The organism is Nonomuraea sp. NPDC048882 (assembly GCF_040649755.1).
GTDB lineage: Bacteria > Actinomycetota > Actinomycetes > Streptosporangiales > Streptosporangiaceae > Nonomuraea > Nonomuraea maheshkhaliensis.
In genome coordinates this window covers 1-55,221 of record NZ_JBEZGB010000002.1, presented here as the reverse complement: position 1 = coordinate 55,221, position 55,221 = coordinate 1, and the positions used below count along the sequence as shown (strand labels likewise).

General features: G+C 70.3%; 57 protein-coding genes (1 of these 57 only partly in view). 30 read left to right on the top strand and 27 right to left on the bottom strand.

Translation table 11 applies throughout. The features are described from left to right. From AB0C27_RS05350 to rmuC, 3 genes are all read left to right on the top strand, one after another. Positions 1-1,389: the 3' portion of a hypothetical protein gene (locus AB0C27_RS05350; protein ID WP_357838199.1), read on the top strand. It extends 12 nt beyond the left edge of the window; only the last 1,389 of its 1,401 coding nucleotides appear in the window; its start codon lies off the left edge, out of view; it ends in the stop codon at positions 1,387-1,389. A 116-nt stretch (positions 1,390-1,505) separates the two neighbouring features. After that, a complete protein-coding gene (locus AB0C27_RS05345; RefSeq protein WP_357838196.1) occupies positions 1,506-3,626 on the top strand; it encodes a tetratricopeptide repeat protein in 2,121 nt (706 codons plus the stop codon). 211 nt (positions 3,627-3,837) lie between these two features. Further along, positions 3,838-5,418 (top strand): DNA recombination protein RmuC, encoded by a 1,581-nt coding sequence (gene rmuC, locus AB0C27_RS05340; RefSeq protein WP_357838193.1) that lies wholly within the window; start codon positions 3,838-3,840, stop codon positions 5,416-5,418. Positions 5,419-5,583: 165 nt separating this feature from the next. Here the strand turns inward: rmuC and AB0C27_RS05335 are convergent, their stop codons facing one another. Next, positions 5,584-6,111, bottom strand: a complete 528-nt coding sequence (locus AB0C27_RS05335; protein WP_357838190.1) for a serine hydrolase — start codon at positions 6,109-6,111, stop codon at positions 5,584-5,586. On the opposite strand from AB0C27_RS05335, the gene AB0C27_RS05330 reads away from it, so the two are divergent. The 3 genes from AB0C27_RS05330 to AB0C27_RS05320 all read left to right on the top strand — a co-directional run bounded on the left by AB0C27_RS05330 (position 6,071) and on the right by AB0C27_RS05320 (position 8,124). Beyond that, complete coding sequence (locus AB0C27_RS05330; protein WP_357838187.1) at positions 6,071-6,439, top strand: MerR family transcriptional regulator; 369 nt, start codon at positions 6,071-6,073, stop codon at positions 6,437-6,439. The genes AB0C27_RS05335 and AB0C27_RS05330 overlap by 41 nt on opposite strands. Before the next feature lie 43 nt (positions 6,440-6,482). Then, positions 6,483-7,448 carry an RNA polymerase subunit sigma-70 gene (locus tag AB0C27_RS05325; RefSeq protein ID WP_357838185.1) on the top strand — a complete coding sequence of 322 codons (966 nt, stop codon included), beginning with the start codon at positions 6,483-6,485 and terminating at the stop codon, positions 7,446-7,448. 79 nt (positions 7,449-7,527) lie between these two features. After that, on the top strand, positions 7,528-8,124 hold the full coding sequence (locus AB0C27_RS05320; protein ID WP_357838182.1) for a maleylpyruvate isomerase family mycothiol-dependent enzyme: 597 nt from the start codon (positions 7,528-7,530) through the stop codon (positions 8,122-8,124). Positions 8,125-8,145: 21 nt separating this feature from the next. Here the strand turns inward: AB0C27_RS05320 and AB0C27_RS05315 are convergent, their stop codons facing one another. Genes AB0C27_RS05315 through AB0C27_RS05300 form a run of 4 tightly spaced genes read right to left on the bottom strand, consistent with a single transcriptional unit; the run spans position 8,146 to position 13,188 of the window. Further along, positions 8,146-8,364 carry a formate dehydrogenase subunit delta gene (locus AB0C27_RS05315; RefSeq protein ID WP_357838179.1) on the bottom strand — a complete coding sequence of 73 codons (219 nt, stop codon included), beginning with the start codon at positions 8,362-8,364 and terminating at the stop codon, positions 8,146-8,148. Positions 8,365-8,369: 5 nt separating this feature from the next. Then, complete coding sequence (fdhF, locus tag AB0C27_RS05310; RefSeq protein WP_357838176.1) at positions 8,370-11,150, bottom strand: formate dehydrogenase subunit alpha; 2,781 nt, start codon at positions 11,148-11,150, stop codon at positions 8,370-8,372. Next, complete coding sequence (locus AB0C27_RS05305) at positions 11,147-12,697, bottom strand: NADH-quinone oxidoreductase subunit NuoF (RefSeq protein ID WP_357838173.1); 1,551 nt, start codon at positions 12,695-12,697, stop codon at positions 11,147-11,149. The genes fdhF and AB0C27_RS05305 overlap by 4 nt, the downstream gene beginning before the upstream one ends. Then, positions 12,694-13,188, bottom strand: coding sequence for a formate dehydrogenase subunit gamma (locus AB0C27_RS05300; protein ID WP_357838170.1), 495 nt, complete (start codon positions 13,186-13,188; stop codon positions 12,694-12,696). The genes AB0C27_RS05305 and AB0C27_RS05300 overlap by 4 nt, the downstream gene beginning before the upstream one ends. Positions 13,189-13,495: 307 nt before the next feature. On the opposite strand from AB0C27_RS05300, the gene fdhD reads away from it, so the two are divergent. Beyond that, complete coding sequence (gene fdhD / locus AB0C27_RS05295; RefSeq protein ID WP_357838168.1) at positions 13,496-14,335, top strand: formate dehydrogenase accessory sulfurtransferase FdhD; 840 nt, start codon at positions 13,496-13,498, stop codon at positions 14,333-14,335. 24 nt (positions 14,336-14,359) lie between these two features. On the opposite strand, the gene AB0C27_RS05290 is transcribed toward fdhD, so the two are convergent. From AB0C27_RS05290 to AB0C27_RS05275, 4 genes are all read right to left on the bottom strand, one after another. Continuing rightward, positions 14,360-15,325: a LysR family transcriptional regulator gene (locus AB0C27_RS05290; protein ID WP_357838165.1), complete on the bottom strand. Its 966-nt coding sequence runs from the start codon at positions 15,323-15,325 to the stop codon at positions 14,360-14,362. Between the two features lie 31 nt (positions 15,326-15,356). Continuing rightward, a complete protein-coding gene (locus tag AB0C27_RS05285) occupies positions 15,357-16,523 on the bottom strand; it encodes a hypothetical protein (RefSeq protein ID WP_357838162.1) in 1,167 nt (388 codons plus the stop codon). Between the two features lie 130 nt (positions 16,524-16,653). Further along, positions 16,654-17,688 (bottom strand): hypothetical protein, encoded by a 1,035-nt coding sequence (locus AB0C27_RS05280; protein WP_357838159.1) that lies wholly within the window; start codon positions 17,686-17,688, stop codon positions 16,654-16,656. 79 nt (positions 17,689-17,767) lie between these two features. Next, positions 17,768-18,514 (bottom strand): class I SAM-dependent methyltransferase, encoded by a 747-nt coding sequence (locus tag AB0C27_RS05275; RefSeq protein WP_357838156.1) that lies wholly within the window; start codon positions 18,512-18,514, stop codon positions 17,768-17,770. 154 nt (positions 18,515-18,668) lie between these two features. Between AB0C27_RS05275 and AB0C27_RS05270 the strand changes: the two genes are divergently transcribed. After that, a complete protein-coding gene (locus tag AB0C27_RS05270; protein ID WP_357838153.1) occupies positions 18,669-19,010 on the top strand; it encodes a hypothetical protein in 342 nt (113 codons plus the stop codon). Positions 19,011-19,097: 87 nt separating this feature from the next. Here AB0C27_RS05270 and AB0C27_RS05265 read toward each other — a convergent pair whose 3' ends face one another. Beyond that, positions 19,098-19,832 carry a hypothetical protein gene (locus tag AB0C27_RS05265; protein ID WP_357838151.1) on the bottom strand — a complete coding sequence of 245 codons (735 nt, stop codon included), beginning with the start codon at positions 19,830-19,832 and terminating at the stop codon, positions 19,098-19,100. 111 nt (positions 19,833-19,943) lie between these two features. Further along, positions 19,944-20,174 (bottom strand): hypothetical protein, encoded by a 231-nt coding sequence (locus AB0C27_RS05260; protein WP_357838148.1) that lies wholly within the window; start codon positions 20,172-20,174, stop codon positions 19,944-19,946. Between the two features lie 97 nt (positions 20,175-20,271). On the opposite strand from AB0C27_RS05260, the gene AB0C27_RS05255 reads away from it, so the two are divergent. From AB0C27_RS05255 to AB0C27_RS05230, 6 genes are all read left to right on the top strand, one after another. After that, positions 20,272-20,892 (top strand): transcriptional regulator, encoded by a 621-nt coding sequence (locus AB0C27_RS05255; RefSeq protein ID WP_357838145.1) that lies wholly within the window; start codon positions 20,272-20,274, stop codon positions 20,890-20,892. Between the two features lie 179 nt (positions 20,893-21,071). Beyond that, on the top strand, positions 21,072-21,464 hold the full coding sequence (locus AB0C27_RS05250; RefSeq protein ID WP_357838142.1) for a GntR family transcriptional regulator: 393 nt from the start codon (positions 21,072-21,074) through the stop codon (positions 21,462-21,464). Further along, positions 21,461-22,348 (top strand): ABC transporter ATP-binding protein, encoded by an 888-nt coding sequence (locus AB0C27_RS05245; RefSeq protein WP_357838139.1) that lies wholly within the window; start codon positions 21,461-21,463, stop codon positions 22,346-22,348. Before AB0C27_RS05250 ends, AB0C27_RS05245 begins: the two co-directional genes overlap by 4 nt. Continuing rightward, positions 22,348-23,400: an ABC transporter permease gene (locus tag AB0C27_RS05240; RefSeq protein WP_357838136.1), complete on the top strand. Its 1,053-nt coding sequence runs from the start codon at positions 22,348-22,350 to the stop codon at positions 23,398-23,400. Before AB0C27_RS05245 ends, AB0C27_RS05240 begins: the two co-directional genes overlap by 1 nt. Then, positions 23,397-24,800, top strand: a complete 1,404-nt coding sequence (locus tag AB0C27_RS05235; protein WP_357838133.1) for a S41 family peptidase — start codon at positions 23,397-23,399, stop codon at positions 24,798-24,800. Before AB0C27_RS05240 ends, AB0C27_RS05235 begins: the two co-directional genes overlap by 4 nt. Before the next feature lie 11 nt (positions 24,801-24,811). Next, positions 24,812-25,966 carry an alpha/beta hydrolase gene (locus AB0C27_RS05230; protein WP_357838130.1) on the top strand — a complete coding sequence of 385 codons (1,155 nt, stop codon included), beginning with the start codon at positions 24,812-24,814 and terminating at the stop codon, positions 25,964-25,966. Positions 25,967-25,993: 27 nt separating this feature from the next. Here the strand turns inward: AB0C27_RS05230 and AB0C27_RS05225 are convergent, their stop codons facing one another. The 5 genes from AB0C27_RS05225 to AB0C27_RS05205 all read right to left on the bottom strand — a co-directional run bounded on the left by AB0C27_RS05225 (position 25,994) and on the right by AB0C27_RS05205 (position 29,616). Further along, positions 25,994-26,905, bottom strand: coding sequence for a hypothetical protein (locus AB0C27_RS05225; RefSeq protein WP_357838127.1), 912 nt, complete (start codon positions 26,903-26,905; stop codon positions 25,994-25,996). Beyond that, positions 26,902-27,402, bottom strand: coding sequence for a hypothetical protein (locus AB0C27_RS05220; RefSeq protein WP_357838124.1), 501 nt, complete (start codon positions 27,400-27,402; stop codon positions 26,902-26,904). The genes AB0C27_RS05225 and AB0C27_RS05220 overlap by 4 nt, the downstream gene beginning before the upstream one ends. A 42-nt stretch (positions 27,403-27,444) precedes the next feature. Then, positions 27,445-28,089, bottom strand: a complete 645-nt coding sequence (locus AB0C27_RS05215; protein WP_357838121.1) for a hypothetical protein — start codon at positions 28,087-28,089, stop codon at positions 27,445-27,447. Between the two features lie 197 nt (positions 28,090-28,286). After that, positions 28,287-28,799 carry a hypothetical protein gene (locus AB0C27_RS05210; RefSeq protein WP_357838118.1) on the bottom strand — a complete coding sequence of 171 codons (513 nt, stop codon included), beginning with the start codon at positions 28,797-28,799 and terminating at the stop codon, positions 28,287-28,289. 217 nt (positions 28,800-29,016) lie between these two features. Then, on the bottom strand, positions 29,017-29,616 hold the full coding sequence (locus tag AB0C27_RS05205; RefSeq protein ID WP_357838115.1) for a TetR/AcrR family transcriptional regulator: 600 nt from the start codon (positions 29,614-29,616) through the stop codon (positions 29,017-29,019). A 90-nt stretch (positions 29,617-29,706) separates the two neighbouring features. Between AB0C27_RS05205 and AB0C27_RS05200 the strand changes: the two genes are divergently transcribed. The 3 genes from AB0C27_RS05200 to AB0C27_RS05190 are packed head-to-tail and all read left to right on the top strand — an operon-like array spanning position 29,707 to position 32,128. Further along, the gene (locus AB0C27_RS05200) at positions 29,707-30,672 is read left to right on the top strand and encodes a 2-dehydropantoate 2-reductase N-terminal domain-containing protein (RefSeq protein WP_357838112.1); all 966 of its coding nucleotides are present in this window, start codon (positions 29,707-29,709) and stop codon (positions 30,670-30,672) included. Between the two features lie 38 nt (positions 30,673-30,710). Beyond that, the gene (locus AB0C27_RS05195) at positions 30,711-31,913 is read left to right on the top strand and encodes a cytochrome P450 (protein WP_357838109.1); all 1,203 of its coding nucleotides are present in this window, start codon (positions 30,711-30,713) and stop codon (positions 31,911-31,913) included. A gap of 23 nt (positions 31,914-31,936) precedes the next feature. Further along, a complete protein-coding gene (locus AB0C27_RS05190; RefSeq protein ID WP_357838106.1) occupies positions 31,937-32,128 on the top strand; it encodes a ferredoxin in 192 nt (63 codons plus the stop codon). Between the two features lie 15 nt (positions 32,129-32,143). On the opposite strand, the gene AB0C27_RS05185 is transcribed toward AB0C27_RS05190, so the two are convergent. Next, the gene (locus AB0C27_RS05185; protein ID WP_357838103.1) at positions 32,144-33,043 is read right to left on the bottom strand and encodes a LysR substrate-binding domain-containing protein; all 900 of its coding nucleotides are present in this window, start codon (positions 33,041-33,043) and stop codon (positions 32,144-32,146) included. Positions 33,044-33,280: 237 nt separating this feature from the next. On the opposite strand from AB0C27_RS05185, the gene AB0C27_RS05180 reads away from it, so the two are divergent. Continuing rightward, entirely contained in the window at positions 33,281-33,988 is a 708-nt protein-coding gene (locus tag AB0C27_RS05180) for an SDR family oxidoreductase (protein ID WP_357838100.1), read from the top strand. Positions 33,989-34,004: 16 nt separating this feature from the next. Beyond that, the gene (locus tag AB0C27_RS05175) at positions 34,005-34,628 is read left to right on the top strand and encodes an NAD(P)-binding domain-containing protein (RefSeq protein ID WP_357838097.1); all 624 of its coding nucleotides are present in this window, start codon (positions 34,005-34,007) and stop codon (positions 34,626-34,628) included. A gap of 29 nt (positions 34,629-34,657) precedes the next feature. Here the strand turns inward: AB0C27_RS05175 and AB0C27_RS05170 are convergent, their stop codons facing one another. Continuing rightward, positions 34,658-35,149 carry a MarR family transcriptional regulator gene (locus AB0C27_RS05170; RefSeq protein WP_357838094.1) on the bottom strand — a complete coding sequence of 164 codons (492 nt, stop codon included), beginning with the start codon at positions 35,147-35,149 and terminating at the stop codon, positions 34,658-34,660. Between the two features lie 85 nt (positions 35,150-35,234). Here AB0C27_RS05170 and AB0C27_RS05165 point away from each other — a divergent pair, with 85 nt between their 5' ends. After that, positions 35,235-36,110, top strand: a complete 876-nt coding sequence (locus tag AB0C27_RS05165) for an alpha/beta hydrolase (protein ID WP_357838091.1) — start codon at positions 35,235-35,237, stop codon at positions 36,108-36,110. Positions 36,111-36,130: 20 nt separating this feature from the next. On the opposite strand, the gene AB0C27_RS05160 is transcribed toward AB0C27_RS05165, so the two are convergent. After that, a complete protein-coding gene (locus AB0C27_RS05160) occupies positions 36,131-36,787 on the bottom strand; it encodes a hypothetical protein (RefSeq protein WP_357838088.1) in 657 nt (218 codons plus the stop codon). 41 nt (positions 36,788-36,828) lie between these two features. Here AB0C27_RS05160 and AB0C27_RS05155 point away from each other — a divergent pair, with 41 nt between their 5' ends. The 3 genes from AB0C27_RS05155 to AB0C27_RS05145 all read left to right on the top strand — a co-directional run bounded on the left by AB0C27_RS05155 (position 36,829) and on the right by AB0C27_RS05145 (position 39,933). Then, entirely contained in the window at positions 36,829-37,893 is a 1,065-nt protein-coding gene (locus tag AB0C27_RS05155; protein WP_357840628.1) for an NAD(P)-binding domain-containing protein, read from the top strand. Between the two features lie 115 nt (positions 37,894-38,008). Then, a complete protein-coding gene (locus AB0C27_RS05150) occupies positions 38,009-39,406 on the top strand; it encodes an FAD-dependent oxidoreductase (protein WP_357838085.1) in 1,398 nt (465 codons plus the stop codon). Between the two features lie 155 nt (positions 39,407-39,561). Beyond that, positions 39,562-39,933 (top strand): metalloregulator ArsR/SmtB family transcription factor, encoded by a 372-nt coding sequence (locus AB0C27_RS05145; RefSeq protein ID WP_357840625.1) that lies wholly within the window; start codon positions 39,562-39,564, stop codon positions 39,931-39,933. 39 nt (positions 39,934-39,972) lie between these two features. Here the strand turns inward: AB0C27_RS05145 and AB0C27_RS05140 are convergent, their stop codons facing one another. The 3 genes from AB0C27_RS05140 to AB0C27_RS05130 all read right to left on the bottom strand — a co-directional run bounded on the left by AB0C27_RS05140 (position 39,973) and on the right by AB0C27_RS05130 (position 42,587). Next, the gene (locus AB0C27_RS05140; protein WP_357838082.1) at positions 39,973-41,202 is read right to left on the bottom strand and encodes a GNAT family N-acetyltransferase; all 1,230 of its coding nucleotides are present in this window, start codon (positions 41,200-41,202) and stop codon (positions 39,973-39,975) included. Between the two features lie 12 nt (positions 41,203-41,214). After that, complete coding sequence (locus AB0C27_RS05135) at positions 41,215-41,550, bottom strand: metalloregulator ArsR/SmtB family transcription factor (protein ID WP_357838079.1); 336 nt, start codon at positions 41,548-41,550, stop codon at positions 41,215-41,217. Between the two features lie 68 nt (positions 41,551-41,618). Next, positions 41,619-42,587 carry an AraC family transcriptional regulator gene (locus tag AB0C27_RS05130; protein ID WP_357838076.1) on the bottom strand — a complete coding sequence of 323 codons (969 nt, stop codon included), beginning with the start codon at positions 42,585-42,587 and terminating at the stop codon, positions 41,619-41,621. A gap of 120 nt (positions 42,588-42,707) precedes the next feature. Between AB0C27_RS05130 and AB0C27_RS05125 the strand changes: the two genes are divergently transcribed. The 4 genes from AB0C27_RS05125 (at position 42,708) to AB0C27_RS05110 (ending at position 45,928) form a co-directional block, all read left to right on the top strand. Further along, on the top strand, positions 42,708-43,460 hold the full coding sequence (locus AB0C27_RS05125) for an SDR family oxidoreductase (RefSeq protein WP_357838073.1): 753 nt from the start codon (positions 42,708-42,710) through the stop codon (positions 43,458-43,460). A gap of 71 nt (positions 43,461-43,531) precedes the next feature. Then, entirely contained in the window at positions 43,532-43,753 is a 222-nt protein-coding gene (locus AB0C27_RS05120; RefSeq protein ID WP_357838070.1) for a hypothetical protein, read from the top strand. 139 nt (positions 43,754-43,892) lie between these two features. Beyond that, on the top strand, positions 43,893-44,099 hold the full coding sequence (locus tag AB0C27_RS05115) for a cold-shock protein (RefSeq protein ID WP_106241661.1): 207 nt from the start codon (positions 43,893-43,895) through the stop codon (positions 44,097-44,099). Between the two features lie 353 nt (positions 44,100-44,452). Beyond that, a complete protein-coding gene (locus AB0C27_RS05110) occupies positions 44,453-45,928 on the top strand; it encodes a DEAD/DEAH box helicase (protein WP_357838067.1) in 1,476 nt (491 codons plus the stop codon). Here AB0C27_RS05110 and AB0C27_RS05105 read toward each other — a convergent pair. From AB0C27_RS05105 to AB0C27_RS05085, 5 genes are all read right to left on the bottom strand, one after another. After that, positions 45,858-46,724, bottom strand: coding sequence for an AraC family transcriptional regulator (locus AB0C27_RS05105; protein WP_357838064.1), 867 nt, complete (start codon positions 46,722-46,724; stop codon positions 45,858-45,860). The two genes, AB0C27_RS05110 and AB0C27_RS05105, sit on opposite strands and share 71 nt — an antisense overlap. Positions 46,725-46,785: 61 nt before the next feature. Further along, a complete protein-coding gene (locus tag AB0C27_RS05100; protein WP_357838061.1) occupies positions 46,786-48,861 on the bottom strand; it encodes a xanthine dehydrogenase family protein molybdopterin-binding subunit in 2,076 nt (691 codons plus the stop codon). Between the two features lie 41 nt (positions 48,862-48,902). Continuing rightward, complete coding sequence (locus AB0C27_RS05095; protein ID WP_357838058.1) at positions 48,903-49,886, bottom strand: xanthine dehydrogenase family protein subunit M; 984 nt, start codon at positions 49,884-49,886, stop codon at positions 48,903-48,905. Then, the gene (locus tag AB0C27_RS05090) at positions 49,883-50,398 is read right to left on the bottom strand and encodes a 2Fe-2S iron-sulfur cluster-binding protein (RefSeq protein WP_357840622.1); all 516 of its coding nucleotides are present in this window, start codon (positions 50,396-50,398) and stop codon (positions 49,883-49,885) included. The genes AB0C27_RS05095 and AB0C27_RS05090 overlap by 4 nt, the downstream gene beginning before the upstream one ends. Before the next feature lie 193 nt (positions 50,399-50,591). Next, entirely contained in the window at positions 50,592-51,563 is a 972-nt protein-coding gene (locus AB0C27_RS05085; RefSeq protein WP_357838055.1) for a helix-turn-helix domain-containing protein, read from the bottom strand. A 409-nt stretch (positions 51,564-51,972) separates the two neighbouring features. On the opposite strand from AB0C27_RS05085, the gene AB0C27_RS05080 reads away from it, so the two are divergent. The 3 genes from AB0C27_RS05080 to AB0C27_RS05070 all read left to right on the top strand — a co-directional run bounded on the left by AB0C27_RS05080 (position 51,973) and on the right by AB0C27_RS05070 (position 54,920). Then, positions 51,973-52,446 carry a DUF4333 domain-containing protein gene (locus AB0C27_RS05080; protein ID WP_357838052.1) on the top strand — a complete coding sequence of 158 codons (474 nt, stop codon included), beginning with the start codon at positions 51,973-51,975 and terminating at the stop codon, positions 52,444-52,446. Positions 52,447-52,731: 285 nt separating this feature from the next. Then, positions 52,732-53,124, top strand: a complete 393-nt coding sequence (locus tag AB0C27_RS05075; RefSeq protein ID WP_357838049.1) for a hypothetical protein — start codon at positions 52,732-52,734, stop codon at positions 53,122-53,124. Then, complete coding sequence (locus tag AB0C27_RS05070; RefSeq protein ID WP_357838046.1) at positions 53,121-54,920, top strand: caspase family protein; 1,800 nt, start codon at positions 53,121-53,123, stop codon at positions 54,918-54,920. The genes AB0C27_RS05075 and AB0C27_RS05070 overlap by 4 nt, the downstream gene beginning before the upstream one ends. Positions 54,921-55,221: the final 301 nt, after the last annotated feature.

Genomic DNA, 55,221 nt, shown 5'->3' with positions numbered 1-55,221 from the left:
ATCGAGGCCGACTACCTCGTGATCGGTGCGGGCGCGACGGCCATGGCCTTCGTGGACACGCTGCTGACCGAATCCGACGCGACCGTGGTGATGGTCGACCGCTACCACCAGCCGGGCGGCCACTGGACCGTCGCCTACCCCTACGTCCGGCTGCACCAGCCGTCGGCCATGTACGGCGTGAACTCTCGTCCCCTCGGCGACGACACGATCGACCAGACCGGCTTGAACGCCGGGCTGTACGAACTGGCCGGCGCCGGCGAGGTGTGCAGCTATTTCGACCAGGTCATGCGGCAGACGTTCCTGCCGTCAGGCCGGGTGTCGTACTTCCCCATGGCCGAGTACGACGGCGCCGGCCGGTTCCACCTGACGACCTCGGGCGACGCGTACGAGGTGACCGTACGCAGGAAGATCGTGGACACCACCTACCAGGGCGTCACCGTCCCGGCCATGCGACCGCCCGAGTTCCCGACCGCCGCCGCCATCCAGGTGGTGCCGCCGAACGAGCTGCCCGCAGTCCGCGAACCCCGCGAGCGGTACGTCGTCGTCGGCGCGGGCAAGACCGGGATCGACGCCTGCCTCTGGCTGCTGGAACAGGGCCTCGACCCCGAACGCCTGACCTGGATCATGCCTCGCGCGCCCTGGCTCATCGACCGGGCCACCGTGCAGCCGATCCCCCTCCGCCGTGCCGAGGACATCGGGCGGGACTACATGGCCAAACACGAGGCCATCATGAGCGCCGAGTCCCTGCCCGACCTCTTCGAGCGGCTCAACGCCGCCGGCACCCTGCTGCGCATCTCCCCGGACGACCGGCCGACGGCGTTCCGTTGCGCCACCGTCTCGCGGGCCGAGCTGGAGCAGCTACGCCGGATCAGGAACGTCGTCCGCCTCGGCCGGGTGAAACGCATCACCGAAACGGAGATCGAACTCGACGGCGGCGCCGTTCCGACCGGCCCTGGGGTGCTGCACGTGGACTGCACCGCCGACGCCACCAGACAACTCCCCGTCGTCCCGATCTTCCAGGACGGGCTCATCACCCTGCAGTCGGTCCGGGTGTGTCAGCCGGTGTTCAGCGCCGCCCTCATCGCGCACGTGGAGGCGACCTACCCGGACGACACCGTGAAGAACGACCTGTGCCCCGTCACACCGAACCCACGAACGGACGCGGACTGGCTGCGCTTCGCCCTGTCCGCGAACGCCGAAGCGCTGCGCTGGGCCGGCAACGACGATCTCGACACCTGGCTGCGCACGTCCCGGCTGCACCCCAACATCGCCCCGCCGATGCCGGAGGACCCGGCGGAACGGGCCGTCTTCGAACGCCAAGCCCTGGCCATGCTCAAGGAACAGAACACCCGGCTCGAACAACTCCTGTACGCGCACGAGGTGCGGTAGATGCCCGGCTCAGAAAGCCGGCGCCGCGCCCTATGGGTGCTCGCCCCGCTGACCACCCCCCGGCTCGGCGACCTCCATGGTGACCGGCTCGCTGACGATCGTGCTGGAGGCCGGACGTGACGGCCTACACCGGGCGCGAGGAGATCCGGCGGGAGCTGCGGCGCCACTTGTGCGACACGAGCAGGAACACCGTGGCGATCGTGGCCATCGCCGGCATGGGCGGCGTCGGGAAGACCGCGCTCGCCCTGCATCTGGCGTACGAGCTGCGGGCGGAGTTCCCCGACGGGCAGCTCTACATGGACCTGCACGGCACGGGGACCCAGACCGAGCCGGTCGATCCGAGCGAAGTGCTCAGCCGGTTCCTGCGGATCCTGGGCGTGGGCGGCGACTCGATCCCGCCGACGCTCGACGAGCGGGCCGAGCTGTTCCGTACGCAGATGGCCGACCGCCGGGCCCTGATCATCCTGGACAACGCGGCCGACACGGCCCACGTCATGCCGGTGCTCCCCGGCAGCCCGTCCTGCGCCGTCGTCGTCACCAGCCGCAGGCCGCTGGGGTCGCTGGCCGGCGCCCGGCAGGTCGATCTCGACGTGCTGAGCCCGGCGCAGGCCGCGACCCTGCTGGAACGGATCGTGGGCGAGGAGCGGCTGGCCCGCGATCCCGCCGCGACCCAGGAGTTGCCGTCGCTGTGCGGCTACCTTCCGCTGGCCCTGTGCATCGCCGGCGCCCGCCTCGCGGTCAAGCGGCACTGGACCGCCACCACGCTGGTGTCGCTGCTCAGCGACGAGCGGCGCAGACTGGACGAGTTCGCCTACGGGTCGCTGCATGTGCGTGCCGTGTTCGCGCTCAGCTACCAGGGCCTGGAGCCGGACGAGCGGCGCGCCTTCCGGCGGCTGGGGCTGATCGAGGCCACCGGCTTCGCCTCATGGGCGGCCGCCGCGCTGCTCGACGTGGACGTACCGGAAGCGGACAAGCTGCTCGAAACCCTGGTCGACGCCCAGTTGCTGCAGGTCGCCGCGACCGACTCGGCCGGACGGACCCGCTACCTCTTCCACGACCTGGTCCGGCTGTTCTCCCGGGAGATGGGCGAGGCCGAGGACTCGGCCCAGGTGCGCAGGGACGCCGTCGAACGCCTGCTGAGCTGCCTGCTGTCGGTCAGCAGACAGGCGTACAGCGTCCTGTACGGCGGCGAGCACCAGATCGTCCGCGGTTCCCCCAAACGCCGGCGCCTGCCCGCCGATTACCTGCGGGAGCTGGTCGCCGATCCGGTGGAGTGGTTCGAGACCGAGCGGCTGACCATCGTCAACGCGGTCCACCTGGCCGCGAGAGCCGGCCACGAGGACCTCTGCTGGGATCTGGCCTGTACGACCGCGATCTTCTTCTCACTGTTGAAGTATCTCGACGACCAGCACACGATGCTGGAGACCGGCTACGCGGCGGCCGAACGGGCGGGCGACGTGCGCGGCATGGCGGCGGTGCTCCAGCGGCGGGGGATGCTGCACGTGGACAAGGCCCTCTACGACCTGGGGCGGGCCGACTACGACCGCTCCTTGGAGCTGTTCGAGGAAGCGGGTGACGTGCACGGGCAGGGCATCGCCCGTACGTACCTGGCCATGGTCGACCGTTTCGTGGGCCACTTCGACCAGGCCATGAGCCGCTACGAGCAGGCCCTGGAGGAGCTGAGGGCGGCGGGCGACCTCGGCACGGAGGCGTTCGTCCTGCGCAACATCGCGCAGATCCACCTCGACCAGGACCGGCTCCAGCTCGCCAGGACCAACTTCGAGGCCGCCCTGGCGATCTACGAGCCGCTGGACACCCCGCGCGGCCTCGCCCAGACCCTCTACTGGCTGGGCAGCCTCGACCTGCGCGAGAAGCGGTACGGCGAGGCCCGCGACGCCTTCACCAGAACCCTGGCCGGCGCCCGCACGATCGGCGACCGCGTGGGCGAGTCGCTGGCCCTGCACGGCCTGGGGGAGTCGAGCATGCGGCAGGGCCTGCTGGAGGAGGCCGAGGTCGTGCTGACCCAGGCGGTGGACATCGCCCGGAGCCTGAAGAGCCGGCTCATCCAGGCCCGCGTACGGACGTCGCTTGGCGAGCTCTACCACGCGGCCGGCCGGACCGCGGAGGCCGCCGCCCAGCTGGAGGCCGCCGTGGAGATCGCCAGGACCATCGGCACCAGACCCATCGAGGAACGAGCCGCGGGCCTCCTGGACGAGGTCCGCGCCGTCACCGACTGAGCCGCCCCGGGAAGATCGAGGCACAGGCGCTTTCTGTTGGTAAGAACGGTTATCGGCGCGAATTCAGCGCTCATCAAGTTCCCTTGGCCACAGTTCTCTCAGCAATCCCGTCGGACGCGACGTCCACCCGCGAGAGGACCCGGCATGACCAGCCACAACGCCCATGAAAACCCGCCGCACCAGGGGACCGACGGAAAGCGGGTGAGCTGAAATGACGACCTTCTCTTTCGTCATCCTGACGGTCGCCCTCGTCCTGATCAGCGCCACGATCGCCTATCTGATTGCCCGCAGCCGCGCGGCGGCCGAACGGGCAAGGGCGCAGAAGCAGTTGGCCGAGCTGAGCCGGGCCCACACCACCGCCCTGACCGAACGCAGGACCCTGGACGAGCGACTCGGCCGGCTCGGCGCCGAGCTGGAGGCGACGCGAAGAAGCCTCCAGCAGGAATGCGCCGAGGCGCAGCGGCTGCGCATGCAGCTTCAGACGGAGCAGACACGGGGAGCGGAAACCGGTCGTCGCCTCCGCGACACCGAGCTCTCGATCGCCGAACTGAAGGCGAGGGAGTCGGTGCTCCGCACGGAGATCCACGAGCTGAAGACGCACCTGGCCGAGCTGCTCATGCAGAAGCAGGCGCTGCTGGAGCAGGCCGCGACGGTGCAGGCCGTACGGCAGGAGCTCGATCAGACCCGCGCGGACAACAACCGGCTCCTGGAGGAGACGCTGCGCGCGGCGACCACCGAGCTGCTGCAGAAGTCCCAGGTCGAGCTGGTGACCAAGGCCGAGGCGACCCTGAGCGCGGCCAGCAAGCCGGTCCACGCCCAGCTGGCCGAGATGGACCGGCAGCTCAAGGAGTTCTCCACCACCCGTGTCGCGGCCGAGGCCACGCTGAGCCAGCAGCTGACCACCCTGACCGAGGAGGGACAGCGGACCAGGAAGGAGACCAGGGCGCTCGTCGAGGCGCTCAAGAAGCCGCAGGTGCGCGGGTCCTGGGGCGAGATGCACCTCAAGAGGGCCGTGGAACAGGCCGGCCTGGTCGAACGGTGCGACTTCGACACGCAGGTGCACGTCGCCGACAGCGAGAGCTCGTTCCGGCCTGACATGGTGGTCCACCTGTCGGGCGGCAAACACGTCGTCGTGGACGCCAAGGTGCCGATGGCGGCGTTCATGTCCGCGATCGAGGCCACCGACGAGGCCGACGCGGACCGGCACTGGGCCGACCACGCCCGGCAACTGCGCCACCACGTGGACGCGCTCGGGAACAAGGAGTACTTCCGGAAGATCGCCGCTTCACCGGAGTTCGTCGTGCTCTTCGTGCCCAGCGACGCCTTCCTGCAGCCGGCGCTGGAGCAGGAACCGACCCTGCTCGAATACGCCTCCGCCAAGGGCGTCCTGATCACCACGCCGACCTCGCTCATCGCCCTGCTCCGCACCGTGGCCTTCGCCTGGACCCAGGCGGCGCTCCAGGACAACCTCAAGCAGGTCTACGAACTCGGCCGCGAACTGTACGAGCGCCTTTCCGTCATGGGCGGGCACCTGAACACCCTGGGCAGGTCGCTCGACCGGTCGGTCAAGGCGTACAACGACACGGTCGGGTCGATGGAGGGCCGGGTCATGGTGACGGCACGCAAGTTCCACACGCTCAAGGTCGTGGAGAGCCGGCTGGTCGAGCTCAAGGCGGCCGAGCAGAGCACGCGACCGCTCGGCAGCCCGGAACTCCTCGAATCGGCCGACGCCACGACCGGCGTCCGGGCGATCCCGCCACCACCCGGCACGGAAGACCAGATCGCCGGTTGAACGAAGGAGCATCGCCACGAGGACGCCCTCGTGGCGATGCTCGTGTGAAAATGGGCCGGGAGCGCGACCGAGAGGTGAGCCAGTGGACGGCAAGCTGTTAACGGCTCTCCGCAACGCGGCGAACGATCAACCGGCGAGGACGCCTGGTTTCACTGACCGTACGGCTCAGCGGCCGAGCGCTTGGTAGACGGCCTGGACGTAGGCGGCGGAGCGGGCGGAGCCGAGGATGTCGGCGACCATGTTGTTCATCACGTACGCGATCGTCACGCCCCGGTCGAAGTCCATGATCGCCATCGATCCGCCCCACCCGCCCCAGAACGCGATGCGGCCGTCCGGCAGCCACGGCAGGGTCCGCCGGTCCGGCAGTGCGAAGCCGATGCCCCACCGCAGGTGCAGCCCGTTGACCAGGTCGGGCCCGTTCGACTGCTCGGCGAAGATCAGGTCGAGGGTGGCCGGTTTGAGGAGTCGTGTGTGCGAGTCGAGGATCCGGGCCACCGACCGGGCGTTGCCGTGGCCGTTGGCCGCGCCGAGCTCAGCGGCCCGCCAGGCCGGCGTGTTGGCCGCCGCCGCATCGGCCGCGGGCCCGGTGAAGGTCCGGTGGGCGACGCTGCCGGGGTCGAGCGCGGAGAGGTCGAGGTCGGCCGTCGGCGGGATGAGGATCGGCGAACTGGCCGCACGGGCCGGGGCCTCCACCCGGCAGGTACGCTTCTACGAGGCCAAGGGCCTGATCACCTCGACCCGGGGGCCGAACAACTACCGCGACTACAGCGAGACGACCCTGGCCCGGGTCCAGCAGATCCGCGAACTGCTCAAGGCCGGCCTGTCCACCCGGCTCATCCTCGCGATCGTCCCCTGCCTCGACTCGCCCCGCGACCCCATCGTCTTCGAGGGCGTCCTGCCGGAGACGGTGGCCGTACTGGAGCGGGAGCGTGACCGGCTCACCGAACGCATCGACATCCTGACCCGCAACCGCGACGCGATGACCGACTACCTCGACGAACTCCAGCAGCGGGCCCACTGAGCCGGCCGGCACATCGGCTGCCGGAAACGGTCATGATGGGCGGGTGGCTGTCAGGGATGAATCCGACGTTCTGCCGATGCTGGAGTCGTTGCGGGGGCCGTTGACCGGATACTGCTACCGCGTCCTCGGTTCCGCGAGCGAGGTCGACGACGCCGTGCAGGAGACGATGGTGCGTGCTCTGCGGGCCATCGACGGCTACGACCCCGAGCGGGCGGCGCTCTCGACCTGGGTGCACAAGATCGCCACGAATGTCTGCCTCGACCTGCTCAGAAGCGCGCGGCGGCGGGCGCTGCCGTGGGACATGGGGCCCGCGTCGAGCGGCGGCGGCCTCGGGGTTCCGCTGCCGGCGGCGCGGTGGGTGGAGCCGATGGCGGATTCCCGGCTGATGGGGAGCGCCGACCCGGCCGCCCTGGCGACGCGGAGGGAGACGCTGCGGCTGGCCTTCGTCGCCGCTCTGCAGCGGCTGCCGCCGCGTCAGCGGGTCGCGCTGGTGCTGCGGGACGTGCTCGGGTTCAGCGCCGTGGAGGCCGCCGAGGTCATGGGGACGTCGGTGGCAGCGGGGAACAGCGCGCTGCAGCGGGCGCGGGCGACGCTGGAGAAGCATCGGCCGCGTCCCACTGACAGTCCGCGGCTGGACGACGCGGGCCAGCTTGATCTTCTGCATCGGTACGTCACCGCGTTCCAGACGCATGACGTGCACGAGCTCGTTGCCGTGCTGGCCCACGATGCTCGGTCGGGGATGCCGCCGTTCCTGTGGTGGCTGGACGGGGCGGCTCAGATCGGCGCGGTGCTGGCGGCATCGGATGCCTGTGCCGGCGACCGTCTGGTTCCCGGCGAGCCGGCCAACGGGTGCTGGACGCTCGGTCAGTATCGGCCGGACGAGGACGGGGTGCTGCGGCCGTTCGCCCTGCTGGTGCTGGAACTCCGGAACGGGCGCATCGGCGAGATCGTCACGTTCCTGGGCGGGGGTGACCGTTTCGCGGAGTTCGGCCTGCCTGACGATCTTTGATGCGGAGGGAGGCGATGAGTTCGGCCGCCTTCGGTCGTACAAGGGGGGATATTTCCACTACGACCTGAAGGTGATCCTCATGGCACCGACCGACGCAGAGCTCAAGCAGCACATCCACGCCGAGAGAGAACGACTGGCCCAGCTGCTCGCCGGGCTCCCCGCGAAGGGGTGGGAGAGCCTGTCCCTGTGTGAGGGGTGGCGCGTACGTGAAGTCGTCGCCCACATGACCGCGCCGTTCCGTACGAGTCTGCCCCGGTTCGTGGCCGGATTCGCGGCGGCGCGCTTCTCCTTCGACCGGTACGCCGACCGGACCGCCCGCAAGGACACCACCCGCATGTCCGACGCCGACCTCCTCGCCTGCCTGCGCGCCAACCTCAGCAACGAGTGGCGGCCGCCGGGCGGCGGGCTCGCCGGGGCGCTGAGTCACGACGTCATCCACGGCCTCGACATGACCGAGCCGCTGGGGCTGCCGGCGCCTCCGGCCGAGCGCGTCGCCCTCGTGCTGGCAAGCGCGAACGACCGGAGCCTGTCCTATTTCGGGATCGATCTGACAGGGGTGCAGCTGCGGGGCACCGACGCCGACATCGGGCTGGGCACGGGCGAGCCCGTCGACCTGCCGGTCAAGGAGATCCTGCTGACCGTCTCAGGACGACGGCCGATGCCGCCGCGGCCCTGACCAGCCCGGCTCACGACCGGCTCAGGAGACCGGGGGCAGCAGGGCGGCGGCGGCCGTGATGAGCTGGTCCAGGCGGTCGTCGGTGGCGTCGGTGACCAGCCTGGACCGCATCCGGGGATCCCAGAAGGCGCGGATGTGCTCGGCGATCCGCTCGGCCGCCCAGGCCGGGTCGCGGTTCCTGAACTGCACGGCGATCTCGTTCGCCATCCGGATGTGCGGTGGCGTCTGCGTCTTGGCCATGATGATCACACCATCCCCGCCGGGGCCGGGTGCTTCAGCGTCACCTGCACCGCGGTCACCTTGTACTCGGGACAGTTGGTCGCCCAGTCGGAGTTCTCCGTGGTGACGACGTTCGCGCCGGTCACCGGGTGGTGGAAGGTCGTGTAGACGACCCCGACCGGCATCCGGTCGTCGATCTTCACCCGGAGGCCGGTCTCCCCGACCCGGCTGGTCAGCGCGACGGTGTCGCCGTCGCGGATGCCGCGCACCTCGGCGTCGTGCGGGTGCATCTCCAGCACGTCCTCGGGATGCCAGGCGGTGTTGCCGGTACGCCGGGTCTGGGCGCCCACGTTGTACTGCGACAGGATGCGCCCGGTCGTCAGGATCAGCGGGAACTTGCGGGTGCTGCGTTCCTGGGTCGCCACGTAGTCGGTCAGCACGAACCGGCCCCTGCCGCGGACGAACCCGTCGATGTGCATGATCGGGGTGCCCTCGGGCGCCGCGTCGTTGCACGGCCACTGGACGCTGCCGACCTCGTCGAGCTTGGCGAACGACACCCCCGAGAAGGTGGGCGTGGTCATCGCGATCTCGTCCATGATCTGCGCGGAGTCGTCGTACTTCATCGGGTAGCCCATCGCCTGCGCGATCTCGCAGACGATCTCCCACTCGTGCTTGCCGGTCTTCGGCGCCATCACCGGGCGGACCCGGTTGATCCGGCGCTCGGCGTTGGTGAACGTGCCGTTCTTCTCCAGGAACGAGGTGCCCGGCAGGAAGACGTGCGCGAACTTCGAGGTCTCGTTGAGGAACAGGTCCTGCACGACCACCAGCTCCATCGCCGACAGGGCGGCGGTGACGTGCTTGGTGTTCGGGTCGGACTGGGCGATGTCCTCGCCCTGCACGAACAGGCCCATGAACGTGCCGTCGATCGCGGCGTCGAACATGTTGGGGATGCGCAGGCCCGGCTCGGGGTCCAGCACCCGGCCCCACAGCGTCTCGAACGTGCCGCGTACCACGTCGTCGGAGACGTGCCGGTAGCCGGGCAGTTCGTGCGGGAACGAGCCCATGTCGCACGAGCCCTGCACGTTGTTCTGCCCGCGTAGCGGGTTGACCCCGACGCCCTCGCGGCCGATGTTGCCGGTGGCCATGGCCAGGTTGGCCATGCCCATCACCATGGTGGAGCCCTGGCTGTGCTCGGTGACGCCGAGGCCGTACATGATGGTGGCGTTGCGGGCGCTCGCGTACAGGCGGGTCGCGGCCCGCACCTCGGCGGCGGGGATGCCGGTGATCGGCTCGACCGCCTCGGGGCTGTGCTCGGGGGCGGAGATGAAGCGCACCCATGCGGCGAAGTCCTCGCAGCGCTCCGCGACGAACTCCCGGTCCACCAGGCCCTCGGTCACCACCACGTGGCTCATGGCGTTGATCAGCGCCACGTTGGTGCCCGGCCGCACCTGGAGGTGGTGCTCGGCCTGGATGTGCGGGGAGCGGACCAGGTCGATCCGGCGCGGGTCGGCGACGATGAGCTTGGCGCCCTGGCGCAGCCGGCGCTTGATCCGCGAGGCGAACACCGGGTGGGCGTCGGTCGGGTTCGCCCCGATGATCAGGATGACGTCGGCCTGCTCCACGGACTTGAAGTCCTGGGTGCCGGCCGACGTGCCGTACGTCTGCTTGAGTCCGTAGCCGGTCGGCGAGTGGCAGACGCGGGCGCAGGTGTCGACGTTGTTGTTGCCGAAGGCGGCGCGGACCATCTTCTGGACGACGTACACCTCCTCGTTGGTGCACCGGGAGGAGCTGATGCCGCCGATCGCGCCGGCGCCGTGCCTGGCCTGGATCTCCAGCATGCGGGCGGCGACGTGGCCGATGGCCTCCTCCCACTCCACCTCGCGCCAGGGGTCGGTGATCCGCTCGCGCACCATCGGCTTGAGCTGCCGGTCGGGGTGAGAGGCGTAGCCGAAGGCGAAGCGGCCCTTGACGCAGGAGTGTCCCTCGTTGGCCTTGCCGTCCTTGTACGGCACCATGCGCACGACCTCGTCACCACGCAACTCGGCCTTGAACGAGCAGCCCACGCCGCAGTAGGCACAGGTGGTGAGCACGGTGCGGTTCGGCATGCCGAGCTCGACCACCGACCGCTCCTGCAGCGTGGAGGTCGGGCACGCCTGTACGCAGGCGCCGCAGGAGACGCAGTCGGACTCCATGAAAGTGCCGCCGGCCCCGGCCGCGACCTTCGACTCGAACCCGCGCCCCTCGATGGTCAGGGCGAACGTGCCCTGCACCTCGCCGCAGGCACGCACGCAGCGCGAGCAGGCGATGCACTTGCTCGCGTCGAAGTCGAAGTAGGGGTTGGTGCTGTCGGTCGGCAGGTCGAGGTGGTTCTCGCCGTCGAAGCCGTAGCGGACCTCCCGCAGGCCGACCTGCCCGGCCACGTCCTGCAGCTCGCAGTCGCCGTTCGCGGGACAGGTCAGGCAGTCGAGCGGATGGTCGGAGATGTACAGCTCCATGACGCCGCGGCGCAGGTCGGCCAGCTCCGGCGTCTGGGTGCGCACCTTCATCCCGTCGGCCACCGGGGTGGTGCACGACGCCGGCGAGCCCTTGCGGCCGTCGATGTCGACCAGGCACATGCGGCACGAGCCGAAGGGCTCCAGGCTGTCGGTCGCGCACAGTTTCGGGATGTCGATGCCGCACTCGGCCGCGGCGCGCATCACCGAGGTCCCCTCCGGGACCAGTACCTGCTTGCCGTCGATCTCCACGGACACCGTCGCCTCGCCCGAGCGCGCCGGAGTGCCGTAGTCCTGCTCCTTGATCAGGCTCATCGCCGTTCCTCCGTCGTCGCTCCGAAGTCGCCGGGGAAGTGGTTGAGCGCACTCTGCACCGGCATCGGTGTCAGGCCGCCCATCGCGCAGAGGGAACCCTCGGTCATCAGGTGGCACAGGTCGTCGAGCAGCTTCAGGTTGCGGCCTCGCTCCTGGCCCGCGACGATGCGGTCGATGACCTCGACGCCGCGCACCGCGCCGATCCGGCACGGGGTGCACTTGCCGCACGACTCGGCGGCGCAGAACTCCATGGCGAACCTGGCCTGCGCCGCCATGTCCACGGTGTCGTCGAACACCACCACGCCGCCGTGGCCGACCATGGCGTCCGCCGCCGCGAACGCCTCGTAGTCCATGGGCAGGTCGAATCTGGACGTCGGCAGGTACGCGCCGAGCGGCCCGCCGACCTGCACGGCCCGTACCGGCCGGCCCGACCGGGTGCCGCCGCCGTACCCCTCCACCAGCTCGCCGAGGGTGATGCCGAAGGCGGTCTCCACGATGCCGCCGCGGGCGATGTTCCCGCCGAGCTGGAAGACCTGGGTGCCGCGCGAGCGGCCCACCCCGAGCCCGGCGAAGGCCTCCGCGCCGGCGGCCATGATCATCGGCACCGAGCCCAGGGTGAGCACGTTGTTGACCACGGTGGGCTTGCCGAACAGGCCCTCCAGGGCCGGGATCGGCGGCTTGGCGCGGACCATGCCGCGCTTGCCCTCCAGGCTCTCCAGCATGGAGGTCTCCTCGCCGCAGATGTACGCCCCGCCGCCCACCCGGACGAACAGGTCGAAACTGAAGTCGCGGTCGAGGACCCGCTTGCCGAGCCAGCCCCGCTCGTAGGCGGCGTCGATCGCCGTACGCAGCGTCGCCACCGCGTCGGGGTACTCCGAGCGGATGTAGACGTACCCCTCGCTCGCCCCGACCGCCCAGGCGGCGATGGCCATCCCCTCGATCAGGGTGAACGGGTCGCCCTCCATCAGCATCCGGTCGGCGAAGGTGCCACTGTCGCCCTCGTCGGCGTTGCAGCAGACGAACTTGAGCTCCGACGCGGCGCCGAGCACGGTCTTCCACTTGATGCCGGCCGGGAAGCCGGCGCCGCCGCGCCCGCGCAGCCCCGAGTCGGTGACCTCGGCCACCACCTGCTCAGGGGTGAGGGACAGCGCGCGGGTCAGCCCGGCGAGCCCGCCGTGGGCCACGTAGTCGTCGGGGGAGAGCGGGTCCACCACGCCGACCCGGGCGAACGTCACGCGCGTCTGCTCGCGCAGCCACGGGATCTCCTCGGTCGGACCGAGGCGCAGCCGGTGCTCGGCGCCGTCCAGCAGTCCCGCCGCGAGCAGGTCGTCCACGTCGTCGGGGCGCACCGGCCCGTACGCCACCCGCCCGGCCTGCGTCGCCACCTCGACCAGCGGTTCGAGCCACAACATGCCACGGGAGCCGTTGCGCACGACCCGGACCCCGGGCCCTGCCGCCTCGGCGATGCGCTCGGCGACCTCGTCGGCGCCGACGGAACGGGCGGCCGAGTCGCGCGGGACGTACACGGTCATCGGCTCGCTCGTCACGCGGCGCCCTCCAGGAGGCGATCGAGCTGCTGCGCCCCTACCCGGCCGTACAGCCGGTCGCCGACCTGGACGGACGGGCCGAGCGCGCAGTTGCCGAGGCAGAAGACCTGCTCCAGCGTGATCGCGCCGTCCCGTGTGGTCTCCCCGAGGCCGACGCCGGTCCGGCTCTTCGCCCGCTCGACCAGCTCGTCCCCGCCCACCGCCTGGCACGCCTCCGCCCGGCAGATCCGGACCTTCGTCCGGCCGGGCGGCGTCTGCCGGAAGTCGTGATAAAAGGTGACCACGCCGTGTACGTCGGCTCTTGACAGATTCAACTCGTCAGCCAGGAACGGGATCGCCGCCGGATCGATGTGGCCCAGCTCTTCCATGAGGCTGTGCAGGATGGGCAGCAGAGCGCCCCGGTCGTCACGGTGCCGCGCGACGACCGAGCGCACGTGATCTTCAAGAGACTGCGCCGAATCTTCAACAGACTGCGCCGACGACGACGTCATGACCAGCCTTTCGGTCGGGGGGATCTCTCTGCACGGTCATGCATCCGCATCTCGGGCGTCCAATCGTTTCTTTCTCTCGGCCGATAGACGGCTTCTATCAGCGCAGGTCGGCGGCTTGCTGTTCGCGGCCGGTCGGCGCCGGTCCACAACGGCGGCGGTGCGGTGCTTGATCGGCCGCAGGAAGGCGGTATCTCATGGCCGGGTGTTCGCATGTCGCGAGCAGGAGGGACGATGGTCAGATGAGGAAGCCGCGGATCTCTCGCGACACGGCCGGCCGCCGACCGGCCCGCTCCGCCGGGACAGCGCTGTGAAGGTGCGCCCTGGTCCGACGACCCCGATCCGCATCAGGCAGTTGTCCGGTGCGACGGCCAGGGACCGCCGCGACGACCTGGCCACGGAGGAGCCGCTGGAGATCCGCATGTCCGCCGCCGACGGCTCGCGCCGTACGGCGGCCATCACCATGCGGACACCGGGGCACGACTTCGAGCTGGCAGCCGGGTTCATGAGCGGGGAGGGCCTGGCGGGGCCGGGGGACGTCGCCGCGATCGCGTACTGCACCGACGACGACCTCCCGCCCGAGGCCCGCTACAACACGGTGACCGTGCACCTGAGGGGCCCCATCCCCGACCTGCCCGCGCTCGACCGCCACTTCCTCACCTCCAGCGCGTGCGGCGTCTGCGGCTCGGCCAGCCTGGAGTCGCTGCACGACCGCTGCCGCCCCCTCCCCAGGGGAGAGCTGACGCTCACCGCCGAGCTGCTGTACGGGCTGCCCGAGGCGTTGCGCGGCGTGCAGAGCGGGTTCGGCAAGACGGGCGGCCTGCACGCGGCCGGGCTGTTCTCGGCCTCGGGGACGCTCGTGGCGGCGCGCGAGGACGTCGGCCGGCACAACGCCGTGGACAAGCTGGTCGGCTGGGCGGCGATGAGCGGCCGGCTGCCGCTGAGGGACCACGTGCTCATGGTCAGTGGCCGGGCCAGCTACGAGATCATGCAGAAGGCCCTGTCGGCGGGCATCCCGGCGGTGTGCGCGGTGTCGGCGCCGTCGTCGCTGGCGGTCGACCTGGCCAGGGAGTTCGGCATCACGCTGGTGGGCTTCCTGCGCGGTGAGCGCTGCAACGTCTACGCGGGCGGGGAGCGGGTCGCCGGATAGGGGCCCCGTGACGGCTATATCAGGCTATGTCAGGTGCTGGGCCGCGAGCCGGTCGAACACCTCGCGCAGGTCGAGGTCGCGGGCGACGTCCAGCACGGCCCTGGCGATCACCGACTCCGGGCCCGTACGGGCCAGCACGAGCCCGACGCGCGGCTCGCGGAGGGGCCGCTCCAGCCGGACGACCCGCATCCCCTCGGGCACGCCGAACATGTGCAGCCACGCGTACGAGATGACGCTCGACCAGCGATGGGTGGCCACGTGCGCGAACAGCGCCGAGACGGTGTCGGTCTCGATCGCCGGCACCGCCACCGCGCCGGTGTGCCGGAAGTTGGCGTCCAGGATCCGGCGGTTGCGCATCTCGGGGGCCAGCAGGCACAGCGGCAGTGCGGCCACCTCGGCCCAGCGGGCCACCTGCCGGTCGGCCAGCTCGCCGTCGGCCGGGGTGAGCAGCAGGTAACGCTCCTGGTAGAGCGGGCTGACGTGCACCTCGCCGAAGTCCTCCTCGTCGTCGTCGAGGTACGTCATCGCCATGTCGATCTCGAACTCGGCCAGCCGGCGGGCGATCTCCCGTGACGACAGCGAGGTCAGCAGCACCCGTACGTGCGGATGACGCTCGCAGAACGGCGTGGTCAGCAGCGAGGCGGCGGTCAGCGCGGTCGGGATCGCGCCCATGCGCAGCGTGCCGGACAAGCTGTCGCGCATCTCCGACAGGTCCTGGCGCAGGCCGTCGGCGTCGGCGAGCATGCGGTGCGCCCACAGCAGCACCCGCTCGCCCTCAGGGGTGAGCCCCGCGAACCGCTGCCCTCGCCGGACCAGCGGCACGCCCAGCTCGCGTTCCAGCTTACGGATGGCCGCCGACAACGACGGCTGGGAGACATGGCAGGCCGCGGCGGCCCGGGCGAAATGCCGCTCCCTCGCCAAAACCACCAGGTACTCCAACTGGCGCAACAGCACGCTAAAGGATCGCCCACGCGCCCACGCCGCGTCCATCCCCGGGCAGAACGGGATGAGCCGAGGCCGATCACTCGGTGGTGAGGCCCGCGTCGTTGAGCCGCTTCATCAGGCTGGGCTTGCCCTGGTGCCGTTCGCGCAGGTGGGCGAGGCGCTGGGCGAAGACGCCGGCGTGCTCGTCGCGGATGGCCAGGATGCGCAGGTCGCGCAGGAGTTGCACGGCCTGGTCGTATTCGCGGGGCTTCTTCGTGCCTATGGAGGTCTCCACCCGATCCCATGCCGCTTCGAGGTCCTGGGCGAGCCGGTTCAGGTGGAGTTCCTGGGCTTTGCGCCGTTCCTCTTCCCGCCGCTCCTGCTCCTCGGTACGCCGGGCCGTCTCCTGCCGCTCACGGGCGTGGCGGCGGGCGGCGGCGTTGTCCAGCAGTTCGGCGACCGTCCGCGCCGTCTCCGGCTCCTGGTCGGTGAGTCCGCCGTCGAACTCGCGCAGCAGCTCCCACCGGACCTTCGCGCTGTCCTCCTCGACCACCCGTAACAGCAGCGCGTTCTTGCGCTTGCCGGGCAGAGCGGCGATCCAGGCGGCCAGCGCCTTGCGATCACGCGGTACGGGCCGCACCGCCCGGCTGGCCTCGGCGGCCGCCGCGAGCAGGTCGTCGTCCAGGCGCAGGAAGCCGGCCAGGGCCCGTTGCGGTGCGCTGAGCGAGCCCAGCCCCGGCGGGACGGGCGGCTCCAGGACGTCCTCGTCCTCGTAGTCGAAGGCGTCCTCGTCGCGTTCCCAGCTCCCGTACGCCGACAACCAGGCCAGATAGAGCGGCCGCAGGTCACCGGCGGCCAGTTCGGCGCGGATGCCGGCGATCGCCGCGAGCGAGCGTTCGGCGTCGTCCTCCCAGTACTCCTCCTCCGCCTCGCTGGTGAGGTCGAGGATGAGGTGATCGCCACTGGTCCAGGCGTTCACCTGCTCGCCCACGCAGTACCGCTCGGCCTGCTTGAGGGTGAGCACGGCCTTGGGCAGCCGCAGCATGACCCGGTGGGTGCCCCAGTTGGCCAGGTAGAGGTGGGCGTCGTAGTAGCGCTCCATCATGGCCGACGGGTCGCCGCCGAAGTCGCCCCAGTGGTACTCGTTGGTGAAGGAGGTGGTGGTGATGTGGGCCCGGGTGGACAGAGCGCGCACCTCGGCCTGCTGCCGGCTGCTGAGCGGCCGGTCGATCGCCAGGAACTCGTAGTACTGGTATTGGCTCATGGTTTCGTACGTTCGTGCCCGATCAGCTCATCCGGGTGATCGTCAGGGGGCCGGCGAGTCACAGCAGCACCCTACCCCCGGTGATCACTTTCCGGCAGCGGGAACGCCGGACCGTCACGGCTGTCCCGTCTTAGACGCCGCCGACGTCCGCGATGAATTCGCGCAGCGGCCGGTAGCGGTCGGACCAGGAGTCGGTGTCTTCGAGCAGCCGCCTGCCCAGCAGCACGGCCAGCGCGCGGCCCCGCTCGTACCGCTCGTCGCTCCACAGGCGCAGCCGTTCGAGCGCGTCGTGAACGACGTCGAAGTCGCCGGTGAACAGGTGCAACCCGATCTTGGTGAGCGACGGCTCGCTGTACAGGGTGAAGAAGGCCGCGTTCTCGAAGAAGTCGCGCGTGAAGTAGAGCTCGTCCATGCGGCTCTCCTCCATCAGCGTCGCGACCACGTCGAGCTCGAACGTCCCGGCCAGCAGCTCACCGATCCGGACGCCGACCCACGGCACGAGCCCTTCCGGACCCGTTCCCTTCGGGTGCGATCGCCAGAACGCGTTGTTCAGCACCTGCCCGGCCTCCTCCAGCTCGTTCCGCGCGATGAGGAGGTGGCCCAGCAGATGTCCGGCATATGCCGAGATAATGGCGCTGTCCGACCGCAGCGCCCGCATCAGCGGCTCCTCCGCCGCCACCGGATCGCCGGTGACGATCAGCAGGTTTCCGGTCAGCACGGTCGCGAGTGGGTCGTCCGATTCCGCGTACAGCGCCCGTGCCGCCTCCACGTCCCCGGTGAGCTGCGCGGTGATGCCACGGAGCAGCGCGCGATCGTGCTCCTCCGGCTCCAGCTCCGCGATCAGCACGCCGGCCAGAGGGCCCATCCACGGGTCCTCACCCGCCGCCACCTGCTCCAACGACTCCCAGCACGGCTCGCCCGCGCCGAGCTCGATCCCTGCCAGCGCGGCCGCCGCCTGCCCCGCTCCCGCCGTCCGCGCCGCCCCGGCGACCTGCCGCAACGCGGTCATCGCGTCGTTCGGGTCTCCATTCCGGTACGCCTCCAGGCCCGCCTCGACCTCCGCCGCCACCGGCTCGACCGGCTCGACCGGATCGAGGGGGAGCAGCGAGGGAAGCTCCAGAGGCTTCAGCGGGTACAGGGTCCGCGGCCGGTCGTTCGCGTCCATCCTGGGGCGTTTCCTTTCTCACGGGAGCACTGCCCCACACTCTCCCATCAAGATCAGACAGTTTCCGTCCGTACGTTGATCACGCGGGCTCGCAGACGCAGAGCTGAATCGGCGCGTCCCCGGCGAACGGCCGCCCGGACCAGTCGCCGAAGCGCTCGACGAGCCGCAGGCCGCCGAGCGACAGGAGCAGGGGCAGCTCCTGCGGGAAGATGCTCCTGATTTCGAGCGGTGTGACGACGAAGTCGGGCTCGGCGTCGGTCGACAGGTGCCAGGTCCCGCGGGTGACCTGCGCGGACGCGTCGTAGGTATCGGCGACGTCGACGGTGACGGCGCCCCGCTCGGGATCCACGAACGACTCCCGGGCACGCCGTACGCCATCGGCCGCGGCGAGCAGGCGTACGTTCGGGTTGAACACGTCGAAGACGAACCGTGCACCCGGCGCCAGATGCCTCCGAATCGACCGGAAGCAGCTCACCAGATCGTCGGCCTCATGCAGATGCAGCAGCGAATTGGCGGCGATGAACACGAAGTCGAAGGTGCGGCCCAGATCGAAGGCCCGCATGTCGCCCCGCCTCCATTCCACCGCCACACCGCGCTCGTCCGCCTTGCGCCGCGCCTCGGCCAGCATGTCCGGCGAGAGGTCCAGGCCGACGCACGGATGCCCGTCGGACGCGATGGGGATCAGCTTGTTCCCGGTGCCGCACCCGACCTCCAGCACGCGCCCGCCCTGCCGATCGGCCTCGGCCCGGTAGAAGCCGACCGCGGGGCCGCCGCCCGGGAACATCAGGTCGTACAGCCTCGCGTGCGAGTAGAACGCTTCACTCATCAAGCGCCTCCCCCTCTTCGACGGATCCGCGGCCTGTCGCTGCGGCCCGTCGATTCAAACGGGTGCGCCACGGCCGCGCCAACAGCTTTACCGTCCAGGAGGCTCGACCGATGCTCAACGGATCCTCAACAGCCGTAGGCCTACATTTCCGGACATGAGATCCGTAGGAAAGATCGCCACCCTGGCCGTGGCAGCCGCGTTCGCCTCCGGCGTGCTGGTCTCACCGGCGCGCGCCACCAACGCCACCGAGAGCACCGTCAGCGCCGCCACCACGTCCTCGGCCGCTCTGTGGCCCTGCATCGTCAAGGCGAAGTGGGCGGTGAAGGTGCACAAGCGCAAGAGCCTCAGCTCCGGCTACCGGGTCGCCAAGAAGGGCACCAAGTTCCACGGCTACTGCTGGGGCAACAAGCCCGTCTGGAAGTGGACCGAGGTCTGGAACCTGAACGGCGGCGGACACGGCTGGGTCTGGCACACCGGCCTCAAGATGGTCCGCTAGACCGCTCCGCCGGTCACCGGGCTCCAACCGGCCGGTGACCGGTTCGCCGCCGGGCGGCGCGTCCTTCTCGTACCGCCTGATCAGCGGTCATGCGGCGAGCAGGTCGAGCGGCCCGCCGACCAGCACCAGGGCGAACGCCGCCCAGCGGAACACGTGCAGCGGCCGGGTGCGATGCAGGAGCATGCCGAGGAGTGTCTCGGCCGCGCCCATCAGCGCCCACCACGCCGCCTTGGCGAGCAGCGCGCTCCGGAACGCCTTCACGTACCCGCGCCGATCGCCGGGCACGTGCTCCGTCAGGAACGCCTCGATCCGCGCCTGGATGTGATCGCTCTGCGCTGAGCACAGATCGTCGTGTTCGCCGTCGCATGCGTGGACGCGGGACAACTCCGCGATGACGCCGCGATGGAAGGCCCGGTACTCCTCGAGCGAGCAGCCCAGCGCGCGCGGGACGTGCTCCGGAGGGCTGTGCACAGCCGTGTGACGGTCGCCGCGCCGGCCGGTCATCCCCCACTGGTCGTAGGAGACGCCCGGGGAGACGGACGTGAGGTGCCCCCGCATGCTCGCGGAAAGGCCGGCCACGCCGGCTTGCGACCACCTGAGCCGGGCCTGGGAGAGGGCGTCCGCGGCGCGGTCCTTCAGCCCGCCGCCCCGCTCCCGCAGCTTGTCCGGGTCGAGGAGGTCCAGGACGACGGACAGCGCGGCGAAGTACAACATGGCCTTCCCTAGGCGGCCCCACACCAGCATGGGCCACCCCCACACCACCATGCCCGTGGTCGGACGGCCGTCGAGCCAGGCGGCGACGACCTCGAACAGCTCGTGCACCGGCTACTCCTTCGCGCCGTACGCCCGGACCGACTGGCGAGCCACATCCTGCGCCGGGCGGTGTCGAGAACGTGTTGAGCATCTGTTGAGGAGAGCGGGCGGCTTCCGTACTTACTGACGCGACGCGCTCGCGCGTTCCAGCAGTTCAAGGGTGGCCTCCCACAGGCGTTGCTCCCGGTCGCGGTCGTGGGCGACCGGCCGCACCTCGGTCGGCCTGGTCTTCACCACGAACGCGCCATCGCGCAAGTGCGCCCACCTGTCGTCGAGGGCCGTCGCGGCCAGCAGCGGCCCCGAGCGTCGTGGCGTCGACACGCCCGGTACGCGGCCCAAGGCGCGGCTCATCGCCTGAACCACCTCGGGGGCGCCACGGCCCCTCGAACAGGGGCGCGCGTCCGCGCCGTCGGCGCAGGTCGTGGAGGCGCTGGCCCGGGTGCTGCGCTTGTCCGACACCGAACGCGACCTGCTCTACCGGCTGGCCGGGCAGACCCCGCCCGGCCCGGACATCGTGCCGTCGCGGGTCGCCCCGAGCGTGCAACGCCTGCTCGACCGCCTGTCACACACCCCGGTCGTCGTGTACGACGCCGGCTGGACACTCGTGCTGGCCAACGCCCCCTACGACGCGCTCATGGGCGAGACGGTCACCTGGCGCGGCCTGGAACGCAACGCCGTCTGGCGCAACGTCGCCGGCCTGCCCTCGCGGGTCGTGCACACCCCGCAGGAGCAGGCCGAGCACGAAGCCCGGCTCGTGGCCGACCTGCGCCTGACGGTCTCGCGCTACCCCGCCGACCGCACCCTGCGCCGCCTGATCACCGACCTGGCCGCCGGCAGCCCTCGCTTCACCGAACTCTGGGACGCCGAGGCACTGCCACCCCTGGCCGACCCGTCCCGGAAGAAGACGATCGACCACCCGGCGGTCGGCCCGATCACCCTCGACTGCGACACTCTGTTCGTCGCCCTGGACGACCTGCGCATCACCGTCTACACCGCCGAGCCCGGCACCGAGGACGCCGACCGGCTGGCCCTCGCCATCGTCCTGGGCACCCAGTCGCTCCAGCTCTGATTCCGGGCGGCGAGCCCCACGGCGTCCACCCGCTCGTACGCCCACGCGCGACACGCCGCCCGGGACCGCTCTGAGCCTCCCACCCCGAACATTTCCGCGCCCGTCCGGCGGCGATCTTATGATCCGCTAACATCCATAAACCTATAGTGCTAGGAAGCTAGGTAAATGGAGATGAGCCGGTGATCGAGTTCTACCTGGACGACAGATCGGGAGTTTCGCCGTACCAGCAGCTGGTCCGGCAGGTACGCCACGCGCTCCGGCTCGGCCTGCTCCGCGAGGGCGACCAGTTGCCGACCGTCAAGGAGGTGGTCGCGCACCTGGCGATCAACGCCAACACCGTTCTGAAGGCCTACCGGGAGCTTGAGCACGAGGGCCTGGTCGCGGCGCGGCCAGGGGTGGGGACGTTCGTGACGGCGACGCTCACCGGCACCTCGCTGGCCCAGCACGGCCCGCTGCGGCTGGAGTTGCGGCGCTGGCTGGCCAAGGCCCGCCGGGCCGGTCTCGACGAGGAGAGCATCGAGGCCCTGTTCATGACCACCTTCCGGACCGCCTCACAGGAGGACATAGCGTGACTTCCGTCCTGCAAGCCCAGGGTCTGGGCAGGAGATACGGCAAACGCTGGGCGCTGCGCGAGTGCACCCTCGACATCCCCGCCGGACACGTCGTCGGGCTGGTGGGCCCGAACGGGGCCGGCAAGTCCACGCTGCTGAAACTGGCCTGCGGCCAGCTCGAACCGACGGCGGGCGGCATCACGGTGCTCGGCGGCCGGCCGGCGGGTACGCCCGCGCAGCTGGCCAGGGTCGGGTTCGTCGCCCAGGACACCCCCGTCTACGCCGGGCTGAGCATCGCCGACCATCTGCGGCTGGGGACGCGGCTCAACCCCCGCTGGGACGAGGCCATGGCACGCGATCGCATCGCGCGGCTCGGTCTCGTCCCCGCCCACAAGGCGGGCAGGCTGTCGGGCGGCGAGCGCGCCCAGCTCGCCCTGACCCTGGGCCTGGCCAAGCGGCCCGAGTTACTGATCCTGGACGAACCGGTCGCCTCGCTCGACCCGCTGGCCCGCCGGGAGTTCCTGCAGCACCTGATGGAGGCCACCGTCGAGCATGAGTTCAGCGTCGTGCTCTCCTCGCACCTGGTCTCCGACCTGGAACGCATCTGCGACTACCTCATCGTGCTGGTGGACTCGCGCGTTCAGGTCGCCGGGGAGGTCGACGAGCTGCTGGCCACCCACCACCGGCTCGTCGGCCCCCGCCGCGACCCCGACCGCCTGCCCGCCGACCAGCAGGTGATCTCGGCAAGCCACACCGAGCGGCAGAGCACGTACGTGATCCGTACCGACGCCCCGATCCACGACCCCGCCTGGACGGTCAGCCGGCTCAGCCTGGAGGACCTGGTCCTGGCCTACATGGACCAGCGCACCGCCGGCAGCCCGCGCGTCGCCCTGGAGGTGCGGTGATGGTCTGGCTGACCTGGCGCCAGCTGCGCGGTTCGGCCGCGATGCTGGCCGCGCTGCTCGTCGTCCTCGCCGCCGTCCTGGCTCTGACCGGCCCGGGCCTGGTCGCCGACTACTCCTCCGGACTCGCCGCCTGCACCCAGGACGACACCTGCCTGCGTTTCTACGACCGCTTCTTCGGCGCGCACGACACGCCCTTCATGGCGGTCAGCCTCGTCGTGCTGCTCCTGCCCGCCGTGGTCGGGCTGTTCTGGGGAGCTCCGCTGATCGCCCGCGAGCTGGAGGCCGGCACGCACCTGCTGGTGTGGAACCAGAGCATCACCCGCACCCGCTGGCTGGCGGTCAAGCTCGGGTTCATCGGCCTGGTGGCCATGGCCGCCGCCGGGCTGGCCGGCCTCGCGGTGACCTGGTGGTCCGATCCGCTGGACAGGTCGGCCCCTGACGACCTGGCCCTGATGGCTCCGCTGGTGTTCGGCGCGCGCGGGATCGCCCCGATGGGGTACGCGGCGTTCGCGTTCGTCCTCGGCGTGACCGTGGGCATGCTGGTGCGCCGCACCCTGCCCGCCATGGCCCTCACCCTGGCGGTCTTCGCCGCGATCCAGCTCGCCATGCCGCTGCTGGTCCGGCCCCACCTGATGACCCCGGTGACCTCCACGTTCGAGCTCAACCAGGCGAACGTTGACGGCATCGGCATAAATCGTGATCAAGGTGGACAAATGGAGATTCGTCTGAATGCGGCTGTTCCCGGGCACGCGGGCGCCTGGGTCCTGTCCAGCCGGCTCGTCGATCAGTCCGGACGTACGATGGCCGGCCCCGAGCCCGGAGCCGGGGTCGTCCGGATCTCGACGACGTCGGGACCCTGCGCACCGTCGGGATCACCGGCCATGGGCACGTGCCTGGCCGAGGTCAACCGGCTCGGCTACCGGCAGCAGGCGACCTACCAGCCCTTGGAGCGCTTCTGGCCGTTCCAGTGGATCGAGACCGGGATCTACGCCCTGCTCACCCTCGGCCTGACCTGGTTGTCCTTCTGGTGGATCCGCAGGCGCCTGTCATGATCAGGAGAGCCGTGACAGCCGGGCTGGCCCTGCTGCTGGCGGCGGGCTGCTCGGCGCCCACGCCGCCGCGCGGCCAGGCGAGCGCGGCGGCCAGTACGGCCTGCCCCGCGCCGCAGGGATCCCCCGGGCCGGAGACGCCCACCACGATCGACGTCGTCCAGCAGGCGTACTTCTGCATCCTCGGCGCCTACTACAGCGGCGCCACCCTGGACGCCCGCGCGCTGCTGAACGCCGGCTTCACCGCCCTGGTCCAGGAGCTCAACCGCAGCGGGCGCGACCTGCCGGGAGCCACCATGCCGGCGCTCACCGGTGACCGCGAAGCCGACTGGACCGCCTTCGAGACCGCCTTCCGCAACGTCACCGACCAGGTGCCCGGCCTGCGCGACAAGCTGACGGTCGTCACCCTTGAGGCCATCGTGGCCGCCCTCGGCGACAACCATGCCCGCTGGACGCACGGCAACCGGCGGCCGCCCGGCTCCTACGACGGTGACGGCTACGGCCTGGGACTCGAAGCGAACGTCACCCCCGGCGACTCGGGCGTCGCCGTGCCCCCGCTGTTCGTCACCGCCGTACAGGGCGGCGCGGCGCGGGCCGCCGGGCTGCGCCCGGGCGACGTCATCGAATCGATCGACGGATCGGCGCCCTTCGTCGACGGGAAGGCCGGCCCCGTGATCGCCGGCCTGTATCCGGAGTATCCGCGGGCACGGCCGGTGCGGCTGCGGCTGCTGCGGCCGAGCACCGGCCGCCGCTGGAGCGTGACGCTCAAGCCCGGCCTGTTCCAGCGGGACCTGGCCTCTCTGCAAGTGGTGCGGTCCGAGCTGCTGGACGACGACATCGCCTACGTACGGCTGCGCGGATTCGCCCCCGACTCCGCGGACCGGGTCCTGCGGGCGATCGCCCGGCTGCGCAAGGGCCGTACGCTGTCCGGCGTCGTGCTGGACCTGCGCGGCAACGGCGGCGGCAGCCCCACGGAGGCGACCAGGCTGGTGAGCGCGTTCACCCATGGCAAGGTCACCGCCTACCTGTGCAAGGCGGACGACACGTGCGAGGCCCTGCGGACCGACGACACCGTCGAGCTGGTCGACCTGCCGCTGGCCGTGCTCACCGACCGCGGCTGCGCCTCGGCATGCGAGCACTTCAGCTCCGCGATCAAGGACCTGCGGGCCGGCCTGCTGATCGGCACCAGGACCGCCGGCGTGATCTCCGGCCCGGCGCGGCCGTACCCCCTCAGTAACTACACCACGCTGAGCTTCCCCACCAAGCACCACCTGGGGCCAGGCCGCGAGGTGATCGACCGGATCGGCGTGGCCCCCGACCACCACGTCGTCCTGTCCCAGGAAGACGCGGCCACCGGTCGCGACCCCGCCCTGGCCAAGGCCCTGACCCTGCTGCACCGGTGAAGGGACTCCGGATGAGACACCTCCTGGCCGTCGCCGCGGGACTGGCCGTCCTCACCACATCCGCGTGCTCCGCTCCCGCGCCGCCCCGCGCCGCCGCTTCGCCGGCCGCCCCGACCGGCCCCGCCACCCTGCCCGCCCCCACCGGCCCCCACCCGGTCGGCACCACCGTCCTCCAGCTGAAGGACACCTCCCGCCCCGACCCCTGGAACCTCGACGCCGACGCCAGAGAGCTCAAGGTCACCCTGTGGTACCCGGCCGAGCGGAAGGACGGGCCGCGGGCGCCGTACATGACCCAGCTGGAGTCGGAGCTCCTGCTGCGCGGCAAGCGGATCCCGGGCGTGCCCGCCGACACCCTGAGCAGGACCCGGACGAACGCCGTCACGGACGCCGAACCCACGGGGCGCAAACTTCCGCTGGTGGTGCTCTCTCCCGGCTTCACCAACCCCATGAGCACGCTCACCTCCCTGGCCGAGGGCCTGGCCGGCCGGGGATACGTGGTGGCCGGGATCGACCACACCTACGAGAGCCACGCCACGACCCTGACCGGCGGGCGGGTCGCCGAGTGCCTCGCCTGCGACAGCGACAGCGACCCTGGCTTCGGTACGGGGGCGGTCGCGGGCCGGGCGGCCGACGTCTCCTTCGTCCTCGATCAACTGCCCGCGAAGTGGGACGGTTCCTCCCGGATCGACCGGTCCAGGATCGCCATGGTGGGCCAGTCGCTGGGCGGGGCGAGCGCCTTGGCGGCGATGGTGAAGGACTCCCGGGTACGGGCCGGGATCGACATGGACGGCACCACCTACGCCCGGATCCCCAAGAGCGGGCTCTCCCGGCCGTTCATGTTCCTGGGCTCGGAGAAGCACGTACCCGGAGGCCCCGACACCTCGTGGGAGCGCGACTGGAAGCTGCTGACCGGGTGGAAGCGCTGGATCGTGCTGACGGGCGCGGAACACCAGTCCTTCACCGACGCCCCGCTGCTGGCGGACGTCCTCGGGATCAAGCCCGCGTACGGCGTACTGCCCGCGGCCCGCGCCGCCGAGCTCACCCGCACCTATGTGGCCGCCTTCCTCGACCAGCACCTGAAGTCGAAGCCCCAGCCGCTCCTGGACAAGCCGTCACCACGCCACCCCGAGGCCAAACTCTGCCCCGCGGCCTGCGATCGACCCTGAGCCCAGGCCCCCGACGCGTTCGCGAAGTCAGCCCGGGCGGGTGCCCGGCAGGATTTCCACACGGATGTCGTCTTCTTCCTTGACGACGACGGTGCGGCCGTTGCCGGCGGACCATTCGGCGAGGGTGACGGCGGGGATCAGGTAGTAGGTGTCGCCGCGCGCGAGCAGCAGGCGGAGACCCATGTAGCGGTACTTGTATCCGCCTTCGGCGAAGGGCTCGCGGTCGACGTTGGGGACCCTGAGGGCCAGAGTGTCCGCGGTGTAGAGGGCGACCTGGGGGCGGTCGTCGAGGCCTTCTATGAGGGCGCGGGCCGAGCTGGTGCCCCGGTCGGCGGCGTACAAGGCCGCCGTCCACAGCAGGCAGAAGACGGCGATGGTGGCGGCCACGGCGAAGGCGATGTGGCCCAGCGGGGTGCCGCGTGCGGGCCAGGTGAGCAGCAACGGCCCGACGATGACCAGAGCCAGCAGCAGATAGGTGTTGACGGTCAGCAGGTGCAGCGAGATGAGGACCAGGACCAGGGCGACCGCCGTCAGGGCGGCGCCCACGCGAGCAGGGTCGCCCAGCAGGCGCGCGAGGCGGTGCGCACGGGCCGCGGTGGCGAAGGCGCGCAGCCGGGCGGGAAGCCGCGGCAGCAGGACGGCACGCCGGCCGGCCGCGGCCAGCAGCAGCGGCAGGGCCGCCATCCAGGGCAGGAACGCCGGGGAGAACAGGTTGAGCCCGTACAGCGCGTACTCGTCCGGACGGTAGTTCAGGTCCGTCGGCTTGAGGAAGAACGGCCGCAGATAACCGTCCAGGTAGGCCCAGCCCATGTAGATCAGGGCGGCCCCGGAGGTGGTGAGCAGCAGGGCGATCAGCCCTACCACGTCGAGCGGCCGGGTCGGCTCCGGCTTGGACCGTTCGCCGGGACCGGGGTCGTGCGCGGACGCCTCGGTCGTCATGGCGACGTGGTCGCCTGCGCTACCGGCTCGGACACGGTCACCTCCGGTGCCGGCTCGGACGTGATCACCCGCGGTGCCGGATCGGACATGGTCACCTCTGGTGCCGGCTCGGGCTCGCGCACCGAGGGGGACGGCGAGTTGACCGGCGGTGACGTCGACGGCAGCGGCACCGTGATGGTGGGCTCGGGAACGCGCGATCGCTTGACCGATGGGCACGGGACGCTGACCGGGTCCCCGCCGCCGCTCAGGCACGGGGGCGGCGTGCGACCCGGAGTGTGATCGGGGGTGCGGACCTGCTTGGACCGCTCGGGACGTGCCGGAGCGGTCTCGTCGCTGGGGGATGAGGAGGCGGTCACCGTGTCCGTGATGGACGGGGATGCGGTGTCGCCGCATCCGCCGGCTCCGGCGAGCACCGCTAACACGCCTGCCGTCACGACGATGCCCGCCCGCGACAGCCCCACGCGCGCTTCCTCGCCTGCCGGGTCGTCTCCGCTCACGGTGCAGACGTTACGACAGGAGGCCGATGAGCAGGGGGTATTTCAGCATGTAACTGTATCGACACGCTTCTCGACGCAGTCTGGATTCGGGAGTGAAAGCGCAGGGGCGGGACTGCGCATGAGCTCCTGGTCCAGGCGAATGCCGCTCTCTGCTTCGACTACGGCCAGGCAGGCTGCGACGATGTCCACCGATGCGTCTGCCTTCTCGTTGTCGTAGCACCTGGTGAAGAGGTCGACGTACGTACTTAATGGACCGAGGAGTTCGGTCCAGGGTGTGTAAGGCCTGGAGGCCGGTTCGGGGCCTTCCAGATCGCCCTCGGCTGCTCCGTAACGGACGTGCATGCTCGTACAGCCGTTGATGTCGAAGGCTACATGCCAGTGCCGGAAGCCTTCGCCGCCCAGTCGGTCGGTCACCTGCCGGCGCTCGGGCGTAGGAAAATTCCCGTCCAGGGTGACAATCCCGGCGCCGACCTGACGAAGGGAAATGCTGCCGCCGGTGTGCGGTAGCTCGTCCGGGCCTTGCAGGTCGGCGGCGGTGTATCCCATGCGCCGCACGGCAGCTTCGACGGTGAGGACGCCCGAGTCGGGGATCGTCACCGTGTACGTCATGTCCTCACCGAACTGATCGAGCGCGTCAGTGTAACGAGCGACAATTTCGTTCACCACGGTTCGCCGGCCTTTCCTCATGCAAAAGAGGGTTCCCCAGGATCGGCGGCGTGCTGCCCTGCCTGATGAAGGCGTTCGGCCGCCATTGATTGTGATTCAGAGGCTGTTCGTCGATCGCATGGCCAGGATCTTGAGTTCGGCCTGCGAACGATTCTCAACGGTCTCCGGGCCGAACTCAATGATCGCCAGTCGTAGCGAAGCTCAGGGCGGGGCCTATCTCAGCACATGACCCATTTGGCAGACTTCGACCGCCGCTGCGGTGAGGTGAGCTGGAAGACGACCTTGTGTGCGGTGCCCAGGTCCATTTTGACCTGCTTCTTGGAGCCGAAGTAGTCGCTGCGGCCGTAGGAGGGGAGGCGTCTGGTGCCCTTCTTGAAGACCTTGCCGTCCACGATCCACCGGTAGGAGAACTTGGCTCCCGGCTTGGGTCCGTCCAGGCCGATGCCGAAGCTCACCGGGCCGTAGTAGCACGTGACCCCGGCCTGGTTGATCCTGGACGCGCCGGCGACCCGTACGTAGGCGAGGGAGAACGAGCCGGCCGTCTTGGTCTTCTTCGGCGCCTGGACGGCCACTGGCTGCGGGGCGAGGTGCGCCGGCACGGGAGCGTTGCCGACGAGGACACCGGCTGTCACGGACGCGGCGACCGCGGTGGAGATGAGCGGGAACCGTGGCTTCCGGCGGGGGCGGGCGGCCGGGGCAGCTTCTGTGCGCGGGGTTTCTACGTTCGGCATGAGGAGAGCGGCTCCTGTGACGGTTGCAATGATCTGCCGCACGATAGCGGGATCTTGTCAGGTTTGCGCGACTTCACGCGAGGGGCGTACGACCTCGGCCCGGGTGCGCGTGGTCACGGCCGCGGGCGTCCTGTTCATCCTGTGGGCCCTGTACCGGGGACTCCTGCTTCCCTGACCTCCGCGGTCGCGGCGCGCTGCGACGTCGTGTCACACCTCGTCACAGCGGGCGGCGCAGCCCGTCCAGCACCAGGGTGATGACATCGTCGGCCTCGGCCCGCCAGCCGGGCCGGTCGTGGGCCGCGCCGATGCCGTGCAGCGCCATCATCACGGCGCCGGCGCCCACGTCGTCGCGAACGGCGCCGTCCCGTACGGCGGCGGCCACCAGGTCGGTGACGGCCTGCTCCAGCACCCGGCTGCCCTCGGCGAGGGCGCCCGAGTGATCGGCCATGAGCGTGGCCAGCGTCCTGGCCAGGCCCTGGTGGGCATCGATGTGGTCGACCATGTCGCGCAGGAAGGTCGCCAGCGCCTCCGCCGCGGGCAGCGTGGCCTGGAGCCGGCGGGCGCGGTCGCACAGCGCGGTGACCTCCCCGTGGTAGACCGCTTCGGCCAGTGACTCCCGGGTGGGGAAGTGGCGGTACAGCGTGCCGGTGCCCACCCCGGCCAGGCGGGCGACGTCGTCGAAGCGGATGTCGAAGAAGTCGCCGGCGTCGAAGAGCTCCCGTGCCTTGGCGATCAGGAGATCGCGGTTGCGCCGGGCGTCGGCCCGCAGCGGTTTGTCGGCGCGGGTGTCGGCCCGCAGCGGTTTGTCGGCGGTCATGCGCTCCCTCGCGTTGACAAATGGAGATGGTCTCCATATTTTCGAAAGTGGAGATAGTCTCCAGATCGATCGTACCTCACGAGGTGCAGCGTGAAGATCCTGATGTTCGGCCGAGGCGTGATCGCCACCGTCTACGGCTGGGTCTTGCAGCAGGCGGGACATGAGGTCGAGTTCTACGTCCGGCCTGGCCGCGCGGCGACGTACGGAGACGCGGTGGACCTCGACCTGACCGACATGCGGCGCCGGGTGTGGGGACGGCGCGTCGTCGAGAAGTGGCCGGTGCGCTACCGCGAGGAGCTGGAACCGGAGCACGACTTCGACCTGATCGTGCTCAGCGTGCCGCACCACCGCCTCCCGGAGGCGACGGCCTTCCTGTCTCCGCGTGTCGGCCAGGCCACGGTGCTGGTCTTCGGCAACCTCTGGACCGAACCGTCGGCCGCGATCGGCGCACTCCCCGTCGACCGGATCGCCTGGGGCTTTCCCCAGGCCGGTGGCGGGTTCGGCGCGGACGGCGTGCTCCGCGCGATGCTGCTGCCGTCGGTCGTCTTCGGCACCCTCGGCCGGCCCCCGACCGACCGGGAGCGTGCCGTCCGCCAGGCGTTTCGCCAGGCGGGGCTCAGGATCAAGGAGCGGCCCGACTTCCGCGGCTGGCTGTGGGTCCATTTCGTGTCGGATGCCGGCCTGTTCTCGCAGGGCGTGCGGCTGGGGTCCCTGTCCAAGCTGGCCGGGGCGACGGGCGACCTGCGCGAGGCGCTGCTGGCCGGCCGTGAGCTGCTGCCGCTCCTTGAGGCACGCGGCGTCGACCTGCGCCGTCACCGGGGCGGTGTGCTGCTGTTCCGGGCGCCCACCTGGCTGACGGCCCCCGTGTTGGCCTGGCTGACCGCTCATTTCGCGCCCGTACGCATGAGCTTCGGGGCGCACTCCGACCCCGAGGCCGCGGAGCCGCGCGAGGTCTGCCGGGACACCCTGGCGGAAGCACGACGGCTGGGCATCTCGGCACCGCGACTGGAAGCGGCGGAACCGCACTTCGCCCGGGAGGCGACGGGCCGCAGGTGAATGCGCTGTCCAGGCTCCCTCTATCGGAAGGAAAAGTCATGACCACCGAGAAGTACGAGTTCCCCATGGCCCGTACGTGCCCGTTCGCGCCGCCGCCTGCCTACGAGGAGATCCGCGAAGAAGATCCGGTCTCGCGGGTACGCCTGCCCGACGGCGGGTGGGCCTGGGCGGTCACCCGCCACGAAGACGTACGAACCGTGCTGAACGACCGGCGCTTCAGCGCCCACCGGCAACATCCGGACTTCCCGCAGCTGGTCAAGGGCGAGGCGGCGTCCCGGCGGCCGGACGCGGAGCGCTTCCTGATCGAGATGGACGCGCCCGAGCACGGGCCGGCGCGCAGGGCCGTGCTCGGCGAGTTCACGGTGCGCCGGTTGGAGGCGCTGCGGCCGCGGATCCAGGAGATCGTCGACGGGCAGATCGACGAGCTGCTGGCCGGCCCGCGCCCCGGCGACCTGGTGGAGTCGCTGTCGCTGCCGGTCCCGTCCCTGGTGATCTGCGAGCTGCTGGGTGTGCCCTACGCCGACCACGAGTTCTTTCAGCAGCACACGGTGAAGATGATCAGCCAGTCGACACCGCCAGAGGACCGGTTGGCGGCCATGGGGGCCGTCCAGGGCTACATGACCGACCTCGTCGCGGAGAAGGAGCAGAACCCGCCGGACGACCTGCTCGGGCGGCAGATCGTCAAGCTGCGCGCGAACGGCTCCTACCGCCGGACGGCGCTGGCCGGCATGGGCTTCCTGCTGCTCGTGGCCGGCCACGAGACGACGGCGAACATGATCTCGCTGTCGACCCTGGCGTTCCTGCGCAACCCGGAGCAGCTCGCGATGATCACGGCCGACCCGGGCAGAACGCTCAACGCGGTCGAGGAGATGCTGCGGTACTTCACCATCATCGACGCGGCGACGGCCCGGCTGTGCGTCGAGGACATCGAGGTCGGCGGGCAGCTCATCAAGGCCGGCGAAGGCGTGCTGGCGCTCGGCTACTCGGCCAACCGGGACCCGCGGGCGTTCCAGAACCCGGACGAGCTCGACATCGAGCGCGGCGCGCGCCACCACGTCGCGTTCGGGTTCGGGCCGCACCAGTGTCTGGGCCAGAACCTGGCGCGGATGGAGCTGCAGATCGTGTTCGACACGCTGTTTCGCCGCGTCCCCACACTGCGGCCGACCATGGAGGTCGACGAGCTGCCGTTCAAGGACGACGCGAACATCTACGGCCTGCACCGGCTCCCGGTGACCTGGTAGACGAACTGCCATCTGGAGGGCACATGAAGATCATCGCGGACACCGGCAGGTGCGTCGGTGCCGGACAGTGCGTGCTCACAGAGCCTGAGCTGTTCGACCAGAGCGAGGACGACGGCACGGTCATCGTGCTGAACGAGAAACCGGAGGGCGAGCTGGCCGAGAAGGCCCGCGAAGCGGTGCACGTGTGCCCTGGCCAGGCACTCTCCCTGCGGTAGGGCATGCCGTGGGCCTCAAACGGCACCGCTTCCAAGCGGCCACATGTCGTAGTTCCCACATTCCGCCGTGATCTCGGCCGTCGTCTGAGCCGCGGCGAAGAAGTCGTCGACCACCGGCGACGTGCGCGATGCCGCCACCGCGAGACACACCTGTTCGGGCGCCAGCTCCGGGATGCGCACGTAGCTGATGTCCGGACGTGAGTAGAACACGGTCTCAGAACGCCCCACGAACGAGATGCCCCGGCCGGCCGCGACGTGTTCGAGCTTCTCCTCCACTCCGCGCACCCGGAGCCCGGAGTCGGGGAGCGGGCGCCTGGTGGGCTGCGTGCTCGGGTCGGCATGCCAGACCAGCCGCTCACCGGCCAGGTCGGCCTCGGTGACCTGCTCCTTGCCGGCCAGCCGGTGACCGGCGGGCAGCGCCACCATGAGCGGCTCGGTGTAGAGCGGAGTCAGGCGCAGGCCGGTCTCGTCGATGGGCAGCCGTACGTAGCCGACGTCGACGCGACCGTCCAGCAGCATCAGGGCTTGGTCGTCCCACTCCATCCGCTGCACGTCCACGACCACGTCCGGCTGCCGGGCCTCGAACACCCGCGCTGCCGGGATGACCGGGATGCCGGCTCGAAAGCCGACCACCAGCCGCCGGCTGCCGCGGGCGGCCACGGACACCCGGCGCCGGACCGCGTGCGCGGAGGCGAGCAGCGGACCGGCGTCGTCCAGCAGTTGCCGGCCCGCGTCGGTCAGCGCCACGCCGTGGCTGTCCCTGGTGAACAGCGAGGCGCCGAGATCCTTTTCCAGCGCGCGGATCTGCCGGCTGAGCACCGGTTGCGCGATGTGCAGCTCATCGGCGGCGCGGCCGAAATGCAGCCTGTCGGCGACAGCGACGAAATAGCGCAACTTGCGCAGGTCCAGATCCATGGAGCCTCCCGGTCCGGCGATGTCTCCAGGGTATCGCCACAGCTGAAAGAGGTCTTGGACACCCAATGCGGCCGATGGCATCGTTAATCGGGTCCGGGCGATTTCGGTTCGAGAATTCGGAATCAGGATGAGCACGTCGGCGATTCGGGTTTGTCGCACGGCGTGATTCCCTGATCTCGTGAAGATACCCATTATTTCAACGGAGTTATTGTGGGAAAACTTGATGGAAAAGTAGCGGTGATCACCGGTGGATCCACCGGCATGGCACTGGCCGGCGCCAAACTGTTCGTCGAGGAAGGAGCGTACGTGTTCATCCAGGCCCGGCGTCAGGAAGCACTGGACGACGCCGTCAAGCAGATCGGCCGCAACGTCACCGCCGTCCAGGGTGACGCCGCCGAACTCGACGACCTGGACCGCTTGTACGACACCGTCAAGCGGGAAAAGGGTTCGATCGACGTGCTGTGGGCCAGCGCCGGGATGGGCGAACCCGCCGTTCTCGGCGAGATCACCGAGGAACAGTTCCACCGCGCCTTCTCACTCAACGCGCGCGGCACCCTGTTCACCGTGCAGAAGGCGCTGCCGCTGATCAACGACAACGGCTCGATCGTCATGACCGGATCCAACGCCTCCCTCGGCGCCTTCCCCGGCTGGAGCCTTTACGCGGGCAGCAAAGCCGTCCAGCAGGCCTGGGCCCGCGTCTGGCTCAACGAACTGCGTGACCGCAAGATCCGGGTCAACGTCCTGACCCCCGGCCAGGTCGCCACCGCCAAACAGGAAGAACTGTTCGACGAGGCGACCAAGGCCGCATTCGAATCCCTCATCCCCCGGGGAACGATGGGCCGTCCCGAAGAAATCGCCACTGTCGCCCTGTTCCTCGCCTCCGACGACTCCAGTTACGTCAACGGCCTGGAACTGATCGCAGACGGCGGCACCACCGCCATCTGAAGAAAAGAGCACATCTATGAGCAGCATCACCCTCATCGGCACGGGGAACATGGCCCGTACCATCGGCACGCTCGCGGTGGCGGGCGGCAACCTCGTCGAGGTCATGGGACGCGATCAGTCCAAGGCCGATGACCTGGCCAGGGCTCTGGGCGGCGGCGCGACGGCGGGCAAGTGGGGCGCCGTCCCGGCCGGGGACATCGTCATCACGGCCCTGCTGCACGACGGAGTCGTTCCGGTCGTCACCGAGTACGGAGACGCCCTCGCGGGCAAGGTCATCGTCGATATCAGCAACCCCTTCAACGCCACGTTCGACGGACTGATTCACGGCGAGGAGACCTCGATCGCGCAGGAGGTCGCCAAGGTGGCCCCGGCCGGCGCCGGCGTGGTGAAGGCGTTCAACACCATATTCCGTAATGTCCTGGAGAACGGCCGGCCCGACGTCTTCATCGCCGGCGACGATGCGCAGGCCAAGGCGGGCGTGGCGGCATTCATCGAGAGCCTCGGGCTACGCCCGGTGGACGTCGGCGGCCTGAAAATGGCGCACTGGCTGGAAGGAATGGGCCTGGTCACGGTGAGCCTCGCCGGCAACGGGATCGGCCACTGGGACTTCGCCCTCGGTGTCAACGAATTCACCGGCTGAGCCCCCGAGGCGGGACGATGGTTGATGGATCACCCGCTCGCTGATGCCGGTTCGCCGAGGTCGCGGGTGATCCAGCCCGGGGTGTCGAAGCGCACGGGCAGGGTGCCCACCAGCGCTGACAGATGGGCTTCCAGGGTTTTGAGCTCGGTGGCGCCGATCTTCCTGCCCCATTGCTCGCGCAGTTCGTCGAAGATGGCCTCGCCCTGGCGCATCACCTCGAAGCCGAGCGGGGTGACCTGGAGGCGTTTGCGGCGGGCGTCCTCGGGGTCGGTGTCGCGGGCCACGTAGCCGCGCTCCTGCAGCACCGCGATGGTCCTGGCGGCCGACTGTTTGGAGATCGACAGGCGGCGTCCCAGCTCTGAGGCGTTGTCGGCGCCTGCGGCGATGGCCCGCATCGCGAAATCGTGAACGGGACGCACATCCTCGAAACCCCGCCGCTCCAGCTCCTCGATCGCGGCGTCCACGAGCGTACGGAAGCCTCCGAGCAGCAGCAGGGCGAGATCGGCGCCAGAACGAGACATGGACGAAGACTACGGCACCGCCTGGACAAAAGACAGTCTGGGTGTCTATATTTCGACACCCTGACTGTCGAATTGAGGAGAGCCCATGGCCGGAGCCACACTTCTGGGGGTCACCCACCACCGAGCCGAGGTCAACGGCACGACCCTGCACTACGTCGCCGCGGGCACAGGCGGGCCCCCGATCCTGCTGGTGCACGGGTTCCCGGAGACCTGGTGGACGTTCCACAGACTCATCCCGCTGCTCGCCGTCCACCATCGCGTCTTCGCCGTCGATCTGCGCGGATTCGGCGACTCCGGCAACGGACCGGGCGCGTACGACAGCGCGACCGCGGCCGAGGACCTCCACCAGCTGATCGCCCACTTCGGCGCCGGCCCCGTCCACCTCACCGGGCAGGACATCAGCGGCGCGACCGTGTTCCGCCTGGCCACCGCCCATCCCGAGGACGTGCTCAGCCTCACCGCCATCGAGATGGGCCTGCCCGGGTTCGGCCTGGAAGCGCTGGCCGACGTCACCCGTGGCGGCGCCTGGCACATCGGAGTCCTCGCCGCGCCCGGCATCCCGGAGCTGTTGCTCACCGGCCGCGAACGCGAGTTCCTCGGACGGCACGCGTTCCCGTCCATGACCGCGACCCCGGACGCGTTCACCGAGCCCGACATCGAGGAGTTCGCCCGCACCTACGCACGCCCCGACGGCTGGCGCGGCGCGATCGGCCTCTACCGGTCGATGCTGCGCGAGGGCGCCGAGATCCAGGCCCTCGTGCGACAACCCGGGCTGAAGGCGCCGGTGCTCGCGGTCGGCGCCGGCGGCGGCCCCTTCACGGCCGGCACCATGTCGCGAGCCGCGTCGACGGAGATCCGGTCCGTGCAGCTCGACGGCGTGGGCCACTACGCGGCGATGGAGGCCCCGAAGGAGTTGTCCCAGGCGCTCCTCGAGTTCATCGCGAGCGTCGGGGCTGCCTGAGGGCGGAGGTCGGTACGGCCTCAGGAGATCGGCACGTCAGGGACGGGCTCGAACCCGGGAATCCGCACGGTGACGCGGGCAAGATCGGCGGGCGGCTTGAACATCGCCCACAGCGTGTACCGCTCGCCCTTCTCCACCGTGTACTCGTCCAGCCCGGTGCGAATCAGGTCGGGGCCGATGGCGACGCGAGTCTCCACGTCGCGCAACACCCGGTACCGCTGCTCGCCGGAGACCAGGGTGATCGCGCTGGTGCTGGCCTCTTCGTAGACGCTGCCGTAGTCGTGCGAGCTCCAGACGTGGAGCGGGGTCTCGTCCTGGTTACGCACGGTCCAGGTGAGCAGGACGTTGCCGCCCGCGTCGCGCCGCAGCTCGTTGATGTCCACCTCGGCCTGCCGGGGCCACTGCGTCCGCTCGATGTCCGGCGGGGTGCCTGCCCGCGCCGTCGCGACGACCGGCAGCTCCGTGCTCGTCGTGGCGGGCCGCGGCGCGGCCGTCCCAACGGTCTCGGAGGCGGAGGCGGAGGGACCGGGCTCGGCGGCGGGACGGTCGAAGCTGACGGTGACACGACGGTTGAGGCGACGTCCCGACTCGCGGTCGTTCTTGGCGATGGGGCGGCGGGAGCCATACCCACGCGCCCTGTACGTCAGGCCATCACGGGTGACCAGCTCGCGCAGCATCGCCTCGACGGCGCGCCCGCTTGGCGGACAGTGGGTCGTTGATGGCGTCGGTGCCGGAGTTGTCGGCATGGCCGTCGATGGAGTTGCTGTGCAGCCGGGAGCTGTGCCACGGCACGGCCAGCTTCGCGCAGAACTCGTACTCCTGGTCGGTGTCGTTGCGCACCCGCCAGCGCGCGACCACCCGCTGGGGGGAGACGCGGTCCAGCGCCGTTCAGCTCGACCACGACGCCCTGCCCCTCCGGCAGCGTACGCACCCCCAGCACGCCATCAGCGGCGCGTTCCGCGGACGGGGTCGGGATCGGGGCCGGGATCGATGCGGGGGCACCGGCGCTCGCGTCGAAGTCGTCCAGCCCGGCGCGAGCGGCTTCCTCGTACGACTGGCCGGCGGACAGGAGCTGACCGCCTTCGCCGTGGTCGCGGCCAGCGGCTCCTTCGGCCGCCCGCACCGGCCCGCCCTGCCCGGCCTGGACGCCTTCGCGCGCCCGGTGCTGCACGTCGCCGACTACCGCTCGCCGGCCTCGCTGCCCGGTGAGCACGTCGTCGTGGTCGGGGCGGGCAACTCGGCGGTCCAGGTCGCGTACGAGCCGGCCGCCGAGCGCCGGGTGACCTTGGCCGGCCGGGCGCCGATCCGGTTCGTCGAGCAGCGTCCGCTGGGCCGGGACCTGCATTTCTGGTTCCGGGTGACCGGGTTCGACCGGCTCCCGCTGGCCCGTGCCGACGCTCCGCCCGCCGCGCCGGTGCTCGACGACGGCCGCTACCGCCGGGCGTTGCGCGAGCGGCGCTACGTGCGGCGGGCGATGTTCACCCGGCTGGACGGCGATCAGGTCGTCTGGTCCGACGGTCGGCGCGAGCGCGTCGACGCGGTGCTGCTGGCCACCGGGTACCGGCCGGATCCGCCCTATCTCGCCGAGACGGGCGCGCTGGGCGCGGACGGGCGCCCGCGCCAGCGCCGTGGCCTGTCGCTCACCCATCCCGGCCTCGGCTACCTGGGCCTGGAGTGGCAGCGTACGCCCTCCTCCAACACCCTGCGGGGGGTCGGCGCCGACGCCCGCCACGTCGTCGCCGCACTCGTCCGCCACCTGCGCGTAAGCAGTTCACCTTCCTGATTAGATGTACTTCTAATTTGACATCCCTCTAAGTTGTCGGGCATTCTTCGATCGAAGCTGCTTAGACAGCCATCAAAACAACGCGCTAGCTCGCGCAACGATGAGGAGAAGCACCATGAGCGGATGCTGCGGTCCCACCGCCGTCGAACTGGAGCCCAGCCACCAAGCCGCACACCCCGGCGACCTGCCCGTCGTGGTCATCGGCGCCGGCCCGGTCGGCCTGGCCACGGCGGCTCACCTGTCCGAACGGGGCCTCGGCTTCGTGGTGCTGGAGGCAGGCGAGCAGGCAGGCGCGTCGGTGGCCCAGTGGGGGCATGTGCGGGTGTTCAGCCCGTGGAAGTACGACATCGACTCCGCCGCCCGCCGCCTGCTGGAAGCCGACGGCTGGAGCGCGCCGGACCCCGAGTGGCTGCCCACCGGCGCCGAACTGATCGCCGACTACCTGGCTCCGCTGGCCAAGCTGCTCGGCGACCGGGTCCGTACCGGAGTGAAGGTGAGCGCGATCAGCAGGCTCGGCTACGACCGGGTGCGCACCGCGGGCCGTGAGCAGGCGCCGTTCCTGATCCGCCTGGCCGACGGCAGCGAGCTGCACGCCCGCGCCGTCATCGACGCCTCCGGCACCTACGCCACCCCGAACGTGCTCGGTGCCTCCGGCCTGCCCGCCCACGGCGAGACGGACGTGGCGGAGCTGGTCGACCACGCGCTGCCCGACGTCCTCGGCGCCGACCGCGACCGCTACGCCGGCAAGCACGTCCTGGTCGTCGGCGCCGGCCACTCGGCCGCCACCACCCTGCTCGCCCTCGCCCAACTGGAGGACACTCCGATCACCTGGGCGATCCGCGCCGGCGACGCCGCCCGCGCCTACGGCGGCGGCGAAGCGGACGCACTGCCCGCCCGCGGCGCGCTCGGCACCCGCCTGCACGCCCACGTCGCGGGCGGCCGCATCCGCCTGGTGACCGGCTTCTTCACCCACAACATCGAACGCGACGGCGAACAGGCACGGGTGATCAGCCGCGACCCGTCCGGCCACGAGCAGACCATCACCGCCGAACGCATCGTGGCCGCCACCGGCTACCGCCCCGACCACGCCATCGCGAGCGAGCTGCGCCTCGACCTCGACCCCATCCTCGGCTCCACCCGAGCCCTCGCCCCGCTGATCGACCCGAACGCACACTCCTGCGGCACCGTCCCGCCGCATGGCGCCGACGAACTCGCCCACCCCGAGCCCGGCTACTACGCCATCGGCGTCAAGAGCTACGGCCGCGCCCCCACCTTCCTGTTGGCCACCGGCTACGAGCAGGCCCGCTCCGTCGTCGCCGCCCTGGCCGGCGACTGGGAGGCCGCCCGGGACGTGCAACTCGATCTGCCCGAGACCGGCGTGTGCTCCTCCAACCTGGCCGAGGCGCAGGAGCAGCGCGTGGGCCTGGCCACCGGGGTCAGCGGCGGCCTGCTGGCCACCCCGCTGCCACTGGCCACCGTCGGGGCCTCCCAGGGCGGCGGCTGCTGCGGCTGACCCGCACCCCGAGCACCCCTGGCCCCGCCGGCCCTGCGGGCCGTGGCCGCCGTCACGCTCATCTGCCTGATCGCCGCCGCGGCCGCGCGGGCCGGCTACCACCGCCTATCATTTAGATGAACGTCGAACCACCCGTCTGTCTCGGAGGCTCCCGCATGACCGCCGCCACCCTGCCCCTGGTCCCGAAGAGCAAGGACGCGCAGGACGCGGTGTGCTGCGCGCCGATCGCCCGCCAGCCGCTCGGCGAAGGCGAGGCGGCCGAGCTGGCCGTGCTGCTCAAGGCGGTGGCCGACCCGGTCCGGCTGCGGCTGCTGTCCATGATCGGCTCCCACGCCGGCGGGGAGGCCTGCGTGTGCGACCTGACCGACGCGTTCGACCTGACCGCGCCCACCATCAGCCACCACCTGAAAGTGCTGCGCACCGCCGGCCTGATCGGCAGTGAACGGCGTGGCACCTGGGTCTACTACTGGATCGTCCCCGAGCAGGTGGCCAGGCTGGGCGCGCTGTTCACGCCGCTGGCCGTCTGACGCCTCCGAGGCATGGCCGACCTCCACGGGCGAAGGTGCTCAAGTGCCGGTGACGCCGCTGCGTCGTTCGATCAGCAGTACGTCCCGCCACACGCCGTGGTGGCGGCCGAGCCGCTCGCGGGTGCCCACCACGCGGAAGCCGAGGGCCTGGTGCAGCGCCAGGCTGGCGGTGTTCTCGGGGAAGACGCCGGACTGGATCGTCCAGACGCCGGCGTCCTCACTGGCCGTGATGAACGCGCTCAGCAGGGCGCGGCCGATGCCGTGGGCCTGGCAGCCGGGGTGGACGTAGATGCTGTGCTCGACGACCCCGGCGTAGACGGGCCGGGGAGACACTTGGGATGCGGCCACCCAGCCGGTCACCTGCCCGGTGCCGGTGTCGGCGGCCACGTAGCGCAGGTGCGGCAGCCGGGCGGTGGTGAAGCCCTCCCAGCTCGGCGATACGGTCTCGAAGCTGGCCTGCCCGGTGTCCAGGCCCGCCTGATAGACGGCCAGCACCTGTCCGGCGTCCGATTCGCGCATCGGCCGGATCTCCAGGCCGTCTTCGGCGGCGGGTTTGACGGCCTGGACGATCGCCGAGCGCACCCCGTCACCGTGGTCGGCGGTCAGGGTGATCCGCACCCCGACGAACCCGGCCGCCGCCAGCAGCTCGCGGTAGACGGCCACCGCCAGCGCCCCGGCCACACAGCCGATGCGCTGCTCAGCCGCCTGACGCCGGTCCGGATCGGGTTCGCCGTCCACGACCACGTCACTGACCCCGAACCGGCCGCCGGGCCGCAGCACCCGAAACGCCTCGGCCAGCACCGCCGCCTTGTCGTCGGACAGGTTGATCACACAGTTGGAGATGACCACGTCCACCTGGCGGTCCGGCAGCGGCACCCGCTCAATCGTGCCGTGCAGGAACTCGACATTGGTCACTTTCGCCTGTTCGGCGTTGCGGCGGGCCAGCGCCAGCATGTCAGGGCTGGCGTCCAGCCCGTACACGGTGCCGGACGGGCCGACGCGGCGCGCCGACAGCAGCACGTCGATCCCGCCGCCCGACCCCAGATCCAGCACCGTCTCCCCGTCGCGCAACTCGGCGACGGCCACCGGGTTGCCGCATCCCAGGCTCGCCCGCACCGCCGCCGCGGGCAGCGCGCCGGTGTCGTCGTAACCGGCCGCGCCGAAACCACCCTGATCGAACTCACCTTCCGAGCAGTCGGCGACGTCCTGCCCGTCCAGCGCCGCCCGCGCCAGACGCGAGTAGCGCGCCACGACCTCGTCCTGTGCCATGGGGAAGCTCCTTCACTCGCAGGTGGGCGCGGCCGGGACAGGCTTGCCCATCACCACGTCGGCCGCTGTGGGGAAGCAGCTCACGCAGTTGTCGTTGATCCGGTACAGGCTGGAGGTGCCCTGCCGCTCGACCAGCACGAACCGCACCTCGGCCAGGATCTTCAGATGGTGCGAGACGGTGGACTGGCCCACCCCTGACGCGGCCACGATCTCGCCCACGCTCATCGGCGCGCGCCGCCGGGCCAGCAGCGACACGATCTGGATCCGGGTGGCGTCGGCCAGGGCCTTGAACCAGCTCGCGTACTCCTCTGCCTCCGCCCGCGGCAGAGGCTCCTTCTCCTCATTCATCGTCCATCGACGATATTCGATAGACTGGGGAAGCGGAACCCCCGTTGTGTGTCCGGCAGGCACAGAGATCAGGCTGATCGTCGTTCGGACGGAGCGTTCGCGGCCGAGTGCGGCGGCTGCCGTGCCTGGTTCCGGAACTGTGCGGGCGACGAACCGACCACGCGGCGGAACGCGGTGCTGAACGCGCTCTCGGACAGGTAGCCCGTGGCCCGTGCGAGCTCGGAGATCGACAGAGTGTCGCGGGCGAGGGCGTCGCGCGCGAGGCTCATCCGCCATTGGATCAGGTACTCCAGCGGCGGAACCCCGACGTGGCTCTTGAAGGCCTGGGCGAACGCGGAACGCGACATGTGGCTGATCTCGGCGAGCTCCTTGAGGCTCCAGGAATGGGCCACGTCCGCGTGCACGGCACGCAGGGCGGCACCGATGCCGTCCTCGTTCAGGGCGCCCAGCCAGCCGGTGGGCCGGTCTGTCTGGCCGGCGTGAGCACGCAGCATGTGCACGAGCAGGATCTGTGCGAGGTGGTTCTGCACCAGCGGGCCGCCGGCGGCGGCGACCTCGACCTCGGTGGCCAGGAGGTCGATCAGCTGCCCGAGCCGACTGCCATGAGGATCGGCCACGCGGACGATCACGAGCGGCGGCAGAAGATCGGTCAGGAGGGCCGCGTTCCTGTCGTCGAACGCGATGTGCCCGACGCAGAGGTAGAGGTCCTCCTCGGATTCCGGGCCGATCCGCACGAACCCGTCTTCGGCACCCGCCCACACCGGCTCCGCAGGGCGTGGGCTTGCGTCGAGCGTGCCGGCCAGCACGTAAGGCGGCGGGTTGCCCAGCATGAAGGTGTCACCCTCCCGCAGGAGCACCGGCTCGCGCCCTTCGAGGGTCAACCAGCACGTGCCGCGGACGAGGCCGCCGATCCGTACGTGCATAAACGGATCGAAGCGCAAAGCCCACTCTCCCGCGGCCCGAAGGCTGGGCCCGATCACCGTGCGGGGCCGCAGCAGGCCGATCGCGTCAGCCACCGGATCTCGAAATCCGAGCACCGACGACACCTCCTGGACGATACGTAAAGAATGCCGGACTCTGCATCATGGATAGTATCCGCGATCTGTCGCAGCATCGATGTCGAAGGAATCGGTATCGATAGTGACGGGGGCACCCACATGGGACAGCTGGAAGGCAAGACGTCGGTGGTCACCGGGGGCAGCAGCGGGATCGGTCTGGCCACCGCCGTACGGCTGGCGGACGAGGGCGCGTACGTGTTCGTTACCGGTCGGCGCGAGTCCGAACTGGAGGCCGCCGTCAAGACCATCGGAGCGGACAGGGCCACCGCGGTCGCCGGCGACATCTCGAAGCCGGAGGACCTGGACCGGCTCTACAAGGCGGTCCAGGCGCGAGGCAGGGGTGTGGACGTGCTCGTGGCCAACGCGGCGATCGGTGCGTTCATGACGCTGGAACAGACCACCGAGGAACACTTCGACCAGACCTTCGCGATCAACGTCCGAGGCACGCTGTTCACCGTGCAGAAGGCGTTGCCGCTGCTCAACGACGGAGCCTCGATCGTCCTGGTCGGTTCGACCGCCGGCGACCGCGGAGCAGAGGCGTTCGGCGCCTACGCGGCGTCGAAGGCGGCCGTCCGGTCCTTCGCGCGGACGTGGTCCAACGAGCTCAAGGACCGCGGCATCCGGGTCAACGTGGTCTCGCCGGCATGGATCGAGACTCCCGGGGGCACCGCCGCCTTCGGCGACGAGGAGACCGCCAGGGCCGTCAAGGAGAATGTCGCCGCGACCGTGGCCAAGGGCCGCATGGGCCGGCCTGAGGAGGCCGCCGCAGCCGTGGCCTTCCTGGCCTCGGCAGAGAGCAGCTACGTCGTCGGCGCGAACATCTACGTCGACGGTGGCACGAACCAGATCTGAGCAGGCGCCACACGATGGGTGGCAACAGTCAACGCGTCCCGTCTCGCACGGAGTGGGGTGAGCTGCTGTTCGTGGTGCTCGAGAAATCCGCCGGCGTCGTCGGCGGGACGCGGCCCGGTCTCGGCGATCACGAAAGCCTGTGGGGCCGGATCATCGACTCGATCCAGGCCGACCGATCGCTGTGGTTCGTCGACGTCGAATCCCTCGCGTCCGTACGGCACGACGACGTTCGGACGCGCAGCACGACGGCGCATGTGCTAGATTGGGCTCAGTTGCAGTTGTGGTACCCATAAAGACTTGTGTGCACCTGACGGTATGTAACCTCAGGTGCATTTTTTGTTCTCCGGTCATTTCCGGGTGTGTGGTCCTATCGCGGCGACGCGGAATCCGTTCGATGCGGATTTCGGCTTGCACCCATAGAAAGAGATCAACATGGCTTCTGGCACCGTGAAGTGGTTCAACGCGGAAAAGGGCTTCGGCTTCATCGAGCAGGACGGCGGCGGCGCCGACGTCTTCGCGCACTACTCCAACATCGTCGCCAACGGCGGCTACCGTGAGCTGCGCGAGGGCCAGAAGGTGGCCTTCGACATCACGCAGGGCCAGAAGGGCCCGCAGGCCGAGAACATCGTTCCCGCCTGACACCGCGCACCACGTAGCCGGGGCCCGCGCCGCAGGGCGCGGTCCCCGGCGCGTTGCTTTTGTGGCATCCCTCGTGCCGTGATGACCTCACAACCCGAGAAGCACAGCGTGTCTGTTCTTCCACCGCACACCGATGCGCCACCGATGGCTCCGGTTCGGGCACAGGCCCGCTCCAGTTCTACGGCGCGGCATCACAGCCGCGTTCTTCCCGGCGAAAGCCGACCATTTCGACGTATGAGCCCAGGCTGTTTCCGCCGGTTCGACTCGTCTTTCTTCGGCTCGTGCTAGCTGTTCTTGTGCCGCTCATCGCGCCGAGGATCGCCTGACACGTGCCGCATCGAGGAAGGTTCTGCATGAACCACGCAACTCGCGCGCACGATCGCAACTCTTCGCCCCGTACGGGCGGCTCCGCGCGAAGCAGGGGCGGCCGATTCGGCTCTCCGGCTCAGGGCCGTCCAGGCGCCTCCAGCCGGTCCGGCAACGGGCGGCGTCCCGCGGCGGTCCAGGGAGAGTTCGCGCTGCCGGTCACTGTCACCCCGGCCCTGCCGGCAGCCGCGACGTTCGCTGAGCTGAGCATGCCGCCCGCGCTGCTGAAGGTGCTCACCGGCCTGGGCTTGAACGAACCGTTCCCGATCCAGGCGGCCACGCTGCCGAATTCCCTGGCCGGCCGGGACGTCCTGGGGCGGGGGCGCACCGGGTCGGGCAAGACGCTCGCCTTCGGCCTGGCCCTGCTCGTCCGCACCTCCGGACAGCGGGCACAGTCGCGGCGACCGCTTGCCCTGATCCTCGTCCCCACCAGGGAACTGGCCCAGCAGGTCACCGATGCGCTCACGCCGTACGCCCAAGCACTGAAGCTGCGGTTGGCCACGGTCGTCGGCGGCATGTCGATCGGCCGCCAGGCCCAGGCGCTGCGCAACGGCGCGGAAGTCGTCGTCGCGACCCCGGGACGGCTCAGGGATCTCATCGAGCGTGGCGAGTGCCGCCTGGACCAGGTCGGCATCACCGTGCTGGATGAGGCCGACCAGATGGCCGACATGGGCTTCATGCCGCAGATCACCCACCTGCTCGACCAGGTGCGCCCAGGTGGCCAGCGGATGCTGTTCTCCGCCACTCTGGACCGCAACGTCGATCTGCTGGTCCGTCGCTATCTGAGCGACCCGGTGGTCCATTCGGTCGACCCCTCGGCGGGCGCGGTCACCACGATGGAGCACCACGTGCTGCACGTCCAGGGTGCCGACAAGCAGGCCACCACCGTGGAGATCGCTGCTCGCGACGGTCGGGTGATCATGTTCCTGGACACCAAGCACGCCGTGGACCGGCTCACCGAACAACTGCTGAACAGCGGAGTGCGCGCCGCCGCGCTGCACGGAGGCAAGTCCCAGCCCCAGCGCACCCGCACCCTCGCCCAGTTCAAGAGCGGCCACGTCACGGCGCTGGTGGCGACCAACGTCGCGGCCCGCGGCATCCACGTCGACAACCTGGACCTCGTCGTCAACGTCGACCCGCCGAGCGACCACAAGGACTACCTGCACCGCGGCGGCCGCACCGCCCGCGCCGGCGAGTCCGGCAGCGTCGTCACCCTGGTGCTGCCCAACCAGCGCCGTGACATGACCCGTTTGATGGCCGACGCCGGTATCGTCCCGCAGACCAGCGAGGTCCGTTCGGGCGAGTCCGAGCTGAGGCGTATCACGGGCGCCCAGGCTCCCTCGGGCATCCCCGTGACCATCACCGCACCGGTTGGACGAGCATCGCGAGCGGCTATTCCGCGCGCAGCCGGGCGGCGTCCTGGCCGGGCGGCGCCCCGAACAGGCGGCGGTATTCGCGGTTGAACTGCGACGGGCTGTCGTAGCCGACCAGATGAGCGACGCCGACGACATCGCCCGCACGGGCCACCAGCAACGAGCGGGCTTCCTGGAGGCGAATGCGCTTCTGGTACTGCAGCGGGCTCAGCGTCGTGACGGCGCGGAAGTGCCGGTGGAACGCGGACGCGCTCATCCCGGCCAGCCGGGCGAGCTCGGCGATCCGGATGGGCTCGGCGTAGTTGTCCCTGATCCACTGGATCGCCCGGCTGACCTGGGACAGGCTGCTGTCGGCCAGGCCGATCTGGCGGATCATGGCCCCGTGCGGGCCGGTGAGCAGCCGCCAGAGGATCTCCCGCTCGATCAGCGGGGCGAGCACCGGCGCGTCCTCGGGACGGTCCAGCAGCCGCAGCATCCGGCCCACGGCGTCCAGCAGGTCGGCGTCGACCCGGCCGGTCGCGATCGCGGGCGGCCCGTCCGGCGTGCCGGACCAGTGTCCGGCCGGGACCTCCAGCAGCAAAGGGGCGATGGCGGCCGGGCGCAGCACCAGCGCCATGGCCAGCGACGGGGCGCTCGGGCCGATGTCCAGGAAGTGCCCGGTGATGGGCAGGTTCGCGGTGACGACCAGGCAGTCCCCGGCCCGGTACTCGAAGACCTGGTCGTCGAGCAGGATGCGTTTCCCACCCTGGAACATGACGACCAGCAGCGGCTCGGTCAGCGAATGCTCCGGTGCCACCGTGTCGATGCTGGAGACCGTCAGACCGGCGATCGGCGTCGTGTAGTCCGGCCGGGCATGGGCCGCGACGATGCCACGGCACTCGTTCACCAAATCGGAGATAGCGCCCACACCACATGGAACCATCGCCGAACCGCGCCGGGCAAACCGATCACTCCAGGACGCGATCGAGCCGGATCGGCAGCCTCCGCTGCCGCTTCCCGGTGGCGTGCCAGACCGCGTTCGCGATCGCGGCCGCGGTGCCGACGTTCCCGATCTCACCGGCGCCCTTGATGCCGAACGGAATTCCAGGCTCATAATCCGGTACGAAATCCGCCTCGATGTCGGGCACGTCGGCGTGCGCGGCGATGTGGTAGCCGGCGAAGTCCGCGTTCACGTGCCTGCCTGAGACCTGGTCGCGCACGCCCTCCTCGTGCAGCGCCATGGACAGCCCGCCGATCATCCCGCCGATGACCTGGCTGCGCGCCGTCAGCGGGTTGACCACCTGGCCCACCGCGAACATCCCGAGCAGCCGCCGCACCCGCACCTCGCCGGTCGCCGGATCGACACTCACCTCGGTGAACACCGCGCTGTAGGCGTGCCGTTCCATGGACGGCAGGTCGTTGAGCAACTGGGTGGTGTCGACGGTGACGGTCACGGGTCGCGACGGATCGCGCGGCTGGTCCCGCAGCCGCGCGGCGGCCTCGGTGATCGCCCAGGCCCAGGAGGTCGTACCCCTGGAGCCGCCCGCGCTCCAGGCGGGGCCGAGCTCGCTGTCGGAGATGCCCAGCCGGACCCGCTCGGTGTCGATCGCGAGCGCGTCGGCCGCGATCGCGGTCAGCGCGGTGCGCGCGCCCGTGCCGAGGTCGGTGGCGGCGATGACGACGGTGAAGGTCCCGTCCACCTCGGCGGTGATCGACGCCACCGAGGGGAACGCCCCGACGCTGAAGGACGTGGCGGCCATCCCGGTGCCGACGAGCAGGTGCCCTTCCCGCCGCATCCGCGGCCGGTGGTCACGTGTCGCCCAGCCGAACCTCTCCGCGCCCGTACGCAGGCACGCGACCAGGTTGCGGCTGCTGAACGGCAGGCCGGACACCGGGCCGACGTCGGGCTCGTTGCGCAGCCGGAGTTCGAGCGGGTCGAGGCCCAGCCGCTCCGCCAGCTCGTCCATGGCGGACTCGAGGGCGAACGACCCGGGCGCGGCGCCGGGGCCGCGCATCGAGTACGGCGGCAGGATGTCGAGGGGGACCGCGGTGTTCCTGGTGCGGATCGCGGGGGCCGCGTAGAGCGTCTTGGTGAGCTCGGTGCAGCCCTCGATGTACTCCGCGAGCGGGGAGAGCTCGAACGCCGGCTCGTGCTGGATCGCCCGCAGGCGGCCGTTCGCGTCGGCGCCGAGCCGGATCGGCTGCTCGGTCGCCGGCCGCATCGCGGTCATCAGGAACACCTGCTCGCGGGTCAGCGTGACGCGCACGGGCCGCCGGAACAGCGTCGCGCCCATCGTGGCCAGCACCAGTTGCGGCCCGCACAGGCCCTTGGAGCCGAAACCGCCGCCGACGTGCTCGGTGCGGACCCGTACCCGCTCGAAATCCAGCGAGAACAGCGTGGCCAGGACGGTGGAGATGAAGAACGGTCCCTGGTTGGAGTCGATGGCCTGCAGCCGCTCACCCTCCCACCACGCGGTCGCCGAGTGCGGCTCCATGGCGCTGCAGTGCTCCTCGGGCGTGTGGTAGCGCTCGTCGACCACCACCGCCGACGCGGCCAGCTCCGCCTCCACGTCGCCGATGTCCTCCGGCCCGTCGAAGAGCGGCGCCGCCGGCCGGGCGTTCGGGTGATCGGCGGTGAAGCCGGTGTCGTGCGGCTCCTCGTCGTAGGTCACCGGCAGTGCGTCGGCCGCCGCCTTGGCCTGCTCCAGAGTCTCCGCCACGACGAGCGCGACGGCTCGGCCGGCGAACGGGATCACGTCGTCCTGCAGCAGCTGCAGCCCGCCGTCGGGGCCGAAGAAGTGCCCTGCCTCCGGGTTGAGCCGGGGCGCGTTGCGGTAGTCGATCACGCCGAGCACGCCGGGCATGTCCTTGACGGCCGAGGCGTCGATGTCGCGGATGCGCCCGCGCGCCACCGTGGAGACCACGACCGAGCCGAAGGCCAGATCCCGCATCGGCTTGTCGGCGGCGTACCGGGCGCGGCCGGTGACCTTGGCCTGCCCCTCGATCCGGGGTCGCGCGACCCCGATGTTGTTGACCGCGTTCATGGGTGGATCTCCTCTCCTGCGCTCCGCCGGATCAGGCCGGATCACGCGGGGTCCCGATCGGCGAGTTCGGTCAGGACGGCCACGATCAGGTTGCGCGCCAGCGTCACCTTGTAGCCGTTGCCGGGCAGCGGCTCGGCCGCCGACAGCTCCGCGTCGGCGGCGGCCCTGAACCGGTCGGCGGTGAGCGGACCCTCCCGCAGGACGGCCTCGGCGCGAAGGGCGCGCCACGGCCGCGACGCGACCCCGCCGAGCGCGATCCGCGCCGATCCGGTGTGTACGTCCAGATCGGCCGCGATGGACACGGTGGCGAAGGCGTACGACGCCCGCTCGCGAACCTTCCGGTACCGCGACCGCGGGGAGACCGCGGACCCGGGGAGGGCGATCGCGGTGATCAGCGCTCCGGGCGGCAGCGCCGTCTCCCGGTCCGGCGTGTCGCCGACCGGCGGGTAGAACTCCGACAGCGGCAGCTCGCCGGGGCCGTCGAGCGTCTCGTAGTGCACGACCGCGTCGAACGCGGCCATCGCCACCGCCATGTCCGAGGCGTGGGTCGCCGCGCAGTGCCGCGACCAGCCGAGGACGGCGTGGTTGTGGTGCTCCCCGGTGATCGCGGCGCACCCGCTGCCGGGAACCCGCTTGTTGCACGCCTGCGACGGGTCGGCGAAGTAGCCGCACCGGGTCCGTTGCAGCAGGTTGCCGGCCACCGTGGCCATGTTCCGCAGTTGGCCCGACGCGCCCGCCAGGATCGCCTCGCTCAACGCCGGGAAGCGCCGGCGCACCTCCGGATGGGCCGCCGCGTCGCTGTTGGTCGTCGTCGCGCCGATGACCAGCCCGCCGTCCGCCGCCTCACGCACCCCGTCGAGCGGCAGGAACCGTACGTCCACCAGCCGTGCGGGCGCCTCCACCCCGGTCTTCATCAGGTCGACGAGGTTCGTGCCGCCGCTGAGATAGCGGGCGCCGTCGCCCGCGGCCACCAGGGCGAGCGCGTCACGCACCTCTGTCGCGCGCCGATAGGCGAACTCCTTCACCCTGCCACCTCCTCGCGAGCGGCCGACAGGACCGCGCGCACGATCGACGGGTACGCGCCGCAGCGGCACAGGTTGCCGCTCATCCGCTCGCGCACCTCCGCCGCGTCCAGCTCCGGCGCCGGGGCGTCGGGGGAGACGTCGGCGGTGACGGCGCTCGGCCAGCCCGCCGCGTGCTCGGCCAGCATCCCGACGGCCGAGCAGAGCTGCCCGGACGTGCAGTAACCGCACTGGAAGCCATCGAGCCGGACGAACTCCCGCTGGATCGGCCGCAGCTCACCGTCACCGGCGAGGCCCTCGACGGTGGTGATCTCCGCGCCCTCGGCGGCGACCGCCAGGGTCAGGCAGGACACCACCCGCCTGCCGTCGCACAGCACGGTGCAGGCCCCGCACTGCCCACGGTCACACCCCTTCTTCGAGCCGGTGTGGCCGATCCCCTCCCGCAACGCGTCGAGCAGCGTCGTGCGGTTGTCGACCAGCAGCCGGTGCGTCACGTCGTTGACGCGGAGCGCGATCTCGGCATGGGTGTCATCGGTCAATGTCTCGCCTTTCTCACCACGCGACGGAGCCGCGTGTGTACGGCCGGACGGCAGGGGGGCTTTGACAGGCCATTCAAACAGTCCGACAAGGGAGAGAGTGAGCCCAAAACTCGCGGACTCTTGCCCGATCCTGCTCGGGTCAGGACGTACGTCTCTTCAGTACGTCTCTTCAGTGCGCGGAGGCGCGGGGGTGGTTCTGTTCGCGCCAGGCCCGCGGTGAGATGCCGTATGTCTGTTTGAACACCTTGCTGAAGTGGGTCGCGTCCGCGAAGCCCCAGCTCCGCCCGATCGCCGCGATGGTCCGCAGCCGCCCGTTCTGGCCGGCCAGCTCTCGCCTGCATTCGGCCAGCCGGCGTGTACGGATCCAGTCTCCGAGGCTGATTCCCGAGCGGGACAGCACAGCGTAGAGATGGCGTACGGAGATGTCGTGCGCGGCGGCTATCCGCGCCGCCGACAGATCCCGATCAGCCAGATGCTCACGGATGTAATTAGTGACCCGCAGGCTGAGCGTCGCCTCCAACGGCGCCTTGGCCAAGCTGGAGTTGCCGTGCTGGGACGTCAGGACGGCACGGAGGAGTTCGACGCTGGGTTGCACGGCGGCGTCGGCGTGCACACTCTGGTGCAATTCGTCGGTGACGGTCAGTTCGGAGAAATAGGTGAAGGCGAGACGCGCGATGGGGTTGTCGGATCCCAGAGGGACCGCGGTGATGTCTCTCAGCAATCTGTCGGGGAGCGCGAGTACGGCGCGGGGGAAACGGATGAAGCGGTGGTCGACTCCCTCGTCGAAGAGAAGGGTGTAGGGAGCGACCGACTCGAAGACGGCGCAGTCTCCTGGCCTCAGCAGGCATTCGCGACCGTTCTGCACCACCATGCTGCTGCCCGTCATCTGAACACCCAGAGTGACGGCCGGCTCCTCATCCTCCCGGGCGAGCCGCTCCGTCCGACGGAGCGTGACGGCGGTCGCCCGCGCCGAACAGACCCTGAGAGGCCCGACGGTGCCGAGCCCCATGCGAACGGCGATGTCCTCAGCCGGCGGACCGTGGTCGATGTCGACTACCACCATGCCTTTCCACACCGCGTTCCGGACCACTTCCTCCCGGTCCCGCGGCGGTATGAACGCGGTGTCGAGGACCGGGCTCATGAGACGGGCCTTCGTCCGCGTCGGTCACAGAGCCGACCTGGCGATACCTCGGCCCGTTCCCCCACAGGACTCCCCTCGACACGGCCGGTTCCCGACATCAGTGTGTCGCGATCGCCTCTCGCTGTACAACGGCTTCGCCGGGCACCCGCGGAGCCCTCGCCTCATACGGCGCCTGGGCTGTGCACCACTGACAAAGTTCCCAGCACGAATGACAAAGTCCGAAGCCCACGATGACCCTAAGGTCTATGGACGAGGTCAGGGAAGGGAGAGCGCCGCGCAGGTTGCCCTCCACCGGCGCGATCGCCTGGCGTCTACGGCGCCAAGCGGAGCGTTCGCCGTCGCCGTATCGAGCACGCAGCCGCCCCCGGCATCCTGATCTTTTTCTCATCACCCACCAACAGGGGAAATCATGTGGCATACGGAGCGTAACAAGAGGATTGCGGCCGCGGCGACGCTGGGCGCACTGACGGTGCTTCTCGCCACCGGATGCTCCTTCACTTTTGGCGACGTGGGGAAGAAGAGTGAGGCGACGGCCAGCGAGGAAGCACCCGCTGCCGAGGAGGCCCCCACCGAGAAGCCGCAGACGACTGAGGAGAATCGAGTCGCTGACGACCCCGCAGAGCCCGAGGACACGGGCGTCAGCGAGGGCGGAGCCGTCCACAAGGCCCGAGTCGCGCAGACGATCTCCGACAAGCTCGCCGCGAACGCCGGCAAGCGTCCCGACAGGGTCACCTGTCCTGAGCACCTCCCGGCCCGGGTCGGCGCCACGATCCGCTGCCAGCTCACTGCCGGCAGCGCCACTCTCGGCGTCACCGTCACTGCCACCTCGGTCAGCGGCAAGCAGGTGAATTACAACTTCAAGGTCGACGGCGGCGTCGAGTAAACGCAGAGCTCGCGCGACCCGTTCAGGAAACGAAAGGCTCAGGTCGGAGATCCGGCCCCTTCGGGGGACCGGCCCCGGAAGCGGAAGGCGCGACACGGAACCGGGGCTGTCGCTTCGGTGGTCCGCTCGCAGGGGCCGTCTTGGGAGACGGAGTCACGTTCGGTCCAAGGATCTTCTCGATCTTGGGATCTCGCAGGTGATGACCACTCTTGTGTGGCCTAGCGTGGATAACAGAGGCGAACACCAGGCTCGCTCGCCGGGGCACCGCCAGCGAGAGGGGGACCGATGGTAGCCGAGCTGAACCTCACCTTCTCCGAGGAGGATTCCGACTCCGAGCGGCTGGACAAGCTCACCAGGTTCCTGCGTGGGCAGCTGCTTGAGCTGGACGTGGAGGATGTGACGCCGGTCAGGGCGGGGCCCCCGCCGCCCGGAGCCAGGGCGGTGGACGTCGCCACGATCGGCGAACTCGTGGTCAGCCTGGGACAGTCGGCCACCGCACTCCAGGCCGTCCTCGGCACCGTCTTCCAGTGGATGGGCCGCGGGGGCAAGGCCAAGCGGACGGTGCGGATCGAGCTGGACGGGGACGTACTGGAGCTCTCCCAGGCGTCGAGCGACGACCAGGTCAGGCTGCTCAAGCTGTTCGCCGACCGGCACGCCCCGGCGGGAGACGGGCAGTGAGCGGCGGGCGGAAGGCGCTGATCATCGCCAACGACGTGTACGAGAACCCTTCGCTGGGGCGGCTGCGATCGCCGGTCCAGGACGCCAGGGCACTGGCCAGGGCGCTCGGCGATCCGGGAATCGGCGGGTTCGAGGTGCGGGTGGTGCACAACGAGCCCGCGTACCAGATGGCCGGCCAGATCGAGGACTTCTTCCTGGACGCCGTACCGGGGGACCTGCTGGTGCTGCACCTGTCTTGCCACGGGGTGAAGAGCGAGTCAGGGGAGCTGTTCTTCGCCGCCCGCAACACTCGCCCCAACCGTCTCGGCTCCACCGCCGTTCCGGCCGACTTCGTCCAGCGCTGCATGCGCGGTAGCCGGTCCAAGAGCATTGTGCTGTTCCTGGACTGCTGCTACGGCGGAGCCTTCACCGAAGGGGCCGTGGTGCGCGCGTCCGGCGACGTCAACGTGCTGGACAGCTTCGCCGGGCAGAGCTCGGGGGCCGGAGGGCGCGGGCAGGCCGTCATCACCGCGTCCACCTCGATGGAGTACGCCTTCGAGGGTGACCAGCTGTCCGAAGAGTCCGGGCCACAGCCGTCGATCTTCACCAACGCCCTGGTGGAGGGCCTGGTCACCGGGGACGCCGATGGCGACGAGGACGGCCAGGTCTCGCTGGACGAGCTGTACGACTACGTCTTCGACCGGGTCCGCGACCAGAACCCGAACCAGACCCCGAGCCGGAGCTTCGACCTGCAGGGCGAGCTGTACCTGGCGCGGAGCGGGCGACGCCGGATCCAGCCGCTGCCCGTGCCGCCGGACCTGCGGGCGGCCATGACCGATCCGAGCATCTTCGCCCGGCGCGGCGCGATCACCGAGCTTCGGCATCGGCTCACCAGCGACAATCTTCCGGCCGCCGCCGGTGCCCGGGACGCGCTGCAGGAGATGGCGCACAACGACATCGACTACATCGCCACGGCGGCCCAGGAGGCCCTGCGCGAAGCGCTCGTCCAGCCGGCCGAGCACCGGGTGGACTTCGGACAGGTGCCCCAACACTCCACGCCCAGCCATACCGTCCCCGTCCTCGGCCCACCTCTGGCCCGCGCCTGCTCGTTCCAGGTAAGCAACCGTGGCATCCACGTCGAACAGGACGCCACGGGCCTCCACATATCGCTGGACACCTCCCACCAAGGCTCCGTCCAAGGCGACATCCTCCTGAAAGACCCAATCCAGGAGACGGCGATCCACGTCGAAGCCATCGTCACCGCGCCCCAACCGGCCGATGTGACCACGGGTCCGCGGAACGAGCGGGCGTCACCCCCGAATGCCGAGCGGCCGAGCCGGGAGAAGGCGGCCCCCAGGCAGCCGCCCCTTGCCCGGACGCAGGGGCCGCCCCCGGAGCGGGTGATGCGATCCCGGGGGAGCCCGCCGACCCACGGCAAGGCGTTCTGGGCGCTGGGGCTCGCGATCGCGTCGCTGCTGCCGCTGCCCTGGGCCGCCTGGCGGTTCGTCGACTTCGTCGCAGTGGACGCATCGAGCTACATCAACACCGTAAAGGCCGCGGATGGCAGCCCTGAGATCATCCGGTCCGTCATCATGCAGGCGCTGTGGGACATCCTCACCATCCTTATCTTGACGGCGGTCGGCATCGTGCTGTTCATCAAAGCCCGCCGACTGGCCGGCCAGTCGAACCAGGCGATATCAGCCTCTCCGGGCCGTTACGGCGGCCGAGGCGTCAACCAAGCTGCGCTGATCCTCTCCTGGGCCGCGATCGCCTGCACCCTGCTGGTGCTTCTGGTACGGATCTCAAGCAGTATGTGAGGCGTTGCCGTACTACCCGGACGGTGCGCCACCCGTACGGCGGGCCACCTGCCGGCAGGCCAGAGGCCGTATCCGGGTTTTCGTACCCCACCGGCCGAACGGGGTGCACGGTGTGGATGTGCTCCTGCGCGTCTATGCCAAGTGCATCGACGGTCAACGCGAGGTGGCCAACCAGCGCATCCTGGTCGCGCTCAACGCCGCATGACTAGCCTCGGGCTTTCGCGGTGAATTTCGCGCAGGTTGATCGGCTACATAAGAAAAGTGCTTCCGAGCTGGGAGGATGGGGCTTGTCTAGAGTCCT

Bases quoted from the DNA above. Each gene is read 5' to 3' on its own strand.
- rmuC (WP_357838193.1), top strand. From the start codon at position 3,838: ATGACGACCTTCTCTTTCGTCATCCTGACGGTCGCCCTCGTCCTGATC.
- AB0C27_RS05330 (WP_357838187.1), top strand. From the start codon at position 6,071: ATGAGGATCGGCGAACTGGCCGCACGGGCCGGGGCCTCCACCCGGCAG.
- AB0C27_RS05320 (WP_357838182.1), top strand. From the start codon at position 7,528: ATGGCACCGACCGACGCAGAGCTCAAGCAGCACATCCACGCCGAGAGA.
- AB0C27_RS05315 (WP_357838179.1), bottom strand. From the start codon at position 8,364: ATGGCCAAGACGCAGACGCCACCGCACATCCGGATGGCGAACGAGATC.
- fdhF (WP_357838176.1), bottom strand. From the start codon at position 11,150: ATGAGCCTGATCAAGGAGCAGGACTACGGCACTCCGGCGCGCTCGGGC.
- AB0C27_RS05300 (WP_357838170.1), bottom strand. From the start codon at position 13,188: ATGACGTCGTCGTCGGCGCAGTCTGTTGAAGATTCGGCGCAGTCTCTT.
- AB0C27_RS05290 (WP_357838165.1), bottom strand. From the start codon at position 15,325: ATGGACGCGGCGTGGGCGCGTGGGCGATCCTTTAGCGTGCTGTTGCGC.
- AB0C27_RS05285 (WP_357838162.1), bottom strand. From the start codon at position 16,523: ATGAGCCAATACCAGTACTACGAGTTCCTGGCGATCGACCGGCCGCTC.
- AB0C27_RS05280 (WP_357838159.1), bottom strand. From the start codon at position 17,688: ATGGACGCGAACGACCGGCCGCGGACCCTGTACCCGCTGAAGCCTCTG.
- AB0C27_RS05275 (WP_357838156.1), bottom strand. From the start codon at position 18,514: ATGAGTGAAGCGTTCTACTCGCACGCGAGGCTGTACGACCTGATGTTC.
- AB0C27_RS05270 (WP_357838153.1), top strand. From the start codon at position 18,669: ATGAGATCCGTAGGAAAGATCGCCACCCTGGCCGTGGCAGCCGCGTTC.
- AB0C27_RS05260 (WP_357838148.1), bottom strand. From the start codon at position 20,174: ATGAGCCGCGCCTTGGGCCGCGTACCGGGCGTGTCGACGCCACGACGC.
- AB0C27_RS05240 (WP_357838136.1), top strand. From the start codon at position 22,348: ATGGTCTGGCTGACCTGGCGCCAGCTGCGCGGTTCGGCCGCGATGCTG.
- AB0C27_RS05235 (WP_357838133.1), top strand. From the start codon at position 23,397: ATGATCAGGAGAGCCGTGACAGCCGGGCTGGCCCTGCTGCTGGCGGCG.
- AB0C27_RS05230 (WP_357838130.1), top strand. From the start codon at position 24,812: ATGAGACACCTCCTGGCCGTCGCCGCGGGACTGGCCGTCCTCACCACA.
- AB0C27_RS05225 (WP_357838127.1), bottom strand. From the start codon at position 26,905: ATGACGACCGAGGCGTCCGCGCACGACCCCGGTCCCGGCGAACGGTCC.
- AB0C27_RS05215 (WP_357838121.1), bottom strand. From the start codon at position 28,089: ATGAGGAAAGGCCGGCGAACCGTGGTGAACGAAATTGTCGCTCGTTAC.
- AB0C27_RS05210 (WP_357838118.1), bottom strand. From the start codon at position 28,799: ATGCCGAACGTAGAAACCCCGCGCACAGAAGCTGCCCCGGCCGCCCGC.
- AB0C27_RS05205 (WP_357838115.1), bottom strand. From the start codon at position 29,616: ATGACCGCCGACAAACCGCTGCGGGCCGACACCCGCGCCGACAAACCG.
- AB0C27_RS05195 (WP_357838109.1), top strand. From the start codon at position 30,711: ATGACCACCGAGAAGTACGAGTTCCCCATGGCCCGTACGTGCCCGTTC.
- AB0C27_RS05190 (WP_357838106.1), top strand. From the start codon at position 31,937: ATGAAGATCATCGCGGACACCGGCAGGTGCGTCGGTGCCGGACAGTGC.
- AB0C27_RS05185 (WP_357838103.1), bottom strand. From the start codon at position 33,043: ATGGATCTGGACCTGCGCAAGTTGCGCTATTTCGTCGCTGTCGCCGAC.
- AB0C27_RS05175 (WP_357838097.1), top strand. From the start codon at position 34,005: ATGAGCAGCATCACCCTCATCGGCACGGGGAACATGGCCCGTACCATC.
- AB0C27_RS05170 (WP_357838094.1), bottom strand. From the start codon at position 35,149: ATGTCTCGTTCTGGCGCCGATCTCGCCCTGCTGCTGCTCGGAGGCTTC.
- AB0C27_RS05165 (WP_357838091.1), top strand. From the start codon at position 35,235: ATGGCCGGAGCCACACTTCTGGGGGTCACCCACCACCGAGCCGAGGTC.
- AB0C27_RS05160 (WP_357838088.1), bottom strand. From the start codon at position 36,787: ATGCTGCGCGAGCTGGTCACCCGTGATGGCCTGACGTACAGGGCGCGT.
- AB0C27_RS05155 (WP_357840628.1), top strand. From the start codon at position 36,829: ATGGCGTCGGTGCCGGAGTTGTCGGCATGGCCGTCGATGGAGTTGCTG.
- AB0C27_RS05150 (WP_357838085.1), top strand. From the start codon at position 38,009: ATGAGCGGATGCTGCGGTCCCACCGCCGTCGAACTGGAGCCCAGCCAC.
- AB0C27_RS05145 (WP_357840625.1), top strand. From the start codon at position 39,562: ATGACCGCCGCCACCCTGCCCCTGGTCCCGAAGAGCAAGGACGCGCAG.
- AB0C27_RS05140 (WP_357838082.1), bottom strand. From the start codon at position 41,202: ATGGCACAGGACGAGGTCGTGGCGCGCTACTCGCGTCTGGCGCGGGCG.
- AB0C27_RS05135 (WP_357838079.1), bottom strand. From the start codon at position 41,550: ATGAATGAGGAGAAGGAGCCTCTGCCGCGGGCGGAGGCAGAGGAGTAC.
- AB0C27_RS05125 (WP_357838073.1), top strand. From the start codon at position 42,708: ATGGGACAGCTGGAAGGCAAGACGTCGGTGGTCACCGGGGGCAGCAGC.
- AB0C27_RS05115 (WP_106241661.1), top strand. From the start codon at position 43,893: ATGGCTTCTGGCACCGTGAAGTGGTTCAACGCGGAAAAGGGCTTCGGC.
- AB0C27_RS05110 (WP_357838067.1), top strand. From the start codon at position 44,453: ATGAACCACGCAACTCGCGCGCACGATCGCAACTCTTCGCCCCGTACG.
- AB0C27_RS05100 (WP_357838061.1), bottom strand. From the start codon at position 48,861: ATGAACGCGGTCAACAACATCGGGGTCGCGCGACCCCGGATCGAGGGG.
- AB0C27_RS05085 (WP_357838055.1), bottom strand. From the start codon at position 51,563: ATGAGCCCGGTCCTCGACACCGCGTTCATACCGCCGCGGGACCGGGAG.
- AB0C27_RS05080 (WP_357838052.1), top strand. From the start codon at position 51,973: ATGTGGCATACGGAGCGTAACAAGAGGATTGCGGCCGCGGCGACGCTG.
- AB0C27_RS05075 (WP_357838049.1), top strand. From the start codon at position 52,732: ATGGTAGCCGAGCTGAACCTCACCTTCTCCGAGGAGGATTCCGACTCC.